The organism is Bacillus cereus group sp. BfR-BA-01522 (genome assembly GCF_022662635.1).
Taxonomy (GTDB): domain Bacteria; phylum Bacillota; class Bacilli; order Bacillales; family Bacillaceae_G; genus Bacillus_A; species Bacillus_A cytotoxicus.
The window spans coordinates 1-57,671 of record NZ_JAKUDY010000003.1 but is presented as its reverse complement, the minus strand read 5'-3'; the positions used below and the strand labels follow the sequence as shown (position 1 = coordinate 57,671).

Here is a 57,671-nt window from a genome sequence, read left to right as displayed (position 1 = left end):
CTTTTTCATTGATTCATCATTTATGATGTGAAATTTTTCGAACCCTATATTTCCTCTTACTAAACAATCTTGATTTATATATTAGTAGATTCTTGTTAAAGGATAAAATGTTATTGCGGAAAAGATAGCAAATAAGGCGAAAATCAGTGCAAATGATCTAACAGAATAACCAGGATAAAGAACAAACATAATTAAAATAACTAACTCCTACTATACCTTTGTATTTAACTGAAAATTCAATCTTTTATTGATAAATCTTTATCAAATCACACTCCCTTCCTACTTTGCTACAAAATGTTCCTAATAGAAAAATATACTAATTAGTATTCGATTCTATATAGAAAAATCCCTTTAAACGAATTTGCATCATATATTTCCCTTTATACATATCACCTGCAATTCTTCGACATCTTTCATACTATTTTATATATAGGAAATATACAAACACTACAAATATGTTATATGATAAAATAAAAGTTCTCTTCCTCTCACTTTTTAAATACTGATCCATCATCTATCCTTACTTTTAAAGTATAGACATTCCTATATGATGGTATTAATTTAACAGAAAAAATGGTGAAATAGATGTCAATTACGCTCATTTTTATAATCATTTTTACAATTATTATTCATGCAGTTGAAACAAGCTCATACAGCATTCGACTTGCTGGTGTTCGTTTAAAGAAAATCGCTGTTGCATTATCTGTAGTGGGTATGGTTTTGCTCATCTCTCGAACTTCTAACTTACTGCAAGCTTTTTTAATAGGCGGAATTGTAGATCAGGCTAAACTTGATTCTTCAATTGATTTAGAAAAGGTGATTCGCCTCGTTCTATTATCCGCTTCTTTTGGGACATTACTTGCTATCATTTTATATCCAACATTAACGAAATTATTTGGATATGTGATTCAAAACTTTGAAGCGGATGGCTCATTTATACGAATGATGAAAACAAATAATATACAAAAGCTAAAATACACAAAAAAGTATGTTCGTTTTCCAAAATTTGAAATGATTCACCGTATGCGTATTGGGGGAATTCCAAAACGCATTATGCTCATTAATATGTTTGCAACCGCCATTTATACAGCTGGTGTTCTGTCTGCTTTATATGCATCTTTTTTAAATCCAACGTATGCAACAAATGCTAGTACAGCTTCTGGCCTTGTGAATGGATTTGCTACTATTTTATTAACCGTACTATTAGACCCACGTATCGCTCTTTTAACAGAACGCGCCCTTCAATCAGAAAATGGTGCAGAGATGATGAGTAAAATGTATGGTTGGCTTATGATTTCTCGACTGCTTGGTACATTGTTAGCACAGCTTTTATTCGTACCGGGAGCATATTGGATATTATGGATTATTGAATTCATGCATTAAACAAAAAGGTGCTTCTCATATTTGGAAGCACCTTTTTCTTACTTTAAAAAGTAAGTAACAGCCGCCGCAAATAAATCTGCCTTTTCATAATGCGGTGTATGACCACATTCTTCCAAAACAATGACTTTTCCGTTTTATACATTCTGATGAAATGCTTGCACTTGCTTTTCACAAGTTACTACATCATACTTTCCTACCATAAGTAACATAGGATTTTTTACAGTTTTTAATTTTGATAGCAATGATGTATGACATGCGTCTTCTTCTGAAGTCCAATAGTTGAATTATGATTTTGATTATGACTAGAAATCTTTTCATATACTGCATTATAAAGTCCATTCTCTTTTATAAAGCTTTGAAAAATATAATTTTCTCTTCTTAGAATTGACATAACATTAGGGTTATCTTTCTCTCTTAACCAATACCATTCATCTACAATTTTATCCTTAAAGTGATTTAATACTTTAGGTTGTCTCTATCCTTTCATAACAGATATATCTTTAAGCTTTTCATCTATATTCATAATATAAATTAGACGGGAAAAACTCCCGTCTGCTCCTTTCCTCCCCCTATTTAATTGATTGTTTCGGAAAACTCCTCTTTTGCATTATCTTTCTTTTCAACTAATCTGCCAGTTAAAACTCCCAGAGTGTCCACTGTTGCTGCTGCGAACCCACCAACAATAATAAGTGTTCCTGCAGATAAGATAGAAGATAAGGCTCCAATAATAGATGTAGAAACTGGCTCCAATCCAAAAGAAATTCCACGAGCAATGCTATTCACCCGACCAAGTAAGTGATCTGGAGTAAAGAGTTGAAGAGAACTTCTGTATAATGTTGATGCAGGACCAGCAAATAATCCACTTAGAAAGTAAAAGCCACAAGCTGCAAGCAGATTTCCACCCAATCCAATTAAAGCTAAAGAAATATCACTTAACAAGAACAACATGAATAAGCCCGCAAGAGAATTTGCTACTTTCTTTGGAACTACTGGTAATATTAAAATTCCTACTACTAACCCTATACCGAAACTACTAGACATAAATCCTAAATTTTGCGCTCCATTTCCTGCAATATTTTTAGCAAAAAGTACAATTCCTACAGAGTATATGCCTAATACAAATAAATTAGCTAATGCAAATGTTGGTAGTAATACTCTTAAACGTCTTTCACTAATAACCCATTTAAATCCCTCTTTTAAATCTTGTACCATATTTTCCTGGGTTTCTCTGTTTGGTGGAAGGGTAGGTAAAAGTGAAAAGAAGATAATACTTACAATAAATAAGCATCCTATAATGATGAAGGCTCCCATTGATCCTACAGAAGCTACAACAATTCCAGCAATTGCAGCTCCTGCACTTAAAGAACCGTACTCTAACAACTGAATCCAACGGTTAGCATTTATAATTTCAGCTTTTGGTAAAACTAATGGTACTAGGCTAGCACCAAGAGGTAACCTAAGTGCATCTAGCGTTCCTAAAATTATCGCTGTCCCTATCCATAAAGGTAAGTAAAACCATTCATTAATGATTAAGCATGCTATCAATAAAGCTACTAAACTTACAGATCCAGCAATAATCATTCCCATTTTCTTACGCTCATATCGATCAGCGAATACTCCACCAATAAATAGAAGAATTCCTCTCGGAATTGACCAAGCCGCTAATACTAATCCTAATGAAAAACCGCCCATTTCTTGTGCAACTGTCCAGCTTAATGCAACAATTAAAAATTGATCTCCCAAGTAAACACAAGCTTGACTAAAAAATATTGCAATAAATGAGCGATTCAAAAACAAAGATTTGGTGAAGCTGCTATCATTTTTCACTTTTGTTTGCTCCTTTTCTATTTCAACGTTAATGGTTTGAGATTACATATCGAACAATCAGAAAGTTTAGGCATATCATGATATTTTTGTTCAAATGTAGTGAAATTAATTTCAAACAATTTATTTTCCGTAAGCAATGAACCCAACTTTAGCGTATAACGTAAATATTCATATGATAAATAATATGCAAAGAACATACACGAAGGACCTAGAGCTCCATTTGGTGAATTTACTTCATTGTTTCTTATATACTCTAATTCTTCTACAAGTTCTGGAGAATTTATAAGATCATGATTAATTCTACATTGATAACAAGAACAATTAGGTGTGACTGAATAAGCCGTTCCAATTGAACATCCAATACTTGCTCCCACCATTGGAATTTCTTTTTTTACACAAACTTCATTTATCCAAAAGTCAATATAACCATTTGGTTTATCAGCTAAACAAAATACAAAATCAGGATTTACTTGATGAATTATGTCCTCTACATTATTTAATGAAGAAACTTTACAATCTATAACATCAAACTTAATATCTGGATTAAAATCCATAATACGTTTCTTTGCCATCTTTGTTTTTAATTCTCCAACAGTAGATGTAGAATATAAAACTTGTCTATTCAAATTACTTAGTGCGATTTGATCAAAATCAACTGCTGTAATATGTCCCACTCCCAATTCAGTAAGTGCCATACAAATATTTGAACCTATTCCGCCTAAGCCGAAAACTAAAACTTTGCTATCTTTTAAAACTGCTTGATAGTCATACCCATTCATTCCTTTCGAATGAGATAGAGTATTAAAAAAATTAATATTAACTGAATATCGTTCTAAATCATTTTCAGAAAGAGATTCATTTGGAGATATATTCATATCTTCTATGTAACCATTTTCTGCAAGAAGATTGATACTATCTATAATTTCTTCATATGAAAAAGTCTCACTCAACTGATGAGAAATTTCTTCTATTGTATAACTTCCATTTAACAATTTAATTAATGGTTTAAAATATTGATTGGGATCTTCAATTTCAATAGCATGTTGAGAGCCACCACCAATCCGTACACGACCATTTAAATAAAGAACTTGATGAATCAATTTGATTCTAGGTTTACTAGTATTTTGTAACATTTTTATTCCTCCTTTTATTAATATAGTATTCCGAATTATTATTAAACAAAATGAAGTTGTTCCAAAAGGATACTTTCTACCAAACAAAATACCATATATAAGTTTATTTATAATACTACTCACGTATATATAGTATCCAAAAAGGGTGTCCCATAACTTTCGGGACACCCTCATCTTGCTTGTGAAATTATCGTGGTAAAGTTACAGATTTGATTACAGCTACTTTTTTAATGTTCATCTTTTTCATTATTCCCACCACCTTCATTATGTAGTACAAGTTATCCTTGCATAATTGAGTATACTATTCAGATTATTAAACCGCAATACTTAACTGAATTTTCTCAATATTTGCAAATATAATTTGTGATAATATTGAGAAAATCAGAACTTTTATTAGCAACTGATATACTAAAAAAGATTCATTTTCTTAATTGCTCTCAGACTGTAGACAAACTCGATGAAAATCGAGTTTGTCTACAGTTTTTTAGATATAAAACCTAATGTTCACCCGAGTTCTGCATACGTATAACCATTTGTGTGACTGGATTATCCTCATCACCCAGATCCAGAGTCTACTGAAATGAATATACCATACTCTGGGTGATAGTATCTCGCAATCAAGTAATACATACCAAATACAAGGGTATTAAAAGTGTAGACTTTGATATCATTCAAAATCCATTCGGCATATCTCCTATGAATACAGGTATCCTTTACCTAGAAATCGGAACTAAGAAGCGCACTGTTCGCAATAGCCCAGATTATAATATCAATGCGCTTTAAAAAACAATTCGTGACAGATTGAAGTAAATATTAGTACTCGAAAGGCGGCTTACGGATGGTCTTCTTCTTTTTGTTTTTAGAAGTAATCTTCTTAACTACGAAAACTTAAGTTGTACCGTAGATACCATCTTACCATTAATAAGATAATATCAGGTTGATATCGTTTCCACTTGAATAGATTTTACTTTTCCATACTGATCATCACGTCTTTTTTTTTAGAATACTAGTATCAGTATGTAAAATTTCAGGAGATTACTTCCAAATATTTTAAAGTTTTTGCACCAGAACCCTAGAGAATAGACGTATGCTGAGCACACACAAAAAGGTGCTTCCAAATATAAGAAGCACCTTTTCTTACTTTAAAAAGTTAGTAACAGCCGCCGCAAATAAATCTGCCTTTTCATAATGCGGTGTATGACCACATTCTTCCAAAACAATGACTTGTCCATTTTGTGCATTCTGATGAAATGCTTGCACTTGCTTTTCACAAGTTACTACATCATACTTTCCTACCATAAGTAACATAGGATTTTTTACAGTTTTTAATTTTGATAGCAATGATGTATGAAATGTACCTTCTTCTTTCAATCTGGCAAAATGAATCTCAGAGCGCTTATAAAACTGCTCCCATTCTACTTCACTATACAGACTATAGTCTGTTTCATCCTCCCCATAATCATATATTTCCATTCTTTTCTCTCCTAATTCATTGCTTAACTTTACATACGCTTCTAATAATTCAGCTGAATTTATATCACTTTCCGAAATAGCTATACATTCTTTCCCTATCTTTTCCTTGCCGTACTTGATTAACAGAGCACCCGTCTTTTTTAATAAAGATCTACTTGTTAAAGAAAAATCAAAAGTAGGTCCTTCAAAAATAATTTTTTGAATAGATTGCGGGTATAACGTTGCGTATAACAATGCTAGAAAGCCGCCAAATGAATGTCCAATAACAGACCATTTCTCAATCTGCAACATTTCCCTCAATTCTTCACAATCCTCAATGATATCTTGTAAGCCAAATTGTTCTTGTTTTTCAATTTTCGCTGAACGTCCTGCCCCGCGTTGATCAATCGCAATCAGTTGAAACGAATCTTGTAGTCTATGCGCTTGATGATACGTAAAATCAAAACACATCTCTCCAGGCCCTCCATGTAAATATAAAATGGGCCTATTCTCAGAAGAACCGTATATTTCAACATATAATAATTTCCCTCTAATATTCATTTGCTTCCCTTTTGGAAAGAAAGGATGTTTATGTTTCACCTTGCATTCCCCCTTTTTACATTTAGAGAAAGCATTAAATCGCATTATTAACTGAATTTTTAAACACACCAAGTTAAATAATTCCAATTACATTCAAAAAGACAATGACAATTGCAACTGGTGCAACAAATCGAAGTAAAAATATCCAACAAGTAAATAATCCTTTCGTATAATTCCCACCAACAAAGAACTCGGCTTCCAGCACCTTTTTCCCCATTTTAAATGATACAAAAATACTAATTAATAATGCACCTAGCGGCATTAAAATGTTACTAGATAAAAAATCTACTGCATCAAAAATATTCTTATTACCAATTGTGATATCGCTCCATACTCCAAACGACAGTGCTGACGGTATACCGACTAGGAAAATAGCCCCTCCAATCATCCAAGATAATTTCTTTCTTTTTTCTTGCTTACCATTCGCTACAGCTGAAACAACTGTTTCTAGTAAAGAGAACGCCGAAGTTAACGTTGCAAATGTAAATAATGCAAGAAATACTGTTAAGAAAAAACTTCCAAATGGAATTTGACTAAACACAGATGGCAATACGATAAATAGTAACCCTGGTCCTTCAGCTGGTTCCATTCCTAGTGAAAATACAGCAGGAAAAATAGCAAGCCCAGCAAAAAGAGAAACAAATAAGTTTAACCCAACAATTGTTATCGCCGATTTTGGCAAGCTTTCTTTTTTATTTAAATAGGAGCTATACGTAATCATAATAGAAATACCAATACTAATCGCAAAAAATGATTGTCCCATCGCAAACAAAATACTTTCGGATGTAACTTTTGAAAAATCAGGCTGTAGAAAGAATGTAACTCCTTTCATTGCATCATCAAGTGTTAAAGATCGAATAATTAAAGCAATAAATAAAATAAAAAGCGCTGGTAACATATACTTACTTGCTTTTTCAATCCCATTTTGTACCCCTTTTGATACAACCCAAATCGTAATAAACATAAAAACAAAATGACCAGCAATGGCCCAAGCAGGGTTCCCAATTGTTTCTGTAAATAGCGAACTATAATTTTGTTGCGAAGTAATAAGTTGTCCCGTCACCCCTCTAAATAAATAGATTAATACCCACCCACCAACAACACTGTAAAAAGAAAGTAGAATAAAACAAGTACCAACACCAAGGCGACCAATCCAGTGCCATCCCGTGTTTGGTGCAATGCTTTGAAATGCACCAATTGCCTGTTTTTGCGTACTACGACCAATCATAAATTCCGCTACTAATAAAGGGAGCCCAATCAATACCGTGAATAATATAAAAATTAAAAAGAATGCACCCCCTCCGCTCTTTCCAGCTATATAAGGAAACTTCCATATCGCTCCTAACCCAATAGCAGAACCTGCTGCTGCCATTATAAATCCTAACTTTGACGTCCATTGCTCCGTCTGTTTCATCTTCTTTCCCCTCCCAAATCACTTTATATTAATAACCAAATTTCATTGACCAATCTAAAAGCAACCTCCATTTTCTTCTCTATAATAAAAAATGGCCTAACATCTCTTTTTATCAAGAGACGCTAAGCCATTTACTTAACGCGGTACCACTCTTTTTGATTCCATTATGAATCCACCTTAGTAGCAATCGTATGATTACAAACCTGTTATCGAAGGTTAACCGTTAAGATTTACTAAGAATTAGATTTCCGTTCCACCTTATTGCTCCTAGGCGAGTTCAGGATGTTATTTGACTATGTCACACCAACCCATAGCTCTCTGCACAAATACTTGACCTTACTACTCCTATTCAACGCACTTCAATATTCTGAATATAATTTCTTTTTTAAATTAATACAAATTATATCGATTATATTTCAAACTGTCAATAAGATTTATATATTTTTTGTCGAAAAAATGTTTTCAAATATGCACGCTGTACGTAAAGTTCCATCTACTTCTAAAATCTTTTATATCGCTCTTTCCTAACAATACTTCATATCTCTTCATAAAAAAGGCAGAAATGGAACTAGATTACTACTCTTTTTTATTCTTAATTTGTACGAATTCCTCTTGCTATCCAAATTCGATCAATTTCTGCAGCATGTTGTCCCCCATAAAGAAGCGCATCCGCTTGTTTAATTGCTCGTGCTCCATCATGAAATGTCGCATTTGGTGTCAAAGACCAATGGGATTGTAAAATGATTTTTGTCGCTACATCACGCCCAAAGGCTTGCGCCATTTCATACTCTCCTTGCGCCCAAATTTCTCCGTCTGCATGTACTTCATTTTGTATATCTTTTGGATATACTTTATTATTATCTAACCGACGAAGACATGTTGGATCAGAGCTCGAATAAGCTGTTGCATCCCATTCTCCAACACAAGCTTTCCCATATTCTGTCGTCGATACAGCATCTTCATACGTCGCACCTAAGAAATCACCAAACCCTTCCCCCATTGCTCCGCCTTCTAAGGAACTTCCGAACCCTGGAACTTGATTATCTTGGATAGAGTGTCCATATTCATGTGCAATAATTCCGGCATCCTCTGCATCATCTACTCCACCTGTTCCAAATGTTAAAGCTTTCGTTGAGGGAGAATAAAAAGAGTTATCAGCCGTTGTTCCATTTACATTCACTTTAATGGAGCGATTGTTAATATTTTGAAAGCCCAACCCTTGAATATAACGTTGCAAAGTATCAATATGATAATATGCCATGACATCTTCAAAACTATCATGAGAACGTGTGTAATTGAATTGAAAATTTGTAGATTTTGTTTTTGCCTTAGAAGAAATTGTTACATAATCACCAATTAAAAAACCCGTTCCATCTAAACCTTTTAAAATAACCGTTTTCAATTGATTATTTAATTCTACTGAATCTTTATCATTGTTATCTTTCAAGCCTGTTAAGCTACCATTTGATACGACTGGATTTGGCAAAAATACTTTACCCGTTCCCTCTACTTTACGGTTTATATCCACCTTTTTTAATAGCTTTCCACTTCCAGCATCAATCAATGTTTCCCAAGCACCAAATGGTTTATTAGAATGGACAACAACTTTATATACCGGTATAGCAACTCCCTCTTCAATGATATATCCAAATTCTTTCGTCGTTGGTGCCCATAAATTACTTTCATTTTCAGCACCAGATACATATGATTTTGACTTTTGTTCAGCTTCTTGCTCACTCATCTTTTTCTTTATTTCTTTCACCCTTTGAACAGGCTGGTAATCAGAAACTACTAATACACTTTGTCCTGCCCTATTTATTGTCACCGTTATTTGTCGTGAAAATACAGGAGCATCATTTACGACTTGTTGAAATCTCACATATGAGGCTACTGGCGTTTCAGTTGTTGAAATATATCGTAAATCTGATAGATCTTCCTTCAACGCATAATGCGCTGCATTTTCTTTCAAATATTCTATTGCCTTTTCTTTAGGGGAATACTTTTCTAGGCTTACTTGTTCTTTCTCCACTGCCGAAGCTGTAGATACCGTCCCTAACACAAGAGGTATAACCGCCGCGAGCGCTATCACTTTCTTATTCATCAATAGAATCACTCTCCCTAATAAAATCAGAATGTACGAGTAATTCTATAAAAGTAATTCCATTACCTTTATAATGATCTTATAAAAAGAAAAAGTAATATTTTCTCAATATTTTTTCGTGAAATAAGAAACTAAAGACTCAATGAATCTGCCCAATCAAATATTAACGCAAAAAACCATAGCCAAAATACACGAATTTGACTATGGTTTCAACCTTTCTTACATTTTACCCTATTCTAAAGAAGCAACAATAAATATGGAACCTTCCACTCATTATGCGATTTAACTAGCTGAATGCAACTGAATTCGCAACTTCTTCCCCTATTCATTTATATCCTCATTCTATATATTTTATCTGAACCCCTTATCTCCTTTCACATCTCTTCTGGCGCACCAATTCCAAGTAAACGCAAGCCCTCTTTTAATACAATCGTTACCGCATACACAAGTGCAAGTCTGCTTTCTTTCTCATGATCATCTTCTAAAATACGTACATTTCCATAGTATTTATTAAACGCCTGTGCTACATCTAATATATACTTTGTAATATGAGAGGGTTCATTTTTTGTGAAAGCTGTTTCAATCACTTGTGGGAATTGATTTAATAATTTCAATGTGTTCCAACTGTAATCGTCATTTAATGCAAATGTTGCTGTTTCAAATTCTACATGTTCTTTTCTTAAAATCGAGCAAGCACGTGCATGTGTATATTGAACATATGGACCTGTTTCCCCTTCGAACTTCAACATTTTCTCTAATGAAAATTCAATATTGTGCATACGTTCGTTTTTCAAATCATGGAAAATGATTGCCCCTACACCAACTTGTTTCGCAACTTCTGCTTTCTGCTTTAAACTTGGATTTTTCTCCTCAATATGTTGCTGAGCAAGTGCGATTGCTTCTTCTAGTACTTCTTCTAGTAATACTACTTTCCCCTTACGTGTAGACATTTTCTTACCGTCTTTTAAAATAAGACCAAACGGCACATGCTGCATCCCCTCAACCCATGTGTAGCCTAATTGTTTTAATACGGTAAAAAATTGTGCGAAATGTAAGCTTTGTTCCGCCCCTACTACATAAAGCGCCTTATCAAATCCGTATGTATTTTGACGATATAAAGCTGCTGTTAAATCACGTGTAGCATAAAGAGTCGCCCCGTCAGATTTTCTAATTAAACATGGCGGCATATTCTCTTCATCTAAATTCACAACTTGCGCTCCATCTGATTCCTCTAATATCCCTTTCTCCTCTAGCATTTCAACAAATTCATCCATCTTATCGTTGTAAAAAGCCTCTCCTTGAAAATTTTCAAATTCTACTCCAAGAAGTTCATAAATGCGAGAAAATTCTTTTAATGATTCATGGCGAAACCAGTTCCATAAAAAGACTGCTTCTTCATCATTATCTTCTAACTTTTTAAACCAAATACGTCCCTCCTCTTCTAACTCTGGGTTTTCTTTTACTTCCTCATGAAATTGAACGTATAACTGAAATAATTCACGAATTGGATCTTCTTTGACAAGATCCTTATTTCCCCACTTTTTATATGCGGTAATAAGCTTTCCAAATTGCGTTCCCCAATCACCAATATAGTTAATACCGACAACTTCATAACCACATTTTTCAGCAATATGTTTTAAAGCATTTCCAATCATTGTTGAACGTAAATGTCCCATAGAAAATGGTTTTGCGATATTTGGAGAAGAATAATCAATTACAACTGTCTTTTCCTGTCCAAAATGATGTTGCCCATATTTTTCTTTTTCAGCTAAAATGGTTTTCAATATATGATTACTTACGACAGAACGATTATAAAATATATTTACATACGGTCCCACCGCCTCTACTTTTTTGAAAAATGACCCTTTTAATTCTGAAGCAATTTCCTTAGCAATTTGTGCTGGTGCTTTTTTATATTGTTTTGCGAGCGTAAAACATGGAAATGCTGCATCCCCAAATTCGTCTTGCTTTGGCGTTTCGATTAAAGCCATAATTTCTTCTAATGACAATCCGGCATGTAAACTGTTTACTAGTGCTTTTGCAAATTGTTTTTTGTATTCCATACATTACCCCTCCTTTTATTAAAACCACAAAAAACTCGCCTCTAAAAAAGAGACGAGTTATCACCCGTGGTACCACCCTTGTTGTTCAATTTGAACCACTTTCCCGTTTATAACGAGGACAGGGAACCCCGGCTTACCCTACTATTCGCTTCAAGCAGCGTCTCCGAAGTGCGCTTCATCCTCTTCTCCGTACTAGGCTCACACCATCCCTAGCTCGCTTCCCTTCTGAAGAAGGACTACTCTCTTCATCTACGACATCCTATATAATTGATTATTGCCTATTATACATCTTTTCAAATAATTAGCAAGTTTCAATAACACCAAAATGAAATTTTGCACTTTTTCGCTTATATACAAAAAAATGATGTCGTTCAAATCTTTCACTACGAAAATGATCTTTTAAAACAACTCGTTTCTTTGCAACACGCTTCGCTTCTTGAATCGTTTCATCTGTAATATCATGATATAACGCAAAATGTTTCAGACCGCGGATTCCATCTGATTCCACAATGGTTTCTTCAAACATTGGATCTAAATATACTACATCATAGCGATTGTCTTCACAGTGCTTTAAGAAATGAAAATGTTCACTTTCCTTCACGATAATTTGGCGCATCGCTTCATCCATTTCTGGAATACCCGAACACCATTGTTTTAATCCTTTATCCATAATATAGGCCATGTAGCGATTCCCTTCAATTCCAGTTACAGCACCTTCTTTTCCAACAATATAACTTGCGACAATACTATCTGATGCCATACCAAGCGTGCAGTCTAACACTGTCATTCCTTTTTCTAACTTAGCAGCTTGTACAAATGGATCCTGCTCTCCTCTCATCAACCTTTTCACACGAAACATAGCTGAATTAGGATGAAAAAAGAATGATTCATCCGTTCCGTTTGGATAAATAGCTAATCGATTCTTCCCTACGACAAGCACATCATCTTCAAACTGCTTATGTAATTGATGCACCGAAAGCTCATCTCGCATAGCAAAAGGGCATTGTAATTCTTTTGCTACTTCTTTTGCATACACTGTCATTTCTCTATTTGTTCGTCCTGCTGTTGTTACAATCATTTCTTTTCACCTCATATATAAAGAAAAAGGGAGAATTCCTTCTCCCCCGTTCCTTAACAATGCTTTTCAAAAGCTTGTTCTAAGTTATGAATAATTTCTTCCATCGTTGCACCTTCAATTTCATGGCGATGAATGAAGTGAACAACTTCTTTTCCTTTTAATAAAGCCATAGATGGTGAAGATGGTGGAATCTCTCCAAAATACTCGCGCATTTTTGCAGTTGCTTCTTTATCTTGCCCTGCAAATACAGTTACAAGATGATCAGGTCGTTTTTCTGAACGCACAACTGCTTGACCAGCTGATGGACGCGCTAAACCTGCTGCACAGCCACAAACAGAGTTTACAACAACTAATGTTGTACCTGTTGCTTGTTCCATATATTCTGTTACAGCTTCTTCTGTTGTTAATTCTTCAAATCCAGCACGCACTAATTCTTGACGCATCGGAATTACCATTTGACGCATGTACTCTTCGTATGCATTTGACATCTTTCTTCTCTCTCCTTCAACTTTCATTCCAAATTCATCATATCACGGTCTAATAATAGGTGCAAAAGAAAGATAGTAATCCTATCATTTTTTTGCAGGAATTTCACAAATCCCTTCCCGGCAATGTCCAACCGGTACTAGCTTTCTATTATTTGCAATATAATCATATACTTTATTTCCAAACTTCAGCAACACGGATAACTTAATGAATGGAACAATAGGCCAATAAGATGGTACTACCTTTGCTATTACATAAATGCTATGGATTCCATCGTACCACTGATCGGCTTTCCACACATAAAGCCTTTGTTCCATCTTATGTTGCAATGTTTCTGATAACTGATATTTCTTCACTACTTCTTTCTCACGAAAAGAAAGAAACGTTATACGTCCCTTTCTATCAAGTTTCTTTGTACGCTCTGTAATCGCAGTACACATCGGACACCAGCTATCATAGAAAACTATCATATTATTCTCCTTTACGCGCTTCCGTCATTTGCTTCCAAACAGATCCTTTCGCTTCTTCTCCACCCTCAATGCGTTCTAGTGCTAGACGCGCTTGCATCGCTACTTCAAATTCTGGGTCATCCTGTGCGGCGCGCAAGGCTGGTATTGCACTTTCATCACCAAGCTCAAATAAAAACATCGCTGCACGCCAACGTACTAACTTACTTGGATCTTTCAATGCCTTAATCATCACAAACATCGCTGCTGGATCTCCTACATCTGATAAGCAATCTCCTGCCGTACGCCGTACACTGACAGAACGATCTAACATCGCTTTATATAGTAATGGTAGTACCTCTTCTCCTTTAATCATTCCTAAATAGGCTGTTGCTAAGCGACGAATCGATACTTTTTCATCTTCTAGCGCTTTCTTCAAGACAGGGATATCGTCTTCAGTAGGATCCATCTGTTCCAATGCAGCATACCGTTTTTTCCAATCTGGATCTGACATCATTTCTTCCGTTACTTTATATGGCGTGCGCTTTTGAATTGTTACTTCTACTGCACCGGCTTGATCTAACAACTCTTTCACTGTTTCATTTATGCGCTCTTCAGGATATGCCGCAACAATTTCTTCGACAACTTCTGTTCCGATTTCTTCAAAATTGCCATAGCGTGTACTTTGTTCTACCCATTTTCGCTCTTTCACAACATTTGGAGCAGACATTTGGACTTTCATAATAGCTTCTTTAAATCGGTCTGGTAAACCAACTCGCTCTTCTGTTGTTCCATCTGTTAATTTCACCTGCATGGGAATGGAAAAAAACATTTGAATAAATACTTTCACTTCTCCAAAATGAGAAAGCTGCTCTTTCTCATCGTCTTCTACTACCTCTTCTCCAAATACAGTGCGAACTTGTTGTAAAAGAACTTTCCAATCATACTTCGCATTTCGCTCAACAGCTAAAAAGTCAGCAACATGGTATACACCTTTAATACCTTCGATTTTCAAAATATGCTGTACTTGCTCAGGAGCTTGATCTACATTTTCTTTCGTATAATTATTACGTGCTCCTGCTGGTAATACCTCATTCAAAATAACTTTCATTGTATTTGGACTTGGCGTCGGTTCAATTGCTTTAATCTTCACGTAAATATACTCTCCTTTATTGCTTGTTCTTAGCTGTATTGTAACATGTCCTATTCCTATACTCCTACTAGGATGCTTATTTTTACGAACTCTTCTTATACTGTGGATCAATCAAATACAATCGTGCAAGCACTTCTATCATATGCATTTTGTTTTTCATCCATTTGAAATCTCTCTTTTCCTTTCTAAAAACGTAATTCTTTCAATTACAACTTCTGTTCTATATATTCTCTTTCCTTGATCATTCTCGTAATTGCTCGTATGAATACGGCCCGTAATGCCAACGAGAGAACCTTTCCGGCAGTACTCTAATACATTCTCAGCTGACTTTCTCCAAACAACACAATAAATATAATCTGCTTGTTGTTCCCCTAAACTATTTCGAAATCCTCTATTTACAGCAATACAAATACGTGCATAAGGAATTCCTTGCTTTGTATAGTATAATTCTGGATCTTTTGTTAATCTTCCAACTAATACAACTCGATTCATCATATATATCACCTCACATTTTTTCTCCATTGTAGAAAAAAAGAGAAAATAGGTAAAAAATGAAAAATGATATATTTCCGTTCAGAAATCATAACTTTAAATCTAATAAAATAAAAAAAGAAATTGTATATGATGCAATCATGCAGAATTTCTTGAAATATTTATGCTTCTCGGTAAAAGATAGAATACCCTCCACGAGTCATTCGTATATCAGCACGATAAAAGTAAGCGAATTCACTTTACTTACAAATTCTAGCTGTTCTTGAGATTCTTTAGCATACTTCTCAACAGCTGTATAAATGATTTCAGAGGATCGATACTAAAGTAGCATCTAATTCGAAAAACTTTAATTTATAGTTCTCCCCCATTGATTATCTATGTTAGATCATAACAAACTTTCATTAGCTTTAGAAAGAGAAAAGCAAAAAACCTGTACGTTTGCAAACGTACAGGTTTTTCTACTAATCATTCTTTGCAAAGTAAGAAACGAAGCGAAGAATTTCTAAGTATAACCATACTAGCGTCATCATTAGACCCATTGCGCTATACCACTCCATATATTTTGGAGCGCCGCTGCGTGCACCATTTTCGATTAAATCGAAATCTAGTAATAGATTTAATGCAGCAACGACAATAACAACCGCACTAATGATTATACCGATTGTTCCACCTTGGTGAATATATGGAACTGTTACACCAAAGATATTTAATGCGAAAACAATTAAGTACATAATCGCAATTCCAACGGTTGCAGCCATAATACCTGTGCGGAATTTATCCGTTACTTTTACTACGCGAGTCGCATATAACACTAACATTGCAAATAAAATGGAAACAGTTAGTAGTACCGCATTTAAAACGATAGAATCTCCAAAACGCATTGTGTATATAGCTGAAACACTTCCTAACACAACACCTTCTACCGCTGCATAAATCGGCGCACCAATCGGTGAAATACGCGGAATAAAGATTGATGCAAATGCGATAATAGCAGCAACAATTAACGCACCAATAAATACTGGCATTTTCATTACACCATTCATCATCTGTATGTATGAATAGACAGACGTTGCAAGAAGCAAGATCAGCATAATAAAAGTTTTGCCTACCGCTCCGCTAATTGTCATGGCAGACGCACTTGCTCCTTCTTTACGAAATGCCTCTTTTTTCAACATTGGATTAGATGTTCTCATTTTTTCCCTCCTATAATAGGTTCTACCAATAGTGTAAAGTTTTTCTCTTTATATTTCAATATATGCAGCTTGTTTTTATTTTAATCCTTCAACAATATCTGAAAGCTCACTCCATCGTTCCATCGCTTTCTCTAGTTGTTCTTCAAGTTGTTCCTGTGCTTCAGCAAGTTCTTGCGCCTTCGTAAAGTCAGAACCTACATTTGCAAGTTCTTCTCCAACCGCTTCCAATTTTTCTTCCAGTTCTGCTATCTTATCCTCAATTGTGTCCCACTCGCGTTGTTCGTGATAAGATAGTTTGCGTTTCCGTTGTTGTTTCGGTACTTCTTCTACTTTCTTTTCTTTTCGTACTTCAGCTTTTTCAAGTCGTTCTTTTGTTTTTTCTATTTCTAAATAGTCACTATAACTTCCTAAAAATTCACGAACTTCACCATTTCCAGTAAAAATAAATAATTCGTCTACGACTTTATCTAGAAAATAACGATCATGCGATACGGTTAACACTACGCCTGGAAAATCTTCTAAATAATCTTCTAATACTGTTAATGTTTGTGTATCTAAATCGTTTGTTGGTTCGTCCAATAACAATACATTCGGTTCTCCCATTAAAATGCGCAATAAATATAATCGTCTTCGCTCACCACCAGATAATTTCCCAAGTGGCGTTCCATGTGAATGCGGCTCGAACAAGAAACGCTCTAGCATTTGTGAAGCACTAATGACTTTGTCATCTGTCGTATGAATAACCTCTGCAACCTCTTTAATATATTCAATCATACGTTGATTTAAATTCATTTCTTCGTTTTCTTGTGTATAATACGCAATTTTTACAGTTTGTCCTACTTCAATTTCACCACTATCCGGAGATAATTTACCTGCAAGCATGTTTAATAATGATGATTTCCCGCTACCATTTGCTCCAATAATCCCAATGCGGTCACCTGGTTTTACAATATGACTAAACTTATGAAGTAACGTCTTATCCCCAAACTTTTTCGTTACATCTTTTAATTCAATCACTTTCTTTCCTAGTCTGCTACCGCTAAGTGCAATATCAACAGCCTGCTTCGCAGCAGGTCCTTCTTGATTCTTTAAATCTTCGAAACGTTGAATACGAGCTTTTTGCTTCGTTGAACGTGCTTTTGCTCCGCGGCGAATCCAAGCTAATTCTCGGCGATATAAATTTTGTCGTTTTGCTTCTTGCGCTAGTTCTTGTTCTTCACGAAGTGCTTTTGCTTCTAGAAATGTACTGTAATTCCCTTCGTAGCTATATAATTTTCCTTTATCTAATTCAAAAATGCGGTTTGTTACGCGGTCTAAGAAATACCGATCATGTGTAACAAGTAAAACAGCTCCTGTATACCTTGATAAATACTCTTCCAACCACTCTACTGTTTCATGATCTAAATGGTTCGTTGGTTCATCTAGTATGAGTAAATCCGGTGTTTCAATAAAACATTGTGCCATCGCAATACGTTTCTTTTGTCCTCCAGATAAATTTCCAACTCTTGCAGTAAAGTCTGTGATCCCTAATTTCGTTAAAAGAGACTTCGCATTCGCATTTACTTCCCATGCATTCATTGCATCCATACGTTGCTGCATCGCAAATAATTGCTCTTGTACTTTTTCACTATTTGGATTTTGTTCAATCTGCAATAGCGATTGTTCATATTCACGAAGAAGCCGAATAAGAGGTGTATCTCCATGAAAGACTTGTTCAAGAACAGTTAAATCTTCCTTAAAGTCTGGCTGCTGTGGTAAATAACTAATTGTATACCCGCGCGTATGTGTCATATCGCCTGTATCTGGAATTTCTACACCAGCGATAATTTTTAACAATGTTGACTTCCCTGTACCATTTACCCCAATAATTCCAGCACGTTGTCCTTCCGCTATGCTGAATGATAATCCATGAAATAACGGCTTATCTCCATATGATTTTGATACATTTTCGACTGTTAACATTTTCATATTTGCCCATTCCACTCTTTCATAAATTGTTCAATAAATTCTTCCATATAAAGATGACGACTTTCCGCCTCTCGCTTCGCTGCATCTGTATTCATTAAGTCTTTTAACTTTAACAGCTTTTCGTAAAAATGATTGAAAGATGGATCATTATTTTTTCTATACTCTTCTTTCGTCATCGATTCACACGGCGGAATATTGGGATCATACATTAATCTTCCCTTTGCTCCTCCATATGCAAATGTACGAGCAATGCCAATAGCGCCAAGAGCATCTAAACGATCCGCATCCTGAACGATTTTTCCTTCTATCGACTCTACCTTGCCGCCATGTCCACCTTTATAAGACATATTTGCAATAATATGTAGAATATGTTTCCTTATTTCCTGTTCTACCCCTAACTTCTCTAGCCAGTCAGAAACCTTTTTCATTCCAGCTTCTTCACTTTCATTCAGTTTCTCATCCGCAACATCATGAAGCAAAGCTGCCATCTCAATAACAAAAAGATCCCCACCTTCTTGCTTGGCTAAAGAAGTCGCTAATTTATGTACACGCTCAATATGATACCAATCATGCCCGCTTGCGTCTTTTTCTAAAATATTTTTAACAAACGTCACTGTTTTTTGAATTTGTTCCTGTTTTATCATTTATCTTCACCCAGTTTCTTATTGTAACACGCCCTTATTTTTTCATCACATATTTTCTTGTCTGCCCATAGACTATTTTGTATGTATGATGATGAAGGAGGAAATCAAATGTTCTATCATAATCAACAGCCTTACCCTGGGCAACCGTACTACCCTCAAAACGCAGAACAACATGCTGCAATCACAGACCAAGAGCTTCACGTAACATCACAACCTCAGTATTCAAGCCAGTCAGACTTTGTAAAAAACTTTCAAGAAAACCAAATCTCACAAAATCCATATCTCACTCAACAACATCAAGAACCTCAATATAGGCAGAATTCCTATACGCCACAACACTCAGAAGAAACGCAGTATCTTCCAAATACAAATCAACAAAATCCATACTTATCAGAGCAAGCTACCTATCAGCAACCTCAAATGTATCAACCATATCCAAACTTTCGCGTTTCTCCACCAGCACCAACATTAAACCCGATACAACCACAAATCTTACCACCAGGCCCTGCGACACCAATTCCAACTGAACCGACACAAGAACAAATTCAACAAGTTGTCGGCACACAGTTTCTCTCTTTAAAAAAACCTGTCCTTGATTTCGTAAAACCTTGGGTTCAATACGGTATGAATGAAGCAAAGCATACATCCCACGAACACGCAATGACCGAAATTGCTGCAATTATGTTTTTAGTTGGAAAAGGATTCAATCCAACGATTGCGCATTATATTGTAGAATCTTGGGAGAAGAATGAGCAGTTTTAGAAGCATTTTACATTTCCAACAAAGAACCCCCTAAATGTTTGAAATACAAGCACTTAGGGGATTTTTTATTTATCCCGCTATTTTAGGGGCAGCCCGATTGGTGAGGGCTCATAATCAGTGGGGGATGAGGAAAAACCCCACTGATTAAAGTTTCGCTTTATAACTACTGTCTTACTTCATAATACCATCCGCGCGCTTTTAACCATGCTTCAAACTTTGCAAGCGATTCTTCGCTTAAACCACCTGTGACAGCAAATGGATTGTTTCCTTCCCCTGGAAACTCAATCTTTGCCCACCAATTATGATCTAAAAAATACTTTGAAACTTCCGAAATAGCATTCACACCTAATCCGCCTGTGACAACATATTTACTTACGGGTACTAGATCTACTCCTGTAACAGTTGACACAAGTGCACGCGCCGCCTTGTCCGCATTTTGATTATATTTCTTCATGTCACTTTCATTATCTATAAACAATAGTTCAAAATAATAATCTGTTTTTGTTTTATTTAACCACCCTAAATCAGGACGAGATTTTACCCCGCGCCAGTTTGTCCCAAATGCATTAGCAACAACTTTCCCAAGTTGTTCACACTTCGCTAAATTTCCATAACTCGGATGATATAACACTTCAGTTCCACTTGCAGAACCGTTGAAGGAATTCAAATGAAAAGTGGCATCAAAAGCACTTTTCACGCGTAAATGATTATTTGCACAATTGGTCCAAACGGCCGTCTGTGTTGTGCCGACGTTATCCGTACAATCTACCACACTCCAACCCGCTTGTCTAAAATAATGTCCAACTCGCTGCACAAAATCCCGAGCAACTAATTCTTCTCTGCCGTAAGAGCTGTTTGCCCCAGGAACGATGCTATTATGACCTGCTGAAATTGCTGCAATTGGCACTATAAATCATCTCCTTTTCTATTATCATATTCAGAACTTGTCTTACGGTCAGAGCAAATGCCTAAAATGCTACGATATTCTTACATATTATGATTCTCTTTTTTTGATTGGCTCGCTAACCTCTGCACACTTAATAAATTTTTCACTGTAGCTTTGAGTAAAATCACGCCGTAAAAAAATATGGCAATGTTCTCAATCTCGTTTAGCCTCTTTTTTTATAAATTAAAGAGACAGTTTAATTGAAGATGATATAATAAATCTAATTATCTTAAGGGGGGCATTGTTTTGTACGGAAAATGCATTAAATTTTACGAATTCGGTAGTCCTAAAAATGTGTTAAAAATTGAATATAAAAATATAGAACCACCAAAAAACAAAGAGATTATAGTTCGAATGTTAGCGCGACCTATAAATCCATCTGACTTAATTCCAATAAGAGGAGCATATGCACATCGGATTTCTTTACCTAACATACCTGGTTATGAAGGAGTTGGTATTGTAGAAGATATAGGCTCCTTAGTTTCTAAAGACCTTATTGGCAAACGTGTCTTACCTTTACGTGGAGAAGGTACTTGGCAAGAATTTGTTAAGACATCAGCAGACTTTGCTATTCCTATACCTGATTCAATTAATGACTTTACAGCAGCACAAATGTATATTAATCCAATTACAGCATGGGTGACTTGTACGGAAATTCTAAAATTAAAACCAAACGATGTTTTATTGGTTAACGCTTGTGGTTCTTCCATTGGGCACCTTTTCGCTCAACTATCGCAGATTTTAGGTTTTCGATTAATTGCAGTTACAAGAAACAAGAAATATACAGAGGCTTTACTTCACCTTGGTGCTTCTTATGTAATAGATACTTCTACCGTTTCACTCTATGAAGCAGTGATGGAATTAACAAATGGAATCGGGGCAGATGCTGCTATTGATTCCATTGGAGGCTCAGATGGAAATGAATTGGCTTTTTGTTTACACCCTAATGGGAATTTTTTAACCATAGGGCTTCTATCAGGGATACAAGTAAATTGGGGAGATATTGTAAATAGGGCGAGAGTAAATGCTAATATGTTTCATTTACGAAATTGGAATAAAAATGTCTCAGTATATAAATGGCAAGAAACATTCCATCATTTGATTCATTTAATAGAGGATAAAAAATTACGCTTCATGACAGCTGATTCTACTCATGATTTAACAGATGTAATAAAAGCTATCGATGCAGTCGAATCCTTTAAAAAAACGAAAGGGAAAGTATTTTTAACAAGTTATTAACTTATGAAAGCAAAAAAGTATAATCAATTTTTTTATTCTAAACTATCATGTAATACAACAAAAATCTTCTATCAACAGGAGATTTTTGTTGTATTATTTAAAATTGAAACGGTCCTTCCTGTTTTTCTATCTCCTACAAACAGTTGATTCATCCAATTATATTGTGATAACGCTCTTTCCAATTTGTTACTTATTTCATTAGAAACAGAATAAAAGTAAGACAGAACCTTCACTTGAGAGGTGCGTAAATAAGGTTCAATTCTAGAAAAAACAGCAGAACATTTTCAATCCCGAATCTGTAAATAAAGTAGCCCCTCCTACTTTATCACTTGTATACAATAAAAAAGAAGATTCATTTTGTTAGAATCTGCTTTCTTAAATACCATTCATCAAATAAAAACATAGAATATTGCTTCACATAGTCCCTTTCATAATTAATCCTAAAATTGCTAAAACAATTGAACTGATAATAATCCGTAAAATCCAAGTTGTATTCAAGCTTATTTTTTCTAATTGTTTATTTATGGTAGAAATATCTTTTTCGTTAATCGTTGTACGAGTTTCCAAATTACGAATATCTCGCATAATTTCCTTTTGATTTAACTTTAAGTCTTCCATTTTGGACTTTAGGTGATTAATTTCTTCCATACTTTCACCACTCTCATAAAAAGGTATATACTGATAATTTGCTTATCTTTTTTATCTTGTATCAAAAACCTATATATATCATTACCTACTTACTAATATGGAATCCCTCCACTATATATTCATCGTCATATTTATCATAGTGTAGGCCACTACCTATTTTCTGCCTTGTAACTTGATCTTGTAAGAATAAAGAACTTTCATCCCTAGTTGTCCCGATTTCAATTCCATATTTTTTCGTTAAGTAGGCCAATTCTATTAAAAACCATTCTCTTCGCAATTCTACCGGCAGGTTGTATGTTATTTTTTTCATCTCATTTATCACCTCATCTATTTTCCAGAAAGGATTTCTGATTCATTTCTATACTATTTGATTACTTTCATATGCTTTATAGCACTATACTATATGCATGTCCGCACGAAACTGTTCCACCTTTCCAAATAGCAGTAAATCAGAATGAAGAAATACAAGCGATATATAAATCGCAAATATAAAAATAAAAACCTGCACTTTTTTCGCTTTTCATTTCACATAAAAACCATTTTACTATGATACACATTTAGTTAACATAAAAATATTATGTATTAGTAGGGAGGTGGAGTTCTCTCACACCTTCCTACTATACTACTTCACATTAAGAACATCTTGATGCACCTATCGCTAGCAAGAACTCCGCAAAACTTTCAAGAATTGGCACTTTTAACGTAATCAAATCATCCACTTTTGTAACTAAGAAGAACTCACCATTTTCTTCCAAAACACAAAGCACTACTAATTGTAAGTTCATTTCATTTCCCTCCTTTCAGACGAGATACTATACTCTATGAATGAACCTCAAAAAAGTAATAGTATTTATATCTATTTTTTATGATATAAAGAAAAAATAATCTAAAAACCTATTAAAAACTACATACCCTTAATATATTGCTATACAATTAAATAAATCATATTTTACAAATGGAGGTAAAAACATGTTTTTGGGAGTAATATCGGTGCAATTTTATTTTTGATTGCTATCATTCTACTCATTTTATATATTGTTTCATCCTTTAAGAAAGAAAAATGGGAAAGCAATGAAATACGGGAGGCCTGCAGTTGTTTGTGTCTTATTACAAGAAAGTTCTAGACTAAAAATAAAAAGGGCTATCCCATAAGTCGGTTTCACCGAGTTATGGGACAGCCCTTTTTACTTCTTTGTTTTGATATAAACTATGCAATACTTGAACGGATTTCTTTTGCTCTTTGTTCCACTTCTTCTACGTTAGATGCATGCCCTAACTCTACTAATAACCCAGTTGCAACCGTCCCTGTACGATTTCGTCCACCGGAGCAATGGTAAAAATATTTTTTCCTTGTTCTACAGCTTCCTTAACTGCCCCAATTGCATTTTTAACAGAGTCATCATCTTCTTCTATAACTGGGTAAGCATGTCGCTTAGCTTCAGCTGGAAATCCTTCTGGTTCTTCTCCTCCAGCACGTAAGTCAAATACCTCTGATACGCTACCCCCTCCTCATCAACTGAATCTTTTGCTTGCTCTATGACTTCCTTACGATCGTTTTCAACTTCTACTTCTGGATCCATTCGGCTTATCGTAATATTTCCTAGTTCTCCATGCATGACATAATTAACATGTGCTGCAGGATCAAAAATTTCAACCTTTTTCATCTCTGATTTCTCCCTTTCTTTATAAAATAAGCCGAGAAAAAATTCTCGGCTTATTTTGTTTTCAATTATTCTCCTGTTTCAGCGAATTTTTTAATGCGTGCGCCAATTTCATCACGAACTCTTTGGAATACAGACCATTCTTGACCAGCTGGATCATCAAATCCCCAGTGAACTCGTTTTACATGAGGCGGTGTGGTTGGACACACATCATTTGCATGACCACAAAGTGTTACAACAAGATCCGCTTTATCTAAAATGTCACGATCAATGATATCTGATGTTTGATCCGTAATATCAATATCTACTTCTTTCATTGCTTTAACCGCATTCGGATTTACTCCATGCGCCTCAATACCAGCAGAAAGTACATTCCATTTGTCACCTAAATATTCTTTGCCCCAAGCTTCTGCCATTTGGCTACGACAAGAATTTCCTGTGCATAAAAAGTAAATTATTTTCTTGTTTTCCATGATAATTCCACCTTTATTATGAATATTTATTTGGGTTGTGTTTGAAAGTATTTACGCTGGAACCAAAGTGCGACATTTACAAGTGCGATCATAACTGGAACCTCGACTAAAGGTCCGATAACTGCTGCAAACGCTGCACCTGACTGAATTCCAAATACACCTACAGCTACAGCAATCGCTAATTCAAAGTTATTACTTCCTGCTGTAAAGGCTAATGTTGTTGATACCCCATAACTTGCACCGATTTTTTTGCCCATAAAGAAAGAGACAAAGAACATGATTACAAAATAAATGAGTAACGGAATTGCAATACGTACAACATCAAATGGTATGCTAACAATCACTTCTCCTTTTAGAGAGAACATCACAATGATAGTAAATAGTAATGCGATTAAAGTAATTGGACCAATCTTTGGAATGAATACTTTTTCATACCATTCTCGTCCTTTCGTTTTTACAAAAATCAAGCGTGTTAGCATTCCTGCGATGAATGGAATTCCTAAATATATAAACACTGATTTTGCAACCTCTGCCATTGTTATATCTACAACAGCACCTTCAATTCCTAACCATTCTGGAATAACTGTTACAAACACATAAGCATATACTGAGAAAAATAACATTTGGAATACAGAGTTAAATGCTACTAATCCTGCCGCATATTCTGTATCTCCTTTTGCTAAGTCATTCCAAACGATAACCATCGCAATACAACGTGCTAGGCCAATCATGATTAATCCAACCATATATTCTGGTTTATCTGGTAAAAATATAATGGCTAAAGCAAACATTAAAACTGGACCAATAATCCAGTTTTGTACCAGTGATAATACTAATACTTTTACATCTTTAAAAACGCGCCCCATCTCTTCGTAACGAACTTTCGCGAGTGGAGGATACATCATTAAAATTAATCCAATGGCAAGCGGAATAGAAGTAGTTCCTACCTGTAAGCTATTCATTCCCTCTACAAAACCAGGGGATAGATATCCAACACCAATTCCAATAACCATCGCAAGGAAAATCCAAAGAGTTAAATACCTATCTAGGAATGACAGTCGCTTTTTCCCCGTGTTGCTCATTCTTCTCACTTCCCTTTCCTATTGTTAAACTAACATTTACATCGAAGGGTTGGATTACACTTTTCAATTTGTTGAATATTTTCTTTCTGATCAGGAACATGTTGCAAAATATCTTTGATAATTGGATAAAAGCTACTTTCTTCATTTAAAGAATAGTAAATCCATTGTCCCTGTCTTTCTTCTTTTAATAAGCCAATATCTTTTAATTTTCGAAGATGTTGACTTATAGATGGTTGGCTCATATCAAAGACTACTTGAAGTTCACATACACAACATTTACGTTCATTTAAAATTGCAATGGTTGTAAGTCTTGTTTTATCCCCAAGTAGCTTCAAAACACCGGATACTTGCGTTAACTCTACAACTGTTTTTTGCATCGCAATCCCTCCTTTCAAATAATTATATAAGCATACACTTATATGTTGAGTAAAAAAATAGATTCTTATGCAGTTGTTCAAAATAAATATTAAACCCTAACTGAATTCGATATAAGTATATAACTAAGTACTTATATGTTTCAAGTCATATAACTCATTTTCAGAAAAAATTATTACTTCTGGGTATTCACTGCAAATGTTTTAGTTGAGCAACATCTTAAAACAAAGTATACGATTTTTCTTATTTTGTAACCAATTCATCCATCTGATTTAATTCTTTATATACTTGCTCAAAGTTTTGAAATGTATAATTTCCATATGCAGTATGATCTCCTTGGCATCAATAAGAGTACACTTCTGGAAATTCATAACAAGTTTAAAATAGGACTTAAAGTATTCCATACTAAGTTGGCTTCCATTATTAATAATCATATAATCACCTTATTTCATTTATTTAACAACCTATCTTACAACTTCATCTCTCCATCAAAACGTTATCCTTCCAAATTCCATTTACCTACCCTAGTTTCTCCCACACCTACATATGCACATCTTGATGATACTTTACTAACAGAAGCCCATCCAATAATAGTTTAATGTATTTTAGCTACTATACATGTCTTTAGATCACGATTCATTTTCCATTTGTTCCAATCAGAACATTCCGTCTCAATAGTAGCCGTTTTAGTTCATATACCCTTTAAATATATCGCTTACCTGAATCCAATCTTTTTCTGTTAGCTGAACAATACTATACTCCATAATTTTCATCAACCCTTCTACTATTATGTTTTTTACACTTTAAGGCCCTTAGTCAACTTACTAAGAACCTTAAAGTGAACATTAACCAGGTTTAAACTCTAAGTTTTCTTCAAAAAACTGATCACTTATAGGTACTTTCCTTTTGTGTATCTGTTGAACTAGTCAGTCTAACGTCTCCTATTATTGAGATGGAAAATACTATTATTCATTAATGTTTTCTATATTTAAAATTTCTATTTTAAGACCACAAATATGCAGCTCCCTTAATTTGATAGTCTAAGTTTACATGCCCTTATTTTATGGAAAAGTAGTTCTAAAAAAATAGAAAAGCCTCCTTATTGAGGCTTTTCTATTTAAAACTTCATTATCCTTTTCTTCCCTCATAATGTCCTACGTAATAAACTTTACCTTCTTTATCATGTTTTACCTCTATTCCTTTCAGGTACCAATGAACTCCATTTTGATAAAAATAGTTAGCAAATCTATTATCATATCTGATTTCATCCCTTTTAAAAATCGAATCTAATGTACTGAATTCAGTTTTAGGACTAACAGTATTTTCTGTAGTTGTTGTACTTGCTGATGCAGCCCCAATTCCTCCTGTTAATGCAATACCTGTCGCTAAAGCTCCAACTACTAATTTCTTAAACATAACAATTCCTCCTTTAATAATTTTATAACTTACACCCTAAATATAACTTAATTTACAAAAATGTAAATATATTCAAATTATAGAAAAAATTGTTTAATTTTTAGGAATATTGAGATTCTACTTTATCAAAGATTACTAAAAAATATCGATTATACTAGAAGGCGACACTTCCTTATTTTTTAGTTTTAATAACTTGTTTTTAACTACATTACATTGCAAAGGAAAAGACATCTGAAGATCTCATGATTATGAGCCCTCACCAATCGGGCTGTTACGAGCAGCCCTACTCCCACCTATCTTCCTTGCTTCTCTCTGAATCTTGAGGTGGGCGTCTTACTGCCCTAAAATAGCGGGATAAAAAAATCATTTCGGCACCATAATCTGTACCTTTTGTAAAATTCATTAAAGATATAAAAACAGCTATTCTTTCATGGAATAGCTGTTTTTGATGAAAATGATACATACGTAACCTTAAGTTGATAGATGTTTGACGTGCCCCCTTATTAGTCAAATAACCCGCAATTTATTATTATTTTTGATATAAAAAACAAGTTGATATACACTTCGGAATATATTAAAAATTAATAAATACATTAATCTATAAAAGGACCTACTTATATAGCAAGAAATAGGTCCTTTTATGCTTTAAATTACATAAATACTAAAATATCATAGATAGATTTTCGGCTATTTTACTCCTACTTGATTCCAAGCCGTTTCTACTGCTTTATATGTTGCACTACCATAACCATCATAATCAGCTGCAGATTGTAGTAAAGCTGTACGAGCTTGTTTAAAGTCACTTGTCGGTGTTAAATATGTTGTTAACGCACGATAATAGATTTTTTCTGCTTTCTCTTTACCAATAGCATTAATTGTCAAATATGCAGCCTTATTTGGGATACCACTATTAATATGCACACCACCATTATCTCCTTCTTCAGTTGCCGGAAGATATTGATAATCCCTCATATGAGAAGGTTGTCCATATTTCTCAGGGTTTGATAAACTACGAAGTGCATCTCCAGAAATACCAGGTGTATATACAGCTTCTCCTAAATCCCAGTTTGCAGGATCCACAAAATATCCAAATACGTCAGAGAACGATTCATTTAATGCACCGGATTGATTTACATAACGAAGATCAGCTGAATATTGTGTCACAGCATGAGTTAGTTCGTGCGCAACAACATCAAGAGAACCAGAAAGAGGAGCGAATACGCGCCCATCGCCATCTCCATAAACCATTTGCTGTCCATTCCAAAATGCATTATTTACATTCACTCCATAATTCACACCAGAACGAATTGTTTTTCCTTTTCCATCAAAACTGTTGCGATTATGAACATTTTTATAGTAATCATAGACTTTTCCTGCATGATAATGAGCATCAACCGCAGGTCTTTGCTCTTTATTTATCCAAGCATTATCATCATCCCATAAACGATAGTTAACTGGGTAATCTGCATTACTATGATTTACCGTAAATGTTTCAATATACCCTCCATTCATAGGCTTTGTCGTATCCTTTAAATAGTATTTCCCTTTTACACTGTCAAAAGTTGTATTCAATTCTTTTCGATCACCTAATACTCCGTATCCATATCCTTTTCGAGGACTATCTGCATCTGTAACTGCGTTATATGAATCTATAATTGTTCCATCTTCCGCATTCACATAAATCTGCCAGTTCGCTCCGTAAGGTTTGATAAATTGCAGTTGTACTTTAAACGCTAGATAATAAGTTCCGTCTTTTTCATATACAACTAAGTCTGCTTTTTCATTTGTAGATTCTAAGTTTTCTTTTACTTGATCTAACGTATTTCCATCCACTTTTACTAAAGTATCATTCTTTGTAAGTTGAATATGTTTCCAAGCATTTGAAAGAGCTGTTTCTTTTGTGATTTTTGCTTTTGTATCCCCTTTTAGGTTCTCTTCAGCAGCTGGGTGAATATCTCCATTTACTGTTGTTACCTTACCCTCTTTATCTGTATGAACAACGAATTGTGCACCATCAACAGGTACCTTATTTACAGACCTTGTATAAACATAATGTTTCATACCTAAATCATCAGACTTCACTTCTTTAAGTGTTAGATCCGTTTGTGGATTGATTTTAAATAGTTCTTTATTTTCTTCAAGAAACTCTTTTACTGCTTTTTGACTTTCTACCTTCTTATTAGATAATTCCCCTGAGAGAAATGCTGGACTTCCTTGTCCCTCATTCCAATTTTTTTGTTGGATTTCCATTTTATCCATTGCTTCTTTTTGAAGTGCTTGTTCTTCTGCAAACGCAGTTGAAAAAGGTGCACCTAACATTGTTCCTGCAGCAAGCAATGTAATAACAGTTTTTTTCATACATTTTCCCCCTTCAATATGAGTAAAATAAAACATATAATTACAAATTTAAATATACAATTATTTTCGAAGTTTTTATATAAATATGAATAATTGCATATATATATTTTAAGTATAATGTCTATTTCGTAAACGAATGCAGAATATTCTGTCTCTAAAGTGGATAATGGATTTAAAAAAAGTTGAAGATGTATTTTGAAAACTTCATTTGACCGTTAAAAAAATGAAACTACCTGTCCCCGATTGAGTATAGGGAACAGGTAGCGTAAGTGTTTTATTCCTGTCTCACATTAGTGATCCAGTTCACCATATTAATAGTTTTTTTATTGTGGTAAAAAATGAAACAAATAAAGTTTTATCAATTCTCCATTAATCTAATTAACTTTTACTCAGTCTATTTAATTGTTCCCTCAACACAATATTTTTCACCAGTCGAAGTAATATCGCCTTTAACTGTAATAATTTCATTAAAAATAATATTAATTTCACTTCCCCCCTTATGAACCTAAATTCTTCTTTGACAGATTTAACTTATATTAACTTAATAAAATTATAAAGTACCAGGAATGAAAAAGCCCAATTCAGAGCTGTAATCATTAAGTTAAGGTTATGACAGTCACCCTTTCATATATCAAAGGGTGACTGTTTTTTCATGTCCTCATGAAAGTTAGAAGACCTATCAAAAGTACTGAGAACACATATCGTTATATCAAAATTCACTTCAATAGGCTGCTTAAAAACAAATTATATTGAAGTCTTATTTGAGTACGCCGAATCATTCGTTTAATGATAATCCTAACTTTTCACTAAATACTTCCCGTAAATAGTCTTCTAAGATCCTTGTTGTAAATTTTTCATTACGACCTAAAGTAAATAATTCTCCATCTTGTACAATAATTGTATCAAGAGAAGTAGCTACTTTATCAACAATTTTTGTAATTTCAATTATATTATGTTCAGTATTCACTTCCGTTTTAAATTCGATATTTTCCACTACTATATGCGAACGTAAACCCGATGTAAAAAAAGAAAAATCGGGATTTCTTACAACCCCTATTTTAATTTCTAGTTGATATAAATATCGAAAGATCACATCTCTATGCCCATCCTTAATCATTTTTTCACTCTTCTCGTTTTCTAAATACTCTTTAACTCCTCTTGCAAATTCATCTAGGAAGCTCACTTTTTGATGCTCCTTTCTATATTTAGTATCAGCACGATAAATTAATACAATTGTATCATAGCGAAAAAACATGTTCCTATTAAATGAAAAATAAAAAGAGCAACTATACACAAAGTGCTCTTTCTTCAAAAAAACATATTTTTACAATTCATCTTTCCTATAATAAATATCATACCGTTACGTCCTACTAAGTATTCAAAAATCGGTAGCAAAAAAATTGAATGAGCTGTTTAACGGAAGTGACCAAAGTAGTGACTTGTGATTTTTAGAGCAGAAGTGTTTCAATTGCTTTCTCTAATTCTTCTGGCTTTATTTGCGGAGCAAAACGATTCATTACTATTCCATCACGACCAATTAAAAACTTTGTAAAATTCCATTTTACAGCTTTTATTCCCAATATGCCCGGCGCTTGTTTTGTTATATATTGATATAGTGGATGAGCATGTTTACCTTTCACATCAATCTTTGCAAACAATGGGAAGGTTACCTCATAATTCATTTCACAAAAATTTAAAATCTCCTCTTCTTCTCCTGGTTCTTGTCCTCCAAATTGGTTACATGGAAATCCTAAAATTTCAAATCCTTGCTCTTTATACTTCTCATATAAAGATTGTAACCCTTTATACTGTGGTGTAAACCCACATTTACTAGCAACATTTACAATTAAAAGTACCTTTCCCTCATAATCTCGGAGCGACCTCTCTTCTCCAGTCATTGTTTTAACAGAAAAATGATAAACAGTCATCTAATTACACTCCTTTCTCTTCTCTCAAGTTCATTCCATCATATGTATTTTGTTCCCCTCTAATGAGAACGCTTTAATTTTGTTCAAAAATTCGACACAAAATACTAGACATTTTCTTTGGAAAGTTTTACAATTAAATTGTGAACAAAATGTGACAGTTTACATTCTAAATTGTGACATTTTCAATTCCATTATAAATCATAAAAGGATGGTGTTGATAATGAAAACTGCACAGCATAAAATGCTTTCCAATCGTGAGTTTTATTTCGTACTATATATGATGTTATTATTTGTCGCTGGCTGGGTAATGGATGTAAACGGACTATTTTTAAGTAAATACTTTACTTTAGCTGGTATGATTACACTTCCACTTGTTGGAGGAATCGTTGGATTCTTCATTATGTCAATCAGTAAAAACCACTCAAAATAATAGCATTACATAAGGGTAGAAAATGATTTTTCATTTTCTGCCTTTTTCTTTTATAATAAAAAAATATGAACTTATAAGGAGCGGTTAAGGCGATTTAGATATACGGAATTTTTCTGACATCAAAAAAAGACATGGCTAATAGTAATTTATAGCCATGTCTTCTTTCCCTTATCTCGGTTTTCTTTTCCCAGTAAATGCAGGTTTCTTTTTCTTTGGTGCTTTCGGCTTCGACTCTACGAATGTGCCTTTAAAAATTTCTTGTTTCTTAAACACGATGCCTAATTTGTTCGCAAATTGCAGTAATTTACGTTCTTCCTGTGGTGTGACAAGAGAAATAACGGTTCCTTCTTTCCCCATACGTCCTGTACGCCCTGAACGGTGAATGTATTGGTCTAACGTATCTGGTAGTTCCAAATGAATAACATGTGTTAAGTCGTTAATATCCAACCCACGAGCCGCTACGTCTGTCGCAAGTAAAATTTCTAGTTTCCCGCTGCGGAATGCACGCATTGTTGCTTCTCGTTCTTGTTTACTTGCTTCTGCATGAAGAGCTGCTGCTTTCATTTTGCGATACTTTAATTTCTCTGCAATTTCATCTAAGCGGTACGGATCGTTTAAGAATGCTACCGCTTTCACTTGACCTGTATGCATAATTCTTCTTACATACTCATTTTTCTCACGGCGCTCACAAACGATATACATATGCTCTACTAAGCTTTTTGTTTCTGCACGTTTCACGCATATGAATTGTGGTTGCACAGCAAAATCACGTGCTACCTCTTCCGCCTCTTTTGTCATTGTTGCCGAGAAGAATACTAATTGGCGGTCACGCATTGTTGATTTGATGACATCAAATATCGTATCTATCATCTTTTGTTTTACGATTTGATCAAACTCATCAAATACAATTGTTTTCACTTCGTGCATTTTTAATTTTTTCATGCGAATTAATTCTAAAATACGTCCAGGTGAACCGACAATTACTTTCGGATGTTTCTTCAATTTCTCTACTTGTCGCTTTATATCAGCACCGCCAATTAAAGATGCACCGGAAATCTCCGTTCCCGCTGTAAACTTTTGAACTTCTGCATGAATTTGCATAACAAGTTCGCGTGTTGGCGCTAAAATCACAACTTGTGGCTGTTTTACTTCTGGATTAATCTTATGTAAAAGGGGTAATAAATACGCTAATGTTTTTCCTGTTCCTGTTGGAGATTCAGCAATAACGTCTTGTCCGTCTAAAATCGTTGGAATTGCTTGTGCTTGAATTTCAGTACACTCTTTAAAACCCGCCTTCTCCCAAGCTTGTTGTAAAAATGGTTGCATATCTTTTATCATTCGTTTTTCTCCTTTATCTCTATTTTTGAAGAAAATGCTGTATTTCTCGCACTGTTTCTATCATGTGAGAAACAACAGCTATTAAATCATCAACATGGTCTTCTGTAATCGCTTTTTGAAATAGAACTTCTGTCTTATTATAATATGAAGTCGCTTGCTTATTATATTCGTATGAAATTGTTTGTACAATCATTCGTTCTTTTCCCCATATCGACTGTAATAGTGTTTCTGTTTTAGGACACATTACTTCTGGTTGTTCTACCGGAAATGAAAATGCTAGTTTCATTTCGCATCCCGGTATAAATTGCGGGACTTCTAATATTTCACCAGACAAATTCTTTGCATCAACAGATAGCGAAAACGTTGCTTCAACCGCATGTTCTAATCGTCCTGTTAATTGAAATGAAATATTGTATATACGACGTAATGATGCAAGATCCATCATATCTTTTCGATTCGTAACAAGAATATCTCCGTGTAAATCGAAATCATAAATAGCTCCCTCTACGATTACTTTTAAATTTTCAAAAGCAGTTGGATCAAACATAATTTCCTCCAAAAAACAGGCGCCTTTCCATCGAAAGGCGCCATTTGATGTATATATAGTTTACAGATAAATGAGATGAATTACAACCTTTTAGAATAAACCGACTGCTTTACCATCTTCATTTACATCCATTTGAAGCGCAGCAGGTTGTTTTGGAAGGCCTGGCATTGTTAACATTGTTCCTGTTAACGCAACGATAAACCCTGCACCAATAGATGGTTTTAGTTCACGAATTGTCACAATAAAGTCAGATGGACGTCCCAATTTTGTTGCATCGTCAGAAAGAGAATATTGTGTTTTCGCCATGCATACCGGCAAGTTCCCCCAACCTTCTCCTTCAAATTGTGCTAACTGCTTACGTGCTTTCGGAGCAAATTCAATATCTTTTGCGCCGTACACTTTTTGAGCAATTGTACGAATTTTTTCTTCTAATGATGCGTTTAAATCATACAGTGGTGCGTATTTATTTTCACCTTTTTCAATTACTTTCAATACTTTCTCGGCAAGATCTACACCACCTTGACCACCTTTCTCCCAAACTTCTGTTAAGGATACTTCGTAGCCACGTTCATTACACCATTTTTGTAAATATGCTACTTCGGCATCTGTATCTGTAATAAATTTATTAATTGCAATAACGAATGGAACTCCAAAGCTTTGAATCGTTTCAACGTGTTTTTGTAAGTTTTCCATTCCTTTTGCCAATGCATCTACATTTTCTTCTTTTAGCTGATCTTTCGCTACACCGCCATGCATTTTTAGCGCACGAATTGTTGCAACAATAACAACCGCTTCCGGTTTAATTCCTGCCGCACGCGCTTTAATATCAAGAAACTTCTCAGCACCTAAATCTGCACCAAAGCCAGCCTCTGTAATAACATAGTCGCCTAATTTCGCAGCCATTGTTGTTGCGATTACACTGTTACAACCATGAGCGATATTCGCAAATGGACCACCATGAATAATAGCGGGCGTATTTTCTAATGTTTGTACTAAGTTTGGTTTTAATGCATCTTTTAATAAAAGCGTTAACGCACCTTCTACACCTAAATCTTTCACTGTAACTGGTTGGTTTTCAAAATTATAAGCCACTACAATGCGAGATAAACGTGCTTTTAAATCTTGAATATCCGTTGCAAGGCAGAATACAGCCATAATCTCAGATGCTACTGTAATATCAAATCCATCTTCGCGCGGTACACCTTGAACTGGTCCACCAAGGCCAATTACAACATTTCGAAGAGCGCGATCATTTAAATCAACGCAACGTTTCCAAACAATTTTACGCGTATCAATTTGAAGTGCGTTTCCTTGTTGGATGTGGTTATCGATAAATGCCGCTAATGCATTATTCGCTGTTGTAATCGCATGAATATCGCCTGTAAAATGAAGGTTAATATCTTCCATTGGCACAACTTGCGAATAGCCTCCGCCTGCTGCACCACCTTTTAAACCCATCGTCGGCCCAAGGGATGGTTCACGAAGAGCGATGACTGCCTTTTTACCAATCTTATGAAACGCTTGCCCTAAGCCAACTGTAACCGTTGATTTCCCTTCCCCTGCTGGAGTTGGGTTAATTGCTGTTACTAAAACAACTTTTCCTTCTGTTTTTGTTTGTAAGCGCTTAAAAATATCGAGGGATAATTTTCCTTTATAATGACCGTAAGGTTCCAGTTCTTCTTCTAAAATGTCTAATTCAGCTGCAATGTCTTGAATCTTTTTCATACGAGCTTCTTGTGCAATCTCAATATCAGATTTAACTGTTGTAGTAGTTGTCATATACCCTAGTCCCCCTTTAATTGGTTCTGACCATATTGTATCAGTTTTTTGTATTTTCTGCACTCATTTCCCTCCTAAAACGTATGCCTTTCTTTAGATGTTATTTCTTCAACATAAATACCCACAAAAAAGTTAATGCTTGCCGTAGTTCTACAGATAATTGCTCAAGCATTTTTTCATTTACTCCCCGCTTATAAACACCCATGCCATCCACGACTTGGAACCCTTGTTCCTTCGCTAATTTTTCAAATTCCCACGGCATCATCGTATTACAAACAACATTTTCACCGTATAAACGGGGATAGCTATTTTCACGCGGTTTTGCTGTTGGTCCTAAAAGTGCTATGCAAGCATATCCACCACTATATAAAATACGCTTAATCTCATGCAATGACTGCAATGGATCTTCTGTCCATTCTAAAGAATTAATAGCTACTATCGCTGAAAAACGCTCATTTTCAAATGGCAATGCTAATAAATCTCCCTTTATAAAAGATAAATTCTCTCCTTCTCCTCGTTCTTTTGCTTTTTGAATCATCTGCTCCGATAAATCAATTCCGCATACTTTATACCCTGCTATACTTAATTTATATGTACCATACCCATCACCACAACCAATATCTAAAACCTTCTCTCCTTTTTCTACATACTTTTCAAAAAATGGGATAATTGTACTACGGCTACCATGATCCCACATTTCTTGACTATTTCGATTCCAAGATTCTGCATTACGATTCCATTGTTTCTCTGCTGATTTATGCCAATTAAACTTTGTCATCCCTTCCCCTACCTTCCTTTATTTTCATTCATTATCTTTCCACACATTTTTCCTCAATTCCTGTTTATTCTTCCAAAGAGCTGGACATGATAGCAACAGGCTCTATATTCACCAATTTTTTCTTCATTTGGATATAACTCATATTCATGTTCTCTTCTTTGTGAAAAATAATAAAGATACACCCAATTGAAAGAGGGGGATGTATATGCCAAGAAAACGAACACACCACTTTAAAAGTGGCCAAAAAAACGAAGAGTATGCAGCTGAAATTGCACCGCATCACCTTCCTATAAGAAAAAGGCATAAAGAAACCTCAAATGAAGTGGAAGGAAGTAACACAAGTACAATTATTGGTTATGTTGCTTTATTTCTTTCTTTATTTTCAATCGCCTTTTATCCTGTTACACTCGGTTCCCTTTCTATTTTAATTGGTTTGGTAGCTGTTAACTTCGGAGCGAAAACTCTCGGATATACAGCGATTGGGTTTGGTAGTTTTTCTGTCTTGTTTACTTTGTTATATCCGTTCGTTTTGTCAGCATTATAAAAAACACACCAAGTTTCACTTGGTGTGTTCACTCATGATATAACATAATATGTCCACATGCACAGCAGTGTTTTGCGATAATTTCTTGAAATACAGGATAATTCTCCTCATCTCGCTGTTCTATAAAGACTTTCTCAAACCGATACATATTCGGCGCATACGCCCAGTCTTGTTTTGTTCGAGCATATAATGTAGATGTAAAAAAATCCTCTCCTCCGCAAACAATACATACCTTCTTCATTCATACCCCTCCTATGCTTGTCTTACTTTATCTATATGAACAGAAAGATTAAAAAAAGACCTTCTATCACGAGAAAGTCTTTTCTGAAACAAACAAAAATGTACCAAATATACCAAATCCGCTATATTCTTTCTTTTTGCCTGCCTCTGTTTCGAATTTTTGTTTTATTGTTAGAAAGAATACACCATTTCGTGCATCCGTGCTTACAAATTGCATTTTTTCTTCTTGTTTTCCTACCTTTTGTATACATGTAAAGTCATCTTGATGGCAGTTTAAACCATACTTATCCTGTATATATAAGCGAAAATCAGCTTCTTTCGGACAAGTTAAGAGTAATACCGCAATAAGAATAAGACTCGCAATGCCTACAATCGTATAATATTTCTTCATTTGCTCTCCTTTCAAAACAGAAGAAAAACTTGACCAATCCCGTCAAGTTTTTCTTAGTCCGCAATCCATTGCCATTCTTGTTCTTTCTTATCAAAAATAAGCCAACCCGTTTCCGTTGCCTTTCCTTTTAATTCCTCAATGTTATCCACTATCTCGTCCGTACTTTCATACGAACCAATTACATATACAGGAATCTCTAACCCTCTTCTTGACTCGATCTTTCCACCCAAATCAATATACAATCCGTCTTCCATGAGCGGAATCAGTTCAAGAATCACTTCTTTTGAAATAGCTGGGAAAATTTTTGATTTCTGAAAGAACGGAAACCGTTTCTTTCCAAAAGAACCGAACTTATACGGAATCACCTTGCTCAGCATCCCTACAAAATCGGATATTCTACGGTAATATACTTTGTTATACCAACCATCATCATGTGAAAAATACACAAACCGATTTTTGAGCAATGGGAAGAACGCTCTTCCAAGCGGCTCTTTCTTATGAGCCAAGTATAGAAGCTCCGCAATTTCTTTCGGCTCTAACTCATCTAAATCGTTTGCATCATCAAAATCCACCCAACAAAACTCATCAAACTCATCAATTTCAGCTTTTATTAACTTATGTATATTGTCTTCTTCAACATATTCAAATAAAGTATGATAATGAAAATCAGTCCACTCAAAATTATGCTTCAAAAGCAATACTTGATGAAGAGGTGAAGGGATATTATTTGCAAACTCTTCAAATGTAATTCCAGAAGTAATAAAACAATGACCTCGACGATTACCATTAATATATATCATATTCTTTACTTGGTCAGATCCTCCAGACAAAGCACCTAGCCACCTTCGTTTTATATGTTTCAATTCTATAGCATATTTTATCATGAAAAATTTTAGAAACATAGAAAAAACTTCAAAAACTATTTACAATTTCGTAAGTTTTATTACATAGTGATTACAATTAAAAAAACCTGTTAAAAAACAGGCTTTTTTACGCAATTTCATCTGGATTTTGCGGGCGATGCGGCTCAGTCTGTTTTTCATTTTTTTGAAAAATAGACTGGATTTTATCAATGGTTTGCGGGGCCAGTTCTATTACTTTTTCAGCTAAATGCGTCGCATTTTGTAAGTGAAGAATATTCACACCGTCCTTATTCACAACAAGAAACGCTACTGGTGTAATAGAAACACCCCCTGCGCTTCCGCCACCAAATGCAGCATTACCGCTTGTTTTCGGCCCATCATGAGTTTGGAAGTCAGACCCTCCTGCTCCAAAACCAAACGCTACTTTGGATACTGTTAATACAACACCACCGTCAGCCGTTTGAACAGGTTCTCCAACAATTGTATTAACATCGACCATTTCCTTTAAATTTTCCATTGCCGCTTTCATCAATCCTTGAATTGGATGTTCCACCGTTCATAACCTCCTTTGTCATATCTTTCCTAGTTTTTCCGAAACTTCATGAACTAAACATAAATTTTCATATTGCATTTAAAACTAATAAGTAATAATATTTAGAAAAAAGAAAAAGAGGGAATTATAATGATACGGAAATTAACAAAGCGTGATCATGAACAGGTTCTTGCATTTCTAAAAGAGGAAATATCCATTAACCTATTTATCCTTGGTGATATTGAAGCATTTGGATACGATGCAGACTTTCAAGAATTATGGGGGTACTTTACAGAAAAGAAAATGTTGCAGTCTGTATTACTGCGCTTTCATGATTCATTTATCCTATATGGAAAGGGCAACTTTTCTATTGCGGACTATGAGGTTATTCTCTCTCCTCACAAACCACTTAAAATCTCTGGTAAATCAGACATTGTAGAAAAATTTGAAGATGTACATGGTATACATCTTGGAACAAAAAATAAAACATATTTTTGTGAATGTAAAGATGATACTGCCTTGCCAAAAACGATGATTCATACGGCAATTAAACAAGCAACATTAGAGGATGTCGAGCGCATTATGCATCTTCGAAACAATATTGAAGAATTTCCACAGTCGAAGCAATCTGAAAAAATATTACGACAATCACTCGAAACAAATACAGGACGTACATATTACATTGAAGAAAATGGAGAAATGGTCTCTTCCGCTTCTACATCAGCCGAAAATTCTTTATCTGCAATGATCGTTGGAGTATGTACACATCCGGATTATCGCGGCAAAGGATACGCTTCCTACATTTTACAAAAAATGATTCAAGATTTTAAGAAAGAAGAAAGAACACTTTGCTTGTTCTATAATAACCCAGCTGCCGGGAGGATTTATAAACGGTTAGGATTTCAAGACATTGGAACGTGGACAATGTATCGATAATAACGAAATCCCCCCTGGCTATATCTCTCCTTTTCCCTCTACACAGATTTGAGGTGGAGGGGCTCTGTCTTTTTACTAAGGACCAACCATTTCACAGATAAACTTTTTCTTGGCATCTTAAATTTCATAATCCTTCCTTACTCATATTACTCCCTCCTAATCATTTATTATTTTTTGTACTGTGCTTTATAACCTACATATTCTTTTTTCGCGTCTTGATTGTTATCTTGTTTTTTATTAAAGTATGTTTTTATCTGAAATATATATTCTACTAACTTTCCCTCATCATTCTTTTTCTTGTAATCTATATCAATACTTACTTGTAGAATCTGCATTGGACCATTTGCGGAGCCAAGATGAAGTACAATTGTCGCCCCATCATATTCATCATATTGTATGTTTAGCTTATCATTAATAATAGTTTGAAACTCTGATTCCGTTAAGCTATATCCAACTGTATTCGGCTGATCAAATTTTTTTATATCATCACCTGGTTTCATCTTTAGTTTCCCTATTCCCTTTAAACGATCTACAAGTAAATTCACATATGAAACATCTTACGAATTTATATCATGCTTTCATATCAACTCATAAACGTAAAAAGTGCTTTAAATTTATTTCTCAGGATACCGTTCTTTTACAAGTTCTTCGATGTTATTACCTTTTTTGATTTCTTCTGATGATAACCAGGCTTTATATCTTGACCCATCCTTGTTGGTTAAATATATGTCAAATTTTTTATTATATAGTTCCTCTTTAAGGATAGTGGTCACCTTTATCAGATCCTCAATTAAAGGGGGATTGTTTTTAAATTCCATGCCACTGGTATTAATAACTACAGTCACTTTATACTTCGGACATTCTCCGCCTTTCGGATGTGGACAAGTAATATCTTCAATTGCAAAACGGTCGTTTTGAATTTCTTTTAACCTGTCTCCTACTTTTGTTTGAGTTTGAATCAAATATGTCCAATAACTGTCTAAAGTGTTTTTCATTGTTAGTAACAGCTCTTCTTTTGTTATAACTTTTTGTACATTTTTAAAAGGGAGACCTATAGATTTACCATTATGATCCTTAATCTCAAGTTCTGTTATCTTTCTATTACTCTTCTGAATAAGTTGGAATAAAGCATATAAACGATCTAATTCTGCTGATTCAAATTGACTATAATCAATCTCGTTACTCGTTTTTAAAGTTAATAACAACTCATCAGTTGGTTTTTCTTCATCATAATCAACTATATACTGAAGAACACTTTCTTTTTCAAATTCCTCGTATCCTAATTTTTTAATTTCTTTTAAAATTGGTTTAAATTTCTTATATTCCTCATATGTATTTTTTCCGTATTGGTATTCATCACCTTTTATTGTTGAATAGAAGAAACCATCTACCTCTACTCGAAATTGCATATTTTTGTTGTTTTTTGCTTGAACAGTATGATATGTATGTCCCATATTTCCTTCATGTATACCGCCCCACTCTGTTACAACAACATCAATTCCATGTTTTTCTTTTATGTATTTTTTTACCTGATCTTCATTTTCATAATTACAGCCAATCAAAAATAAGAAACATACCACTAATAACATTACCTTTTTCATTCTTTTCATATACCCCCTAATACCCCTTCTTTCTTTATTTCTTACAGATTTGAATAAAAACATCAAATTTTTCATGTAATACCTACAAACTAACAACTTGTGTTCTAATATAGATTCATTTCCTGTATTATCTACTTTTCAATTTATTTTTTTATTGTGTTTTCGAAATCTCTTACACGCTCTCTCATTTTCTTCCCACGTTATGTTAAATGATTTAAATTTAAATCTGCAATAGACTAATAGTTGAAATTCAGCTGCACCGATTGCTACTGCATACATTAAAATAGCTCCTATTATATACCCAATAAAAGTATCTAACGTATAATCATTATGAAAATAAATTAAAATAAGAAGAATTAGTGCATATATTGCCCCCCAGTTATCACATTCCCCTTTGTTTTACTAAAAAATGAAGGGGATCTTTCATCCATACTAAACGCACCTTCACTCGCTTGTTTAAAAGTATCAATCGTTGTCACAATATGAACAATTACTGCTCCTAAAAATAATAAACCCGTATATATTAATGTAATCCGATCAATTGTATTATTGGCCATTTCAGACACAATTAAAGCTGTGAATAATATTGTTACCATTTGAAATGCATATAATAATACGACAAGTGTTTGTAACTTTTGAAACTTTAAAATTGTAATTTCCCTTCGTCAGAAGATAGATTATAACGCTCCATTATTAACCTCAACTCCTTTCTAATTATTTACTACTATTGAATTGATTTTTATATTCTAGATATTTTGTTTTTGCATTTCGCGTATTTTCTTCTTTATCATCAAACCCTACTAATATTTGTTGAATATGTGTTACCATCTTTCCCTGATCATTTTTTTTCTCGTAATCCACGGATATCTTTAATTCATCTATTTCCATAGGTTTTTCTTTTAAATCTTTGGCCCGGTTAAAATAAATAACAATTGAAGCTGTACCAAATTTATCATATTGTAAATGTAATTTATCATTAATAATTTGTTGAAACTGCGATTCTGTTAAACTGTACGAAATTCTATTCGGTTCATCGAATCCTTTTCTGGCATCTTCTGGCTTTAATTTTCCAATTCCTTGTAAACGATCTATAATGAATTTAACTGGTAAAATATCAAGATTTTGATTTGAGCTTTGTACTTGTCCATTTTTATAAATGAAATTCGTGCTATATACTTCTTCTTTTTTATAATCATCATCTTTATGCGCTTTATTAGCATTCTCTATTAAATTTGTTGTAGTTTGCCTTGTAGTACCGTATATATTTCTTTCTTCCCAAAAATATATTCCATCTGTTGATTGATATAGCCTCTTAGTATGAGTACCATCCTCTTTTTCCTCCATAACAGATTGTATACTCTGTTCTTCTACATGAGCATACCCATCATCACTCGCAGACATAACCGTCTTCATATCCCCTTCATCCAACGCCTTTACCAATCTTTCATACTCTATTTTTGTTCCTGTCTGAAGTTTTGTCTTAGATGAATCACTACACCCACTAAATAAACCCGCAACTATCGTCATAATAATCATCCCCTGAACTTTCTTTTTCAATTTCATACCGTCACCTCGTTCATTACTCTTGGCATTTTGAGTTTTATAATGCTTCCTTTTTGGTAGTAATAGACTTCGTCTTTTCCTAAAGGTGCTTCGTTACTTACGTATTTAATATTGAAGACACTTTGGTCATTTAATGGCATGGCGATGATGCCTGCTGTTAGTTTACTTCGCATTTTCATTGGTAAGGCATCACGGTTGCGATCGATATAGTCATGATGTCCTGCTAGGACAAAGTAAATACCAACTGTTCGAGATAGGTCCATTAAAGTTGTTGCGTCATCTGTTTCTAGGTAAACGAGTCTACTAAATTCTTCAACGTTCGTCATGATGATAAGTTGTTTTGTAAACACTGGTATTTCTCTACCTTCTTGTCTTGCTTGTGATAGTGCAAGAGATCGTTCGCGAATCACTTCCATCCAATATTTCACATGAACGTTTACTTCATTTTCTTCTACGATGTAATGCATCACATTGTCTTTATATTGAACGAAGCTATACTCAGCTGTATCTACTAGTGTTACACTCTCAAAATAGTCTTTATTCATTTGAGAAAGTATACTTGATACGACTTGTTTTCTCATATTATCATCTGCGCTGTAAATCATTAAATGATCGTTAACTGCAATATCGTGCGCAACAACTTCTATATTTGTGAAGTCAAGCCCAAGTGGAACTTGTCCCGCTTGTAATGCTTTGGCAACGTCCTTGTTTTTACGATATGTGAGAAGATCAATAACTTCTGGCATCATTGGAATTGCCTTCGGACGTTCTCCCCCCCATTCTTGATCCATTTCACTTGCTTCTTGCTGCAGTAATTGAATTTGCTCTAATTCGTCTTCTGCTTTTGTTGGTAATGCCGACTGGAATAATGTCGGTGAATCTAGTTTTATAATTGCTCGTCCTGCTATTTCTTCTACTTTCAAATCAGATCGGCCTACAATGCCTGAGATTTCACTTTGGTCAATCATATATAGACATGTTTGCAGTTTAATGTTGTTGTATAGTTGAATACGCAGTGCACTTTGTCGTCCTGCACTAATTAAGGTATGGATTCCTAGACTAGCTCCTTCTCGGACGATTTGCATAATTAGCATTTCAAATTCCTCATAAAATTTAGCTTCTTTCACTGCATCGTAATTATCGATTGCAACGATGATATTCGGTATTTGTTTACCGCTAGCTTTCTCATACATTTCTATGCTTGCGACGTCATATTCACTTAACATGCGTTTACGTTGTTTCATCTCTTGCGTTAATCTTTCAACTAATTTTAAGCACTTTTCTGCTTCGTCAATCGTAATTGTATCCGCAACATGCGGCAATCCTTTTAATGGTAAGAGGCCATTCGTACCAAGGTCGACTAAATACACATGCAAATGCTCCGGACTATTTTGACGCGCTACATCCATAATTAATGTTTGTAAGAACGTCGATTTACCGTACCCTGGGCTTGAGAAGACGGCAACATGTCCATCTTTACTTATGTCTAATGTTAGTGGAGTTTGTGATTGTAATTCTGGTTGATCTAGTAAACCAACTGTTGCTTGCAATGGTTTCTTCGCTTCATTCCATGCTTCTTTAAAGTGAACTGGGTGTAAGTCTTGCAGGAATATTTTTTCTGGAAGCGGCGGTAACCATGGTCTTGCAAGTGCTTCGATTTTTCTATCTTCTGCGTAATCATGAATATAATCAATCACGGCTTCAAGTTCAGTTGGTACGGTTGAAACTTCTTTATTTTCTCCAAGTCCGCTTAAGTCCTCACTTAATATTTCATATTGACCTAAGTCGTTAATTGTATAAATAGTTGTATCAAGGTGATCTTGATCGTCTTTATTTTCCACGTAGTCAGCACCGCTCCACGCAGATTGGAATAATTCATAGATTTCATTATTTCCGACCTGTAAGTATGCTCGTCCTGGTAATGTAATTTCTGCTGCGTCAGGTGTTTTTAATATTTCATTACTGTCTGACGTGTTTTGCACTTTAAGTGCTAGTTTAAATTTCGAGTTACTCCAAATTTGATCATCGACAACCCCACTTGGTTTTTGTGTAGCCAGTATTAAATGAATACCGAGAGAACGTCCGATACGCGCTGTTGAAACTAATTCTTTCATAAAGTCTGGCTGTTCTGACTTTAACTCTGCGAACTCATCACTAATTAAAAATAGATGCGGCATTGGCTCTTTTACAATGCCTTCTTTGTATAATTTTTGATATTGGTTAATATGATTCACATTATTTTCGCCAAATAAGCGTTGGCGTTTTTGTAATTCCGCTTTAATTGAAGCAAGTGCACGCATACTTTGCGCACCATCTAAGTTCGTAATCGTCCCTAATAAATGCGGTAAATTTCTAAATAAGTTCGCCATACCTCCGCCCTTATAATCAATTAATAGAAAAGCAACTTCATACGGATGAAAATTAACCGCAAGAGATAAAATGTAAGATTGAATAATCTCAGATTTACCAGATCCTGTTGTACCAGCTATTAATCCGTGCGGTCCATGCGCCTTTTCATGCAGGTTTAAATTTACGATATCTTCTTTCCCTCGCAGGCCAAGTGGTACGGCTAATGATTTATGCGCTGCGTTTTTTGCCCATCTTTGTGTAATATTGAGTTCTTCTACTTTCTCAACATTATACATTTCTAGAAATGTCACACTTTCTGGAATACTATTTTTCAAGTTTTGTAAATGATTAAGTGGCGCTAGAGCTCGCGATACATCTTCTAAATGAAATCCTTTTGGAAAATGATCTGGTACAAAGTAACGATTTACTAGCTCTCCTTGTTCCAAAATAATGTTTCCTTTTTTAGCATCTCTTATATCAATAACTGTTTTTACTTGTTCCGGTAAGCTTTGCATAACATCTTGTACAAAGACAAGTGATACTCCTAAATCAATTGGGTCTTCATTAAAGAATTCCATAACGACATGATCTAACATTAATTTTTCATCAGTAATTAAGACAACATAATGTGGTGAAAAATAGATTTTTTCATTAGAATTGCTTTTTTCATCTACTTTTAATTTTCGTTCTTTTAATATTTGATACAAACTATTTAAAACTTGATCTCTACTTCGGTCATGGTAGACAAAACCTCTGACATTAATATCTCTGACACTTGCATGAGGCAACCAACGCATCCATTCCCACTTATGTTTCTCTTCTTCAGGAAATACAGTAATAAACTGTACATCATAGTAACTATGGAATAACGCTGTTTGCATAACTAATAATTGCAGTTGTTCTAATACTAACGAGCGCTGTCCAATATATCCGACTGGCCCATTCATTAAATCGGTTACAACTGGTACATCTTTTTGTGACAAATATTTTTGTCGCAATTCACGTCCCATTACAATTAGTTCATCTTTATGTTGACTGAACTCTTCTTCATTAAATTCAATCTCAAAACTCGTATCTACATCACCTTTTCCGACGCGGTAATGTAAGAAATCATGATGCATCATTGTTTTTTCATATATACGAGAATTCACTTCTTTTGCCATTTTGCGAATTTCTACAGCATCCGGATAATGATAGTGCAGTGCATGACGTTGTTTTTCACTTTCTGCATATAAATCTTTCGTCTTGCGCGCTAAATATTCGCGGTAACTTTTATCTCGTTCAGCAATGTCAATTTTATATTGTTTTACATTTTTTATGTAATACGTAATAGAAACAATGACAGTCACTAAAGTCATCGCTAAGGATGCATAAATAAAGAGTCCATATGTACGAAATATAGCTAAGATTACCGTTACAACAATCATTACAAGCGCCGGAGCAATTACTCTCCCTAGATGCTCCGTTGGTTTTGTCGGTTTACTAGATGGTTTAGCAATGACCATTTTTTCAACTGGCTCGCGATAAATAATGCGTGGTGAACGATGATAATCAGGATATTCATCGTGGTAAGGGCTGTCTGCTTCTAACAAACGAGGCAATGTCGATTCTACCCGATTTTTCGAAGCAAACATTTGAACATCTTCACTTCCGATATGAATCGTTACACCATCAAAATAAAGATGATCTCCATGTTCTACTATTGCTGTTTCTTCTACTTTTGAATAGTTATGAAAGACGCTTCCTTCATATACATGTATTTTGAACGGATCATCTAATGATTCACGAATGAGCAATACATCAACAGTAGCACCATGAACAGTTATATCATCATAGTCATTTTTACTAATGGCTATGGAACGCCGAGTGGATGTATCATATATAACGCTTTCTTCTACAGTTGTAATCCAAATTCGCATCGTCTTATCATTCTTTAGTGGGATGATATTGACTTCATTCAACAAAAGTGTCTGTCCTTTTATTTTCCAAACCGACAATTCACCGTCCCAATTCATTTCAATCGATTCATCTAAATCAAAATCTGTAATATGATTAGACCAGTCTTTCCCAATCGTTACTGTAGGACGCTCAGATGGATGTAGGCGGCATTTATGTAATTTATTCCCGTAACTTAGTGCAAGTAATTGCTCCATACTTCCCACTTCTCCTTTTGTTTTACTCTCTCTACCCCTTAATAAAAATTACAATTTTATTATTTAGCCTTTTCTTCATTTGTTGTTTCTTTTTCAGTTGATGGTTTTTTATACTTCTTCTCATACTCATTTAATTGTTGTTCAAATGTTTTTAATTTCTCATCACGTTCTTTACCAGATAAATCTGGATTATGTTTTACAGCTTCAATTTGCTTAATAAGCCCATACATAATCAATTGCGGATCATCAATACTTTTTGCTAAATCTAACGATTTATCGAAGTCTCCTTTTCCGTTATACATCCAGTACAATAAATATTTCTCATCACTTTTTAAAGTAACATTTTTCATAATAGCCTCTTTTTGACTATCTGATAACTTTTCAACTTTAATATACGAGTATGCTAATTCATATTTAGAAGCAAATGGTAATGTTTCAAAGTCTTCCTTGCTCAAATTGCTAATTACCTTATCATAGTCTGTTGCTAAAAAGTTCTTATTTGCCTCTAATAATGTATTTTGATAAGGTATTTTCATAAACATATAATAAACAACTGGTATGAATAAGATGACCGTTGCTGCTGCAAATGAGAATGTTAAGTATTTAAATAACGTAAAGTGCTTTTTCGAAACAAACTGCATTGTTTGTTCTGCTTTAATTTGCTCTTTTTCAAAACTATTTTCGATTAACTCCATTAACTCATCAAAGTTATGTATATTTACAACGTTTTGTTCAAACGATGTGTCTTTCGCACTGTCTAATAAACCCTTATATAAATCATCATAACTATGCTTATTAGAAAAAAGAGCAACGATGAAACATTTAAACTGACGTAAAAATTGCGCTTCTGTAAGCGGTTTCGGCGGAAGGATATCTCGGATGCCTCTATGGATAATGAAAGGCATTAAATTTGCATCGAAAACAATATTCTCAGGATGTAGGAAGAACGTAATTCTTCTATGTAAATACTTATAAAAAGAAGACACATTTCGAATTAAACGAAGCTTGTCATTCCTCCCCAATTTTTGTAAATCTCCCCATTTTAAAAATTTCTTGTCAACTTTATATATAAAAGTAAAAGCATCATCTTGTTCTTCTATCGTTACCGGTAGAAAACCAGATGATGTGTCCATTAATAATTCTAATTGACGGTTGTCTTTTACTTGTGTTTGCGATTTAGCGAGTTCTAATTTCCAAATATTCTCTTCTATTTCAAATCGATATTCCATTGAATCAATCTGAATTGCTTTTTCCGTCATAATTTTCTACTTCTCCTTTTCCTTATCAGCCCTATATGTACTTTTTAAATCCTATATGTTTTATTATGTGATTTATAAAACCTTTAGTATATCTCCATCTGTTACTTTGTGATCTACTAATCTATCATCATCCGTTAATAGCATGGACTTATTTACCACTTTAATAACATAGTTCGATGTGTCATATGCTTCAATTCTCAATGTTTCAACTAAATTTTTAAGCAAGTATTTCACTGTTTGATGAATCGGAATTCGTAAATCATATGTACTTTCATTCCATTTACGAAAATCAACAGTGACGTTAATATGAGTTTGTACAGCCATTTATACTACTCCTTACATCCATATTTTCCGAATAATAATCCCTGTTACAACGCAAATAAATATAATACTAGCCATGATTAATCCAATTAAGACGGGGCTAATAGCGCTATCAGTATTAGTTTGACTTTGGTCCATTTCATTCCCATTCGATGTTACATAGTATTCTTTTGAAAACAACTGTTTCTCCGTTTCCTTCACATTATCAATTTTCTTTGGATTTAAAAATAAAGAGTTGGCTAACTCTTTCATTTCTTTCTGTTCATTCATTTGTTTGTCTTTCATTTGTTTTTCAACTTCTGAATTGAACAATTCAATCCCTGATTTATCAAGCTCTGTTTCCTGCTGCCCTTTTTCGTTTCTTTCTTGATTAGTCTGTTGTACTCGATCTACTTTAAATTCAAGTTTACCATTATCATTTAGGTAACTGTCTGCTGCGCTCCTTATCGGTAGCGCAGCAGACAAGAAAAGAAAAAGGACCAATGAGAATTTAACTTGCTTTATGCACTTCATCATCGCCTTTTTTTTCCTCCCAACCTTTATGCCGTACAAATAAATTAATAATAAACCCAACAATTGCCATCCCAAGAATTACCGCAAAGGTAACATGTCCGTTATTTTCACTATTTATAAAATGATTTAAGTAGTCTTCTACATATTGAAGTGGTGAAAATTCACGTAACTTACTAAAATATGAATCATCTTTCACTTTAATTCCTACAGCTTCTGTTAAAAATAAATATAAGCTTAAGAATGTTAATAAGATAAACATACCTATCATTTTTATTTGACGTAATAAATACGTTGAAATGAATACGAATGCCATCATTGTAATCGTAATAAAGGCTATACAAGTTAATTTTTGGCTACCACTGAATTCTAATAACTTGGCAGCAATGGTTCCAATAATAACCCCTTCAATAATAGCGATTCCAAATGTGATAGCTGTAATCGGCAAATTCATATCTAAAATTGATACCTTTTCTGTAAAGTTATCTTTTGGACTGCGTTTTCTTTCTTGATTAGCGATTGTGTATGATGTAAATAAAGAAACAATAAAGCATACTAACACAATTAAATACGGTGTAAATATATTCCCTGCTGTAATTACACCATCATTTTGTTTTAAAACCGGATTTGCTAAAAATTGATATAGCTTTTCGTTTTGACGATCTCCAATCCGGCTGTTTGCTAATACTTTATTAAAGTTTTTCGAAAAATCTTTATCATCGGTTACTTTTTTAGTTAAATTTTCCAATAATGTATTAGCTTTAGAAACGATGGTTACACCACTATCTTGAATTTCTTTTGCTCGGTTATTGATTTGATCAAATGTTTTATACACATCATCTGATACTTGCAATGTTCCTTTTGAAGTTTCAGCCAACGATTGACTTTTTGTTAATAGCGATTTAAACCCAGAATCTAATGTCATTACAGCTGTTCGTTCACCTTCACGACCACTAACTAAAGTTTTTTGGTCATCTACTAGTTTCAAACTATTTTCACGCCATTTTGCCAATGCATTCAAATACTCTCTTAAGTTTGTATTCATAACATTTGTTTGATCTGATATTTGCTTTAATTTTTCCGCAAAAGGAACAGAGGATTGCTCAGCATTATTCACGATACTTTGAAACGCTTTCATCTTGTTCTTTAAATTCCCTATATCAGATGATACCTCTTCTTGAATTTCAGCTGAAACAAAGCTTGTAATCACATCGATTACATTTTGCTTATTTAACATGTAATAAAGCGATTGCGGCGAAGCAAGAGCAGTTAATGAACTTGATTCCAACTGTTCTACTAAATTCTCTGATTTTAAATCCAAACCATAATATACTTGATATAGGTTCGATAACTTCTCATAATTTTCCACCACTTCGATTGCTTCTTTCATAAGCTCACTTGATGATACTGTTGATAAAGTCTCCGATTTTTGATGAACAATATGGTCATTCGTACGTTCAATTTGTTTCACAGAACCGTTTTCATCTTCTGGTTTTTGTTCGCCTTCGCCATTCGGTTCTTTTGTACCTTCTGGCTTTTGTTCGCCTTCGTCATTCGGTTTTGTTGTATCTCCTGGCTTTTGTTCATCTTCGCCATTCGGTTTTGTTGTATCCCCTGGTTTTTGTTCGCCTTCGTCATTCGGTTTTGTTGTATCCCCTGGCTTTTGTTCGCCTTCGCCATTCGGTTCTTTTGTACCTTCTGGCTTTTGTTCGCCTTCGTCATTCGGTTCTTTTGTACCTTCTGGCTTTTGTTCGCCCTTGTTATTTCCAGCTGTTCTTTTGTTATCTACCACTTGGTACAGTGAATGTATAGGCACCTTTGCTCGATTTGTTAATTGTACAACTTGCACATTTGAATGATCATCATTGTTTTCACCTTGTTCCGAAGGCTTTGTCACTTCAGGATCAAGATTATTCGTCACCTTCTCAGATGTATGAGTCAAATCCCATTTCCACGTTACCGGTTTAAAAACATCGATATTTGCATCGTTATTCAGCAATTTAGCATGAACACGAATGGATAAATTCTCTTCCGCTTGCGCCGGCAACATAACATTTCCATTACTTAAATATTCCGCGGTGTAATCTATACCATTGATGATTAAAGCACCGGAATCTTCATATAGCCCAAATCCTTCTGGAAGTTGTAGAGTGAATGTTTGCGCTGCATCCATCTGTGGCTTTCTTTCTGTATCTTGAAAGACAACCCCATCCGTCATAAGTGTTGTTTTAATGGTTTCAATTGTATTGGTTAGCGGCGCTCCATTTTCTTCCTTATTATTAAAATCATTTTCATAACTATATTTTTTAGAAACCTCTACTACATTTTTCAAAGTTCTCTTCGTTTCATCAGGCAAAGTAAGCTTATCAATTTCTTCTATATTCATACTTGGAAGTTGATTAATGAGACTCTCAATTTGCTTTTTCATTCGGTTATTCGGTTCTTGCAATAATGTTGTTATATTTACTTCTTTTTTATCATTTCCAGACAGCTTTTCTTTTAATCTCGTATTGATGGACTCTTGCATATTTGTTTGTAACTTATTTGTTAGCTCCGCATCATAGTCTTTCATTTTATTATTTACATCTTTTAAATATTCTTGAATGATTGCCGCATCAAGTAAAACATTTGTCTGATTCTCCACTTTATTAAAATGATTGGCTATTGCTTTATTAGCGGATTCCAATAAGCTCAATTGTTTTAATGTATCAACTTCATTCAGTTCACTAGTAAATTGATTGAATTGATTGGAAAAGTTATTTTCTAATACGCTATTATTCTTTTTGAGATTTTGTAGATTATTAAATTCTTCTAAATAGGTATGATTCCATTTCGCATCTTCATCAATTGTTTGTCCAAACCGTTGTAATACACCTTGAAATCCTTTAAAACTATCAACAGATGCACCTGTATAATCTTGCACAGTTTTAAATTGGTTTGTATAGTTTGCCAGTGGACTATGTATATTTGACTTGTACATTTTCATATGCGATTGCTCTTTATCCACAATTGTTTCAATATTATCTTGAGCTGCCTGTAATTTCCCAATGATACTCGCGAAATAAACATCTATAATGCGACGATTAAAATCTTCTAAAATCGATGCAGCTGTTTTCTCAGCTTCTGCTTTCAATTCTTTATTTCCTATTGCATTTACTTTATAACTTAATGTCAATTTCTCTGGCGACTCAGAATTAATAGATACAGCCTTTCTAGAAAAATCATTTGGTATTACAATCATCAGATTATAGTTATTATTCTTCAAGCCGCTCTCTGCCACACCACGACTCACGACATACCATTGATGATTCTGATCCTTATTAATGTTGTTTATATATTGATCCCCAAATGCTATTTTATTTCCCTCAAAGACAGTTCCTTCGTCTTCATTCACTAAAGCAACCGCCATTTTCGGAGTGTATTTGCTATCTTCATTTTTTAACTTTTTATTTAAAGCTAAATAGGAAGTACTTGTTGCAAATACGAGTGCTAAAACAAGAAACAACAAAGTACTCCACTTCATTTTTTTCAATCCATATCACTCCTGCAAATAAAAATCATGATCCTAGTTGTAAAAAATTAGCCATGCAACAGCAGTTGCATGGCTAATTGAAAAACTCACATATGTAGAGTAATCAGTGTCTCTTACTTTAGACCAAAATTACGTGATAGCTCTTCATCATGAGCTGCAACTGCTTCTGCAGTTTTTGAAAGTTGAATATTAATCTCTTGTAATAATTGTGCGAAGTTTTCTACTTTCGGTCTTAATTGATTAAATTGTTGATCAAATCCTTCGAAAGCACGTCCTTCCCATTCCCCTCTCAATTCATCTTGCAATCTTTGTAATCGACTCAGAATTTCATCGATTTGTTGTGAACTTTGTCCATATAAGCTAGCTTTTGACTTCAGCTCTTCTGGACTCATACGAATTTGTCCTGCCATACATATTTCCCCCTTAACAATAAAATGAAAGAATGTATATATAATTCATTCTTCTTAGTTAATTATAGAATAATAGTAAAAATTTGAAAAGTAGTTTTTTTACAACACTTAAAATTCATATATATCAAGATTGTTTCCCATTTCCTCATTTTCTCTTACGTATAATTGTAATACCCATCATTTTTTAACAAAAATATTATATCTTATAAGTGAAAACTATTTGCAAGAATTCAATCCATAGCCATCCTTTTATATTCCTTCACTCTTTCACTTCACGTAATTCCTCCCATTCTTCACGAATAATCCCCATTCGAATAGAATCATAATATATTCCATTATAATAACGGCATTTTCGCATGCGTCCTTCTAACTTCATTCCGATTTTCTCAGCCACTTTCATCATTCGCTCATTTCCAGACCAAGTTGTTAAGCCCACTCTACCAATTTCCATATTTTCAAATAATAAATCTCTATATAATTGTAAAGCCTCTGTACCATAGCCACCGTTCCAATATGCAGGATTATAAATGACAATCCCCATCTCTAACCAGCGTGTCGGTTTATACTCCCAATAAAAACCAACTATTCCGATAATTTCACCTTTAACCTCAATAATAAGTTGAGACAAGGGGTCCTCTTTTAACTTAGATTGTAACTTCTCCCTGTATTCCGAGTACTCTTGCATAGAAAATGGAAAATATGGGGCATCCCACTTTTTCCATTCCGGTTTTTCTTCTTTGTATATTTGTTCATATAACGAATGAATATCTGCCTCGTCTATCTCTCTCACAATCACTTTTTTACCTTCTAAATATATACGCTCCATACTCCCTCCTACATCAACCTAAATATTTGAATTTATTATATTATCAATATACATTGTAACATTACCAAAAAATTCTAACAACAATTCATATTTCGTTGTATAATATTGTAAAAAGTTGATGGAGGAGGTTTCATGTTACATAAAATATTTTCATTCATAAGCAAACTTTTATCGATTATCTTATCACTCTTACTATTATTAAATTTACCTTACTTGTTTATCACACAAGAGAGATTTACCTTTCAGCCATTTCAATTTTTCAAGCATTTCTTTACTATGTTAAAAGAAGTTTTCTCACCAACGTCTTTAATCGTTCTATCATCAGATACGCCATTCGGTTATTCAAAAAAAATACCATTATTTCCAACCGTATTAGAACCTTACACATATTCTTTTACTGTTTTGTTCGCAGCTTTTATTCTTGCGCTCTTTCTTTCAGCTGGCATGGCATTTTTCTATTTTTTAGCAACGGATTCTATTAAAAGGTGGATAAACAGATTTATTTTTGTATTAGAGGCTATCCCTGATATGATGATAATGATTTGTTTACAAATGTTTTTCATCTGGTTTCTTAAGCAGTTCGGGGAATCTCCAGTCACCATTATATCTTTTCAAGAAAATCGAGCCTATTTACTTCCTATTTTATCCTTAGCAGTGTTACCTACTATACAAATGTTTAGAATGATGATTTTATACATATACGAAGAACATAGGAAGCAATATGTAGAGGTAGCTTATGGAAAAGGTCTATCATCAAGTTATATACTATGTATTCATTTATTCAAAAATATATCCATCCACCTCTTCCACCATTTAAAAACAATTTTTGTTTTCTTACTTTCTAATTTGTTCATCTTAGAATTTATTTTTAACATGCAAGGGATTGTTCAGTTTTTATTTAAAAAGGCATTTATTTCACCCTCTGCTATATTTATCATACTTATGATGATTATTTTACCGTTTTATATTATCTTTCAAATACTCTCTTTTATGATGAATAGATTGCAAAAACAAATGAAAGGAGAACTGTTATGAGGGGGATTTGGAAATCAAAACGCTTTTTAATCGGATTCACTTATCTTTTTCTCTTCATTACAGCTAGCTTTATTTATAGCTTCTTCTTTAAAGATAGTATACCGGAAGCCCCCTTGCTACTTTATAATGACAAGAACGAATTAATTGGAAAAGCTCCTTTTCCCCCATCTGTAATGCCACCTTTTGGCTCTGACCGTTTTGGAGAACCTATTTTCTTACAAATTTTAGATGGGGCAAAATTTACAATTTTATTTGCTATAACAATTAGTTTGTTACGTATTTTATTTGGAACATGTATAGGAATCTTCTTAAGTTTATATGCTGCAAAATTCAAGAGATTTTCCCAAGTATGTTCTGAAGTATTTTACTATATTCCAACTTTATTTATCGCGTTCATACTCATAGCACCCGTTAATATTCTCATCACATCAAATGCGGATCAACTAAACCCTAATATTTCATTTGTATTTTATCAAGCAATTGTACTCATTTTTATCGCTTTACCTACAATTTCTTTATATATTTCTTCGGAAGTTGATGAGTTTATGCAACAAGACTATATATTAAGCTCACAACTCATGGGAGCAACTCGTTTCCATATTATAAAGAAACACTTACGAGTCTTATTACTCGATCGCATATTCGTTCTATTTATGGAGCATATTGTTCAAACACTCATACTCATGATTCATCTAGCACTACTTAACATTATAATCGGTGGGATACAGATGAAAGAACTAACCGAAGGTGAGTTCAAACCTGTTTCACTCTCGAATGATTGGGCAGGCTTAATTGGATTAAATCATTATGAAATGAACCTTTCATTATGGATTATTTTTTATACACTCGTTACATTCTTTATTACGATCCTTTTTATTAAACTTATGATAACAGGAATACAAGACGCACGAAAAGCAAGAGATTCTCAAACAATTGTAACACTTTCTGTTCCAGATCAAAAAACATATGCGAAAGATAAAGATGCCTTTTCATTTGCTTCTTTAGAAAAAAGAAAACAATCTTCGCCGCATTTATAAAAAAGGAGCACACGAAAATTACTTCGAAGATGAACGAAGTAAGACATTAAATGAAATAAAAATTCGATATCAAAAATAAAGAAGGAGCTTAAGTAATCTGTACCCTTTGTAAAGGACATTTTAAAAAAAGTTAGGCAGCCGCGAGAAGATGATTTCTGTATTCAACAGGAGTCATCTTCTTTAAATTCCATTGATATCTGTGCTGGTTATAGTATTTGATATAGTTTTTAATTTCTTGTTTTAGCTGGGCAAAAGATGTACAAGTTTTTATATGCGCTTCATCTTTAAAATGCCCGAAAAAAGATTCTTGGGGGGCATTATCCCAACAGTTTCCTCGTCTTGACATGGATTGTCCCAGTTTTAATTTTTTAACTAG

51 protein-coding genes, 10 pseudogenes and 2 other annotated features are annotated in these 57,671 nt (G+C 34.2%); of the genes and pseudogenes, 9 read left to right on the top strand and 52 right to left on the bottom strand.

Annotated elements, in window-relative coordinates:
• The first annotated feature begins 585 nt into the window (after positions 1 to 585).
• Positions 586 to 1,383, top strand: coding sequence for a lipid II flippase family protein (locus MR059_RS05365; RefSeq protein ID WP_012094112.1), 798 nt, complete (start codon positions 586 to 588; stop codon positions 1,381 to 1,383).
• A 38-nt stretch (positions 1,384 to 1,421) separates the two neighbouring features.
• Here the strand turns inward: MR059_RS05365 and MR059_RS05360 are convergent.
• The 5 genes and pseudogenes from MR059_RS05360 to MR059_RS22190 form a co-directional block, all read right to left on the bottom strand.
• Positions 1,422 to 1,646 (bottom strand): annotated as a pseudogene (locus MR059_RS05360) (alpha/beta fold hydrolase); the annotation flags it as partial.
• Positions 1,610 to 1,834, bottom strand: a pseudogene (locus tag MR059_RS22195) (hypothetical protein); the annotation flags it as partial. The pseudogenes MR059_RS22195 and MR059_RS05360, both read right to left, overlap by 37 nt.
• A gap of 122 nt (positions 1,835 to 1,956) precedes the next feature.
• Positions 1,957 to 3,210 (bottom strand): MFS transporter, encoded by a 1,254-nt coding sequence (locus MR059_RS05355; protein ID WP_012094110.1) that lies wholly within the window; start codon positions 3,208 to 3,210, stop codon positions 1,957 to 1,959.
• Between the two features lie 17 nt (positions 3,211 to 3,227).
• Complete coding sequence (locus MR059_RS05350; RefSeq protein ID WP_012094109.1) at positions 3,228 to 4,343, bottom strand: HesA/MoeB/ThiF family protein; 1,116 nt, start codon at positions 4,341 to 4,343, stop codon at positions 3,228 to 3,230.
• A gap of 513 nt (positions 4,344 to 4,856) precedes the next feature.
• Positions 4,857 to 4,976 (bottom strand): annotated as a pseudogene (locus tag MR059_RS22190) (RHS repeat-associated core domain-containing protein); the annotation flags it as partial.
• Here MR059_RS22190 and MR059_RS22450 point away from each other — a divergent pair.
• A pseudogene (locus MR059_RS22450) lies at positions 4,977 to 5,126 on the top strand (PH domain-containing protein); the annotation flags it as partial.
• Positions 5,127 to 5,223: 97 nt separating this feature from the next.
• Here MR059_RS22450 and MR059_RS05345 read toward each other — a convergent pair.
• The 13 genes and pseudogenes from MR059_RS05345 to MR059_RS05285 form a co-directional block, all read right to left on the bottom strand.
• Positions 5,224 to 5,328 (bottom strand): annotated as a pseudogene (locus tag MR059_RS05345) (IS6 family transposase); the annotation flags it as partial.
• Positions 5,329 to 5,480: 152 nt separating this feature from the next.
• On the bottom strand, positions 5,481 to 6,356 hold the full coding sequence (locus MR059_RS05340) for an alpha/beta fold hydrolase (RefSeq protein ID WP_012094108.1): 876 nt from the start codon (positions 6,354 to 6,356) through the stop codon (positions 5,481 to 5,483).
• 112 nt (positions 6,357 to 6,468) lie between these two features.
• Entirely contained in the window at positions 6,469 to 7,809 is a 1,341-nt protein-coding gene (locus tag MR059_RS05335; RefSeq protein WP_012094107.1) for a sodium-dependent transporter, read from the bottom strand.
• 112 nt (positions 7,810 to 7,921) lie between these two features.
• Positions 7,922 to 8,171: a binding site (T-box leader), on the bottom strand.
• Positions 8,172 to 8,401: 230 nt separating this feature from the next.
• Positions 8,402 to 9,913 (bottom strand): M36 family metallopeptidase, encoded by a 1,512-nt coding sequence (locus tag MR059_RS05330; protein ID WP_041809660.1) that lies wholly within the window; start codon positions 9,911 to 9,913, stop codon positions 8,402 to 8,404.
• Between the two features lie 371 nt (positions 9,914 to 10,284).
• Positions 10,285 to 11,973, bottom strand: coding sequence for an arginine--tRNA ligase (gene argS / locus MR059_RS05325; protein WP_087094854.1), 1,689 nt, complete (start codon positions 11,971 to 11,973; stop codon positions 10,285 to 10,287).
• Positions 11,974 to 12,018: 45 nt separating this feature from the next.
• Positions 12,019 to 12,234: a binding site (T-box leader), on the bottom strand.
• A gap of 40 nt (positions 12,235 to 12,274) precedes the next feature.
• A complete protein-coding gene (locus MR059_RS05320; protein WP_087094853.1) occupies positions 12,275 to 13,051 on the bottom strand; it encodes a class I SAM-dependent methyltransferase in 777 nt (258 codons plus the stop codon).
• Positions 13,052 to 13,104: 53 nt separating this feature from the next.
• The gene (locus MR059_RS05315; RefSeq protein ID WP_012094102.1) at positions 13,105 to 13,539 is read right to left on the bottom strand and encodes a BrxA/BrxB family bacilliredoxin; all 435 of its coding nucleotides are present in this window, start codon (positions 13,537 to 13,539) and stop codon (positions 13,105 to 13,107) included.
• A gap of 84 nt (positions 13,540 to 13,623) precedes the next feature.
• A complete protein-coding gene (locus tag MR059_RS05310) occupies positions 13,624 to 14,007 on the bottom strand; it encodes a thiol-disulfide oxidoreductase DCC family protein (protein ID WP_012094101.1) in 384 nt (127 codons plus the stop codon).
• 1 nt (position 14,008) lies between these two features.
• Positions 14,009 to 15,136, bottom strand: a complete 1,128-nt coding sequence (locus tag MR059_RS05305) for a conserved virulence factor C family protein (RefSeq protein WP_048722873.1) — start codon at positions 15,134 to 15,136, stop codon at positions 14,009 to 14,011.
• 156 nt (positions 15,137 to 15,292) lie between these two features.
• A complete protein-coding gene (locus MR059_RS05300) occupies positions 15,293 to 15,631 on the bottom strand; it encodes a single-stranded DNA-binding protein (RefSeq protein WP_041809657.1) in 339 nt (112 codons plus the stop codon).
• Positions 15,632 to 16,089: 458 nt separating this feature from the next.
• Positions 16,090 to 16,821 carry a Bax inhibitor-1/YccA family protein gene (locus MR059_RS05295; RefSeq protein ID WP_012094098.1) on the bottom strand — a complete coding sequence of 244 codons (732 nt, stop codon included), beginning with the start codon at positions 16,819 to 16,821 and terminating at the stop codon, positions 16,090 to 16,092.
• A gap of 75 nt (positions 16,822 to 16,896) precedes the next feature.
• Complete coding sequence (locus MR059_RS05290; protein ID WP_087094851.1) at positions 16,897 to 18,789, bottom strand: ABC-F family ATP-binding cassette domain-containing protein; 1,893 nt, start codon at positions 18,787 to 18,789, stop codon at positions 16,897 to 16,899.
• Positions 18,786 to 19,433 carry an HD domain-containing protein gene (locus MR059_RS05285; RefSeq protein WP_087094850.1) on the bottom strand — a complete coding sequence of 216 codons (648 nt, stop codon included), beginning with the start codon at positions 19,431 to 19,433 and terminating at the stop codon, positions 18,786 to 18,788. Before MR059_RS05285 ends, MR059_RS05290 begins: the two co-directional genes overlap by 4 nt.
• Positions 19,434 to 19,541: 108 nt before the next feature.
• On the opposite strand from MR059_RS05285, the gene MR059_RS05280 reads away from it, so the two are divergent.
• A complete protein-coding gene (locus MR059_RS05280) occupies positions 19,542 to 20,195 on the top strand; it encodes a superantigen-like protein SSL4 (protein WP_012094095.1) in 654 nt (217 codons plus the stop codon).
• Positions 20,196 to 20,358: 163 nt separating this feature from the next.
• On the opposite strand, the gene MR059_RS05275 is transcribed toward MR059_RS05280, so the two are convergent.
• The gene (locus MR059_RS05275; RefSeq protein ID WP_012094094.1) at positions 20,359 to 21,102 is read right to left on the bottom strand and encodes an N-acetylmuramoyl-L-alanine amidase; all 744 of its coding nucleotides are present in this window, start codon (positions 21,100 to 21,102) and stop codon (positions 20,359 to 20,361) included.
• Between the two features lie 285 nt (positions 21,103 to 21,387).
• Between MR059_RS05275 and MR059_RS05270 the strand changes: the two genes are divergently transcribed.
• Positions 21,388 to 22,380 (top strand): zinc-dependent alcohol dehydrogenase family protein, encoded by a 993-nt coding sequence (locus MR059_RS05270; protein ID WP_012094093.1) that lies wholly within the window; start codon positions 21,388 to 21,390, stop codon positions 22,378 to 22,380.
• Positions 22,381 to 22,794: 414 nt separating this feature from the next.
• Here the strand turns inward: MR059_RS05270 and MR059_RS05265 are convergent, their stop codons facing one another.
• From MR059_RS05265 to MR059_RS05215, 12 genes and pseudogenes are all read right to left on the bottom strand, one after another.
• A complete protein-coding gene (locus tag MR059_RS05265; RefSeq protein WP_012094092.1) occupies positions 22,795 to 23,028 on the bottom strand; it encodes a hypothetical protein in 234 nt (77 codons plus the stop codon).
• An 85-nt stretch (positions 23,029 to 23,113) separates the two neighbouring features.
• A complete protein-coding gene (locus MR059_RS05260) occupies positions 23,114 to 23,338 on the bottom strand; it encodes a hypothetical protein (protein ID WP_012094091.1) in 225 nt (74 codons plus the stop codon).
• Positions 23,339 to 23,660: 322 nt separating this feature from the next.
• On the bottom strand, positions 23,661 to 23,813 hold the full coding sequence (locus MR059_RS05255; protein WP_012094090.1) for a hypothetical protein: 153 nt from the start codon (positions 23,811 to 23,813) through the stop codon (positions 23,661 to 23,663).
• 422 nt (positions 23,814 to 24,235) lie between these two features.
• Positions 24,236 to 24,525, bottom strand: a pseudogene (locus tag MR059_RS05250) (tyrosine-protein phosphatase); the annotation flags it as partial.
• Positions 24,438 to 24,692 carry a hypothetical protein gene (locus tag MR059_RS22180; RefSeq protein ID WP_396021793.1) on the bottom strand — a complete coding sequence of 85 codons (255 nt, stop codon included), beginning with the start codon at positions 24,690 to 24,692 and terminating at the stop codon, positions 24,438 to 24,440. The gene MR059_RS22180 and the pseudogene MR059_RS05250, both read right to left, overlap by 88 nt.
• Before the next feature lie 65 nt (positions 24,693 to 24,757).
• Complete coding sequence (arsC, locus tag MR059_RS05245; RefSeq protein ID WP_012094088.1) at positions 24,758 to 25,162, bottom strand: arsenate reductase (thioredoxin); 405 nt, start codon at positions 25,160 to 25,162, stop codon at positions 24,758 to 24,760.
• Between the two features lie 26 nt (positions 25,163 to 25,188).
• Positions 25,189 to 26,244: an ACR3 family arsenite efflux transporter gene (gene arsB / locus MR059_RS05240; RefSeq protein ID WP_242161613.1), complete on the bottom strand. Its 1,056-nt coding sequence runs from the start codon at positions 26,242 to 26,244 to the stop codon at positions 25,189 to 25,191.
• Between the two features lie 29 nt (positions 26,245 to 26,273).
• Positions 26,274 to 26,621 carry an ArsR/SmtB family transcription factor gene (locus MR059_RS05235; RefSeq protein ID WP_012094086.1) on the bottom strand — a complete coding sequence of 116 codons (348 nt, stop codon included), beginning with the start codon at positions 26,619 to 26,621 and terminating at the stop codon, positions 26,274 to 26,276.
• 1,126 nt (positions 26,622 to 27,747) lie between these two features.
• Positions 27,748 to 28,035, bottom strand: coding sequence for an LCI fold-containing protein (locus MR059_RS05230; protein WP_012094085.1), 288 nt, complete (start codon positions 28,033 to 28,035; stop codon positions 27,748 to 27,750).
• 687 nt (positions 28,036 to 28,722) lie between these two features.
• Positions 28,723 to 30,393, bottom strand: coding sequence for a M4 family metallopeptidase (locus MR059_RS05225; RefSeq protein ID WP_242161612.1), 1,671 nt, complete (start codon positions 30,391 to 30,393; stop codon positions 28,723 to 28,725).
• Positions 30,394 to 31,168: 775 nt separating this feature from the next.
• Positions 31,169 to 31,576 carry a DUF3942 family protein gene (locus MR059_RS05220; protein WP_048723088.1) on the bottom strand — a complete coding sequence of 136 codons (408 nt, stop codon included), beginning with the start codon at positions 31,574 to 31,576 and terminating at the stop codon, positions 31,169 to 31,171.
• Positions 31,577 to 31,841: 265 nt separating this feature from the next.
• Positions 31,842 to 32,321, bottom strand: a complete 480-nt coding sequence (locus tag MR059_RS05215; RefSeq protein ID WP_012094082.1) for a glutathione peroxidase — start codon at positions 32,319 to 32,321, stop codon at positions 31,842 to 31,844.
• A 208-nt stretch (positions 32,322 to 32,529) separates the two neighbouring features.
• On the opposite strand from MR059_RS05215, the gene MR059_RS05210 reads away from it, so the two are divergent.
• Positions 32,530 to 32,751, top strand: coding sequence for a DUF3925 family protein (locus tag MR059_RS05210; protein ID WP_176371929.1), 222 nt, complete (start codon positions 32,530 to 32,532; stop codon positions 32,749 to 32,751).
• 168 nt (positions 32,752 to 32,919) lie between these two features.
• Here the strand turns inward: MR059_RS05210 and MR059_RS05205 are convergent, their stop codons facing one another.
• The 4 genes from MR059_RS05205 to MR059_RS05190 form a co-directional block, all read right to left on the bottom strand.
• A complete protein-coding gene (locus MR059_RS05205; protein WP_012094080.1) occupies positions 32,920 to 34,089 on the bottom strand; it encodes a DEAD/DEAH box helicase in 1,170 nt (389 codons plus the stop codon).
• Positions 34,090 to 34,108: 19 nt separating this feature from the next.
• A complete protein-coding gene (locus MR059_RS05200) occupies positions 34,109 to 34,636 on the bottom strand; it encodes a hypothetical protein (RefSeq protein WP_242161611.1) in 528 nt (175 codons plus the stop codon).
• A gap of 90 nt (positions 34,637 to 34,726) precedes the next feature.
• On the bottom strand, positions 34,727 to 36,415 hold the full coding sequence (locus tag MR059_RS05195; protein WP_041810338.1) for a formate--tetrahydrofolate ligase: 1,689 nt from the start codon (positions 36,413 to 36,415) through the stop codon (positions 34,727 to 34,729).
• A 100-nt stretch (positions 36,416 to 36,515) separates the two neighbouring features.
• Positions 36,516 to 37,193, bottom strand: coding sequence for a class I SAM-dependent methyltransferase (locus MR059_RS05190; RefSeq protein WP_012094077.1), 678 nt, complete (start codon positions 37,191 to 37,193; stop codon positions 36,516 to 36,518).
• Positions 37,194 to 37,398: 205 nt separating this feature from the next.
• Between MR059_RS05190 and MR059_RS05185 the strand changes: the two genes are divergently transcribed.
• Positions 37,399 to 37,737, top strand: a complete 339-nt coding sequence (locus MR059_RS05185; RefSeq protein ID WP_012094076.1) for a hypothetical protein — start codon at positions 37,399 to 37,401, stop codon at positions 37,735 to 37,737.
• Positions 37,738 to 37,765: 28 nt separating this feature from the next.
• Here the strand turns inward: MR059_RS05185 and MR059_RS05180 are convergent, their stop codons facing one another.
• From MR059_RS05180 to ytfJ, 4 genes are all read right to left on the bottom strand, one after another.
• On the bottom strand, positions 37,766 to 37,978 hold the full coding sequence (locus MR059_RS05180; protein WP_012094075.1) for a hypothetical protein: 213 nt from the start codon (positions 37,976 to 37,978) through the stop codon (positions 37,766 to 37,768).
• A gap of 66 nt (positions 37,979 to 38,044) precedes the next feature.
• Entirely contained in the window at positions 38,045 to 38,368 is a 324-nt protein-coding gene (locus MR059_RS05175; protein WP_012094074.1) for a hypothetical protein, read from the bottom strand.
• 53 nt (positions 38,369 to 38,421) lie between these two features.
• A complete protein-coding gene (locus MR059_RS05170; protein WP_041809655.1) occupies positions 38,422 to 39,198 on the bottom strand; it encodes a hypothetical protein in 777 nt (258 codons plus the stop codon).
• Between the two features lie 160 nt (positions 39,199 to 39,358).
• Entirely contained in the window at positions 39,359 to 39,784 is a 426-nt protein-coding gene (gene ytfJ / locus MR059_RS05165) for a GerW family sporulation protein (protein WP_012094072.1), read from the bottom strand.
• A 129-nt stretch (positions 39,785 to 39,913) separates the two neighbouring features.
• Between ytfJ and MR059_RS05160 the strand changes: the two genes are divergently transcribed.
• Positions 39,914 to 40,699 (top strand): GNAT family N-acetyltransferase, encoded by a 786-nt coding sequence (locus MR059_RS05160; protein WP_242161610.1) that lies wholly within the window; start codon positions 39,914 to 39,916, stop codon positions 40,697 to 40,699.
• Positions 40,700 to 40,866: 167 nt separating this feature from the next.
• Here MR059_RS05160 and MR059_RS05155 read toward each other — a convergent pair.
• The 12 genes and pseudogenes from MR059_RS05155 to MR059_RS05105 all read right to left on the bottom strand — a co-directional run.
• A pseudogene (locus MR059_RS05155) lies at positions 40,867 to 41,256 on the bottom strand (DUF3952 domain-containing protein); the annotation flags it as partial.
• Positions 41,257 to 41,313: 57 nt separating this feature from the next.
• Entirely contained in the window at positions 41,314 to 42,309 is a 996-nt protein-coding gene (locus tag MR059_RS05150; RefSeq protein ID WP_242161609.1) for a hypothetical protein, read from the bottom strand.
• A gap of 129 nt (positions 42,310 to 42,438) precedes the next feature.
• Positions 42,439 to 42,944: pseudogene (locus MR059_RS05145) on the bottom strand (hypothetical protein); the annotation flags it as partial.
• Positions 42,945 to 43,014: 70 nt separating this feature from the next.
• Positions 43,015 to 43,863: a DUF3952 domain-containing protein gene (locus MR059_RS05140; RefSeq protein WP_242161608.1), complete on the bottom strand. Its 849-nt coding sequence runs from the start codon at positions 43,861 to 43,863 to the stop codon at positions 43,015 to 43,017.
• A pseudogene (gene essC, locus MR059_RS05135) lies at positions 43,860 to 48,062 on the bottom strand (type VII secretion protein EssC); the annotation flags it as partial. The gene MR059_RS05140 and the pseudogene essC, both read right to left, overlap by 4 nt.
• 27 nt (positions 48,063 to 48,089) lie before the next feature.
• Positions 48,090 to 48,365, bottom strand: a pseudogene (locus tag MR059_RS22445) (FtsK/SpoIIIE N-terminal domain-containing protein); the annotation flags it as partial.
• A 59-nt stretch (positions 48,366 to 48,424) separates the two neighbouring features.
• Complete coding sequence (gene essB / locus MR059_RS05130; protein WP_242161607.1) at positions 48,425 to 49,624, bottom strand: type VII secretion protein EssB; 1,200 nt, start codon at positions 49,622 to 49,624, stop codon at positions 48,425 to 48,427.
• A gap of 72 nt (positions 49,625 to 49,696) precedes the next feature.
• On the bottom strand, positions 49,697 to 49,948 hold the full coding sequence (locus MR059_RS05125) for an EsaB/YukD family protein (RefSeq protein WP_012094061.1): 252 nt from the start codon (positions 49,946 to 49,948) through the stop codon (positions 49,697 to 49,699).
• 12 nt (positions 49,949 to 49,960) lie between these two features.
• Positions 49,961 to 50,461: a type VII secretion protein EssA gene (essA, locus tag MR059_RS05120; protein WP_012094060.1), complete on the bottom strand. Its 501-nt coding sequence runs from the start codon at positions 50,459 to 50,461 to the stop codon at positions 49,961 to 49,963.
• Positions 50,436 to 53,987: a type VII secretion protein EsaA gene (gene esaA, locus MR059_RS22440; protein WP_472926993.1), complete on the bottom strand. Its 3,552-nt coding sequence runs from the start codon at positions 53,985 to 53,987 to the stop codon at positions 50,436 to 50,438. Before esaA ends, essA begins: the two co-directional genes overlap by 26 nt.
• A gap of 113 nt (positions 53,988 to 54,100) precedes the next feature.
• Positions 54,101 to 54,397 carry a WXG100 family type VII secretion target gene (locus MR059_RS05110; RefSeq protein WP_012094058.1) on the bottom strand — a complete coding sequence of 99 codons (297 nt, stop codon included), beginning with the start codon at positions 54,395 to 54,397 and terminating at the stop codon, positions 54,101 to 54,103.
• A 259-nt stretch (positions 54,398 to 54,656) separates the two neighbouring features.
• Positions 54,657 to 55,223 (bottom strand): GNAT family N-acetyltransferase, encoded by a 567-nt coding sequence (locus MR059_RS05105; protein ID WP_012094057.1) that lies wholly within the window; start codon positions 55,221 to 55,223, stop codon positions 54,657 to 54,659.
• 132 nt (positions 55,224 to 55,355) lie between these two features.
• On the opposite strand from MR059_RS05105, the gene MR059_RS05100 reads away from it, so the two are divergent.
• Together MR059_RS05100 and MR059_RS05095 are read left to right on the top strand one after the other, a co-directional pair.
• Entirely contained in the window at positions 55,356 to 56,258 is a 903-nt protein-coding gene (locus tag MR059_RS05100) for an ABC transporter permease subunit (RefSeq protein ID WP_012094055.1), read from the top strand.
• Positions 56,255 to 57,295, top strand: a complete 1,041-nt coding sequence (locus MR059_RS05095; protein ID WP_242161606.1) for an ABC transporter permease — start codon at positions 56,255 to 56,257, stop codon at positions 57,293 to 57,295. The genes MR059_RS05100 and MR059_RS05095 overlap by 4 nt, the downstream gene beginning before the upstream one ends.
• A 130-nt stretch (positions 57,296 to 57,425) precedes the next feature.
• On the opposite strand, the gene MR059_RS05090 is transcribed toward MR059_RS05095, so the two are convergent.
• On the bottom strand, positions 57,426 to 57,671 hold a 246-nt coding region (locus MR059_RS05090; protein ID WP_180566388.1), incomplete at its 5' end, for an IS3 family transposase.

What these genes read in the sequence shown, in the direction of transcription:
- MR059_RS05195 (WP_041810338.1), bottom strand. Translation starts at nt 36,415, where the DNA reads ATGACAACTACTACAACAGTTAAATCTGATATTGAGATTGCACAAGAA.
- MR059_RS05110 (WP_012094058.1), bottom strand. Translation starts at nt 54,397, where the DNA reads ATGGCAGGACAAATTCGTATGAGTCCAGAAGAGCTGAAGTCAAAAGCT.
- MR059_RS05185 (WP_012094076.1), top strand. Translation starts at nt 37,399, where the DNA reads ATGCCAAGAAAACGAACACACCACTTTAAAAGTGGCCAAAAAAACGAA.
- MR059_RS05265 (WP_012094092.1), bottom strand. Translation starts at nt 23,028, where the DNA reads ATGGAAGAAATTAATCACCTAAAGTCCAAAATGGAAGACTTAAAGTTA.
- MR059_RS05235 (WP_012094086.1), bottom strand. Translation starts at nt 26,621, where the DNA reads ATGCAAAAAACAGTTGTAGAGTTAACGCAAGTATCCGGTGTTTTGAAG.
- MR059_RS05230 (WP_012094085.1), bottom strand. Translation starts at nt 28,035, where the DNA reads ATGTTTAAGAAATTAGTAGTTGGAGCTTTAGCGACAGGTATTGCATTA.
- arsC (WP_012094088.1), bottom strand. Translation starts at nt 25,162, where the DNA reads ATGGAAAACAAGAAAATAATTTACTTTTTATGCACAGGAAATTCTTGT.
- argS (WP_087094854.1), bottom strand. Translation starts at nt 11,973, where the DNA reads ATGGAATACAAAAAACAATTTGCAAAAGCACTAGTAAACAGTTTACAT.
- MR059_RS05350 (WP_012094109.1), bottom strand. Translation starts at nt 4,343, where the DNA reads ATGTTACAAAATACTAGTAAACCTAGAATCAAATTGATTCATCAAGTT.
- MR059_RS05200 (WP_242161611.1), bottom strand. Translation starts at nt 34,636, where the DNA reads ATGTTTGATCCAACTGCTTTTGAAAATTTAAAAGTAATCGTAGAGGGA.
- MR059_RS05210 (WP_176371929.1), top strand. Translation starts at nt 32,530, where the DNA reads ATGGTGTTGATAATGAAAACTGCACAGCATAAAATGCTTTCCAATCGT.
- MR059_RS05095 (WP_242161606.1), top strand. Translation starts at nt 56,255, where the DNA reads ATGAGGGGGATTTGGAAATCAAAACGCTTTTTAATCGGATTCACTTAT.
- MR059_RS05280 (WP_012094095.1), top strand. Translation starts at nt 19,542, where the DNA reads ATGTTCTATCATAATCAACAGCCTTACCCTGGGCAACCGTACTACCCT.
- MR059_RS05285 (WP_087094850.1), bottom strand. Translation starts at nt 19,433, where the DNA reads ATGATAAAACAGGAACAAATTCAAAAAACAGTGACGTTTGTTAAAAAT.
- MR059_RS05215 (WP_012094082.1), bottom strand. Translation starts at nt 32,321, where the DNA reads ATGACTGTTTATCATTTTTCTGTTAAAACAATGACTGGAGAAGAGAGG.
- MR059_RS05255 (WP_012094090.1), bottom strand. Translation starts at nt 23,813, where the DNA reads ATGAACTTACAATTAGTAGTGCTTTGTGTTTTGGAAGAAAATGGTGAG.
- MR059_RS05365 (WP_012094112.1), top strand. Translation starts at nt 586, where the DNA reads ATGTCAATTACGCTCATTTTTATAATCATTTTTACAATTATTATTCAT.
- MR059_RS05315 (WP_012094102.1), bottom strand. Translation starts at nt 13,539, where the DNA reads ATGTCAAATGCATACGAAGAGTACATGCGTCAAATGGTAATTCCGATG.
- MR059_RS05320 (WP_087094853.1), bottom strand. Translation starts at nt 13,051, where the DNA reads ATGATTGTAACAACAGCAGGACGAACAAATAGAGAAATGACAGTGTAT.
- MR059_RS05180 (WP_012094075.1), bottom strand. Translation starts at nt 37,978, where the DNA reads ATGAAGAAGGTATGTATTGTTTGCGGAGGAGAGGATTTTTTTACATCT.
- MR059_RS05100 (WP_012094055.1), top strand. Translation starts at nt 55,356, where the DNA reads ATGTTACATAAAATATTTTCATTCATAAGCAAACTTTTATCGATTATC.
- arsB (WP_242161613.1), bottom strand. Translation starts at nt 26,244, where the DNA reads ATGAGCAACACGGGGAAAAAGCGACTGTCATTCCTAGATAGGTATTTA.
- MR059_RS05105 (WP_012094057.1), bottom strand. Translation starts at nt 55,223, where the DNA reads ATGGAGCGTATATATTTAGAAGGTAAAAAAGTGATTGTGAGAGAGATA.
- MR059_RS05300 (WP_041809657.1), bottom strand. Translation starts at nt 15,631, where the DNA reads ATGATGAATCGAGTTGTATTAGTTGGAAGATTAACAAAAGATCCAGAA.
- MR059_RS05125 (WP_012094061.1), bottom strand. Translation starts at nt 49,948, where the DNA reads ATGGCTGTACAAACTCATATTAACGTCACTGTTGATTTTCGTAAATGG.
- MR059_RS05140 (WP_242161608.1), bottom strand. Translation starts at nt 43,863, where the DNA reads ATGAAATTGAAAAAGAAAGTTCAGGGGATGATTATTATGACGATAGTT.
- MR059_RS05225 (WP_242161612.1), bottom strand. Translation starts at nt 30,393, where the DNA reads ATGAAAAAAACTGTTATTACATTGCTTGCTGCAGGAACAATGTTAGGT.
- MR059_RS22180 (WP_396021793.1), bottom strand. Translation starts at nt 24,692, where the DNA reads ATGAAAAAGGTTGAAATTTTTGATCCTGCAGCACATGTTAATTATGTC.
- MR059_RS05160 (WP_242161610.1), top strand. Translation starts at nt 39,914, where the DNA reads ATGATACGGAAATTAACAAAGCGTGATCATGAACAGGTTCTTGCATTT.
- essB (WP_242161607.1), bottom strand. Translation starts at nt 49,624, where the DNA reads ATGACGGAAAAAGCAATTCAGATTGATTCAATGGAATATCGATTTGAA.
- MR059_RS05205 (WP_012094080.1), bottom strand. Translation starts at nt 34,089, where the DNA reads ATGATAAAAGATATGCAACCATTTTTACAACAAGCTTGGGAGAAGGCG.
- MR059_RS05260 (WP_012094091.1), bottom strand. Translation starts at nt 23,338, where the DNA reads ATGAAAAAAATAACATACAACCTGCCGGTAGAATTGCGAAGAGAATGG.
- MR059_RS05295 (WP_012094098.1), bottom strand. Translation starts at nt 16,821, where the DNA reads ATGAGAACATCTAATCCAATGTTGAAAAAAGAGGCATTTCGTAAAGAA.
- MR059_RS05310 (WP_012094101.1), bottom strand. Translation starts at nt 14,007, where the DNA reads ATGATAGTTTTCTATGATAGCTGGTGTCCGATGTGTACTGCGATTACA.
- MR059_RS05175 (WP_012094074.1), bottom strand. Translation starts at nt 38,368, where the DNA reads ATGAAGAAATATTATACGATTGTAGGCATTGCGAGTCTTATTCTTATT.
- MR059_RS05335 (WP_012094107.1), bottom strand. Translation starts at nt 7,809, where the DNA reads ATGAAACAGACGGAGCAATGGACGTCAAAGTTAGGATTTATAATGGCA.
- MR059_RS05340 (WP_012094108.1), bottom strand. Translation starts at nt 6,356, where the DNA reads ATGAATATTAGAGGGAAATTATTATATGTTGAAATATACGGTTCTTCT.
- MR059_RS05290 (WP_087094851.1), bottom strand. Translation starts at nt 18,789, where the DNA reads ATGAAAATGTTAACAGTCGAAAATGTATCAAAATCATATGGAGATAAG.
- essA (WP_012094060.1), bottom strand. Translation starts at nt 50,461, where the DNA reads ATGATGAAGTGCATAAAGCAAGTTAAATTCTCATTGGTCCTTTTTCTT.
- MR059_RS05150 (WP_242161609.1), bottom strand. Translation starts at nt 42,309, where the DNA reads ATGAAAAGAATGAAAAAGGTAATGTTATTAGTGGTATGTTTCTTATTT.
- MR059_RS05190 (WP_012094077.1), bottom strand. Translation starts at nt 37,193, where the DNA reads ATGACAAAGTTTAATTGGCATAAATCAGCAGAGAAACAATGGAATCGT.